The sequence below is a fragment of the Mesorhizobium sp. B2-2-3 genome (assembly GCF_006442405.1).
In the GTDB taxonomy this organism is placed as follows: domain Bacteria; phylum Pseudomonadota; class Alphaproteobacteria; order Rhizobiales; family Rhizobiaceae; genus Mesorhizobium.
Genome location: NZ_VFWC01000001.1, coordinates 1 through 57671 on the forward strand (window position 1 = coordinate 1; position 57671 = coordinate 57671).

At 63.9% G+C, this 57671-nt stretch carries 54 protein-coding genes (1 of these 54 running past the window's edge); 21 read left to right on the forward strand and 33 right to left on the reverse strand.

Annotation, left to right across the window (positions count from 1 at the left end):
* From FJ951_RS00005 to FJ951_RS00015, 3 genes are all read left to right on the forward strand, one after another.
* Positions 1-140: DUF680 domain-containing protein (locus FJ951_RS00005; RefSeq protein ID WP_140512780.1), on the forward strand; the 140-nt coding region annotated here is incomplete at its 5' end.
* Between the two features lie 69 nt (positions 141-209).
* Positions 210-416, forward strand: a complete 207-nt coding sequence (locus FJ951_RS00010; protein ID WP_140512782.1) for a DUF680 domain-containing protein — start codon at positions 210-212, stop codon at positions 414-416.
* A gap of 71 nt (positions 417-487) precedes the next feature.
* Entirely contained in the window at positions 488-724 is a 237-nt protein-coding gene (locus FJ951_RS00015; RefSeq protein ID WP_140512784.1) for a DUF680 domain-containing protein, read from the forward strand.
* Positions 725-810: 86 nt separating this feature from the next.
* Here the strand turns inward: FJ951_RS00015 and ugpC are convergent, their stop codons facing one another.
* The 5 genes from ugpC to FJ951_RS00040 all read right to left on the reverse strand — a co-directional run bounded on the left by ugpC (position 811) and on the right by FJ951_RS00040 (position 7407).
* A complete protein-coding gene (gene ugpC / locus FJ951_RS00020) occupies positions 811-1923 on the reverse strand; it encodes a sn-glycerol-3-phosphate ABC transporter ATP-binding protein UgpC (protein WP_140512786.1) in 1113 nt (370 codons plus the stop codon).
* 25 nt (positions 1924-1948) lie between these two features.
* Complete coding sequence (locus FJ951_RS00025; RefSeq protein ID WP_140512788.1) at positions 1949-3613, reverse strand: alpha-glucosidase; 1665 nt, start codon at positions 3611-3613, stop codon at positions 1949-1951.
* A 4-nt stretch (positions 3614-3617) separates the two neighbouring features.
* Complete coding sequence (locus FJ951_RS00030; RefSeq protein ID WP_140501212.1) at positions 3618-4772, reverse strand: carbohydrate ABC transporter permease; 1155 nt, start codon at positions 4770-4772, stop codon at positions 3618-3620.
* Between the two features lies 1 nt (position 4773).
* Complete coding sequence (locus FJ951_RS00035; RefSeq protein ID WP_140501210.1) at positions 4774-5787, reverse strand: sugar ABC transporter permease; 1014 nt, start codon at positions 5785-5787, stop codon at positions 4774-4776.
* A gap of 264 nt (positions 5788-6051) precedes the next feature.
* Positions 6052-7407 (reverse strand): ABC transporter substrate-binding protein, encoded by a 1356-nt coding sequence (locus FJ951_RS00040; RefSeq protein WP_140512789.1) that lies wholly within the window; start codon positions 7405-7407, stop codon positions 6052-6054.
* Between the two features lie 122 nt (positions 7408-7529).
* Between FJ951_RS00040 and FJ951_RS00045 the strand changes: the two genes are divergently transcribed.
* From FJ951_RS00045 to FJ951_RS00055, 3 genes are all read left to right on the forward strand, one after another.
* A complete protein-coding gene (locus FJ951_RS00045; RefSeq protein ID WP_140512791.1) occupies positions 7530-7754 on the forward strand; it encodes a hypothetical protein in 225 nt (74 codons plus the stop codon).
* Between the two features lie 16 nt (positions 7755-7770).
* A complete protein-coding gene (locus FJ951_RS00050; protein ID WP_140501204.1) occupies positions 7771-8793 on the forward strand; it encodes a substrate-binding domain-containing protein in 1023 nt (340 codons plus the stop codon).
* Positions 8794-8961: 168 nt separating this feature from the next.
* Positions 8962-10308, forward strand: a complete 1347-nt coding sequence (locus FJ951_RS00055; protein WP_140501202.1) for an FAD-binding oxidoreductase — start codon at positions 8962-8964, stop codon at positions 10306-10308.
* Between the two features lie 74 nt (positions 10309-10382).
* Here the strand turns inward: FJ951_RS00055 and FJ951_RS00060 are convergent, their stop codons facing one another.
* The 14 genes from FJ951_RS00060 to puuE all read right to left on the reverse strand — a co-directional run bounded on the left by FJ951_RS00060 (position 10383) and on the right by puuE (position 26445).
* Positions 10383-11804, reverse strand: a complete 1422-nt coding sequence (locus FJ951_RS00060) for a S8 family serine peptidase (protein ID WP_140512792.1) — start codon at positions 11802-11804, stop codon at positions 10383-10385.
* Positions 11794-12462, reverse strand: a complete 669-nt coding sequence (locus tag FJ951_RS00065) for an anti-sigma factor (RefSeq protein ID WP_140512794.1) — start codon at positions 12460-12462, stop codon at positions 11794-11796. The genes FJ951_RS00060 and FJ951_RS00065 overlap by 11 nt, the downstream gene beginning before the upstream one ends.
* On the reverse strand, positions 12459-13025 hold the full coding sequence (locus FJ951_RS00070) for a sigma-70 family RNA polymerase sigma factor (protein WP_140512795.1): 567 nt from the start codon (positions 13023-13025) through the stop codon (positions 12459-12461). The genes FJ951_RS00065 and FJ951_RS00070 overlap by 4 nt, the downstream gene beginning before the upstream one ends.
* A 126-nt stretch (positions 13026-13151) precedes the next feature.
* A complete protein-coding gene (locus tag FJ951_RS00075) occupies positions 13152-13991 on the reverse strand; it encodes an alkaline phosphatase family protein (RefSeq protein ID WP_140512797.1) in 840 nt (279 codons plus the stop codon).
* Between the two features lie 80 nt (positions 13992-14071).
* On the reverse strand, positions 14072-15655 hold the full coding sequence (locus FJ951_RS00080; protein ID WP_140512799.1) for an ABC transporter substrate-binding protein: 1584 nt from the start codon (positions 15653-15655) through the stop codon (positions 14072-14074).
* Positions 15656-15769: 114 nt separating this feature from the next.
* Positions 15770-17425 carry an ABC transporter ATP-binding protein gene (locus tag FJ951_RS00085; protein WP_140501254.1) on the reverse strand — a complete coding sequence of 552 codons (1656 nt, stop codon included), beginning with the start codon at positions 17423-17425 and terminating at the stop codon, positions 15770-15772.
* Entirely contained in the window at positions 17425-18249 is an 825-nt protein-coding gene (locus FJ951_RS00090; protein WP_140512801.1) for an ABC transporter permease, read from the reverse strand. The genes FJ951_RS00085 and FJ951_RS00090 overlap by 1 nt, the downstream gene beginning before the upstream one ends.
* 11 nt (positions 18250-18260) lie before the next feature.
* Positions 18261-19220 carry an ABC transporter permease gene (locus FJ951_RS00095; protein WP_140512803.1) on the reverse strand — a complete coding sequence of 320 codons (960 nt, stop codon included), beginning with the start codon at positions 19218-19220 and terminating at the stop codon, positions 18261-18263.
* 15 nt (positions 19221-19235) lie between these two features.
* Positions 19236-20822: an ABC transporter substrate-binding protein gene (locus FJ951_RS00100; RefSeq protein ID WP_140512805.1), complete on the reverse strand. Its 1587-nt coding sequence runs from the start codon at positions 20820-20822 to the stop codon at positions 19236-19238.
* Positions 20823-20975: 153 nt separating this feature from the next.
* On the reverse strand, positions 20976-22961 hold the full coding sequence (locus FJ951_RS00105) for a CocE/NonD family hydrolase (RefSeq protein ID WP_140512807.1): 1986 nt from the start codon (positions 22959-22961) through the stop codon (positions 20976-20978).
* Positions 22962-23053: 92 nt separating this feature from the next.
* Positions 23054-23647: a nucleoside deaminase gene (locus FJ951_RS00110; RefSeq protein WP_140501182.1), complete on the reverse strand. Its 594-nt coding sequence runs from the start codon at positions 23645-23647 to the stop codon at positions 23054-23056.
* Entirely contained in the window at positions 23647-24150 is a 504-nt protein-coding gene (locus FJ951_RS00115; RefSeq protein ID WP_140512809.1) for an ureidoglycolate lyase, read from the reverse strand. The genes FJ951_RS00110 and FJ951_RS00115 overlap by 1 nt, the downstream gene beginning before the upstream one ends.
* Positions 24147-25010: a bifunctional allantoicase/(S)-ureidoglycine aminohydrolase gene (locus tag FJ951_RS00120; RefSeq protein WP_140501178.1), complete on the reverse strand. Its 864-nt coding sequence runs from the start codon at positions 25008-25010 to the stop codon at positions 24147-24149. Before FJ951_RS00120 ends, FJ951_RS00115 begins: the two co-directional genes overlap by 4 nt.
* Positions 25011-25020: 10 nt before the next feature.
* On the reverse strand, positions 25021-26445 hold the full coding sequence (puuE, locus tag FJ951_RS00125; RefSeq protein ID WP_140512811.1) for an allantoinase PuuE: 1425 nt from the start codon (positions 26443-26445) through the stop codon (positions 25021-25023).
* A 201-nt stretch (positions 26446-26646) separates the two neighbouring features.
* On the opposite strand from puuE, the gene uraH reads away from it, so the two are divergent.
* The 4 genes from uraH (at position 26647) to xdhC (ending at position 31921) form a co-directional block, all read left to right on the forward strand.
* Positions 26647-27021, forward strand: a complete 375-nt coding sequence (uraH, locus tag FJ951_RS00130; RefSeq protein ID WP_140501174.1) for a hydroxyisourate hydrolase — start codon at positions 26647-26649, stop codon at positions 27019-27021.
* A gap of 3 nt (positions 27022-27024) precedes the next feature.
* On the forward strand, positions 27025-28506 hold the full coding sequence (gene xdhA, locus FJ951_RS00135; protein ID WP_140512813.1) for a xanthine dehydrogenase small subunit: 1482 nt from the start codon (positions 27025-27027) through the stop codon (positions 28504-28506).
* Entirely contained in the window at positions 28506-30851 is a 2346-nt protein-coding gene (gene xdhB / locus FJ951_RS00140) for a xanthine dehydrogenase molybdopterin binding subunit (RefSeq protein ID WP_140513537.1), read from the forward strand. Before xdhA ends, xdhB begins: the two co-directional genes overlap by 1 nt.
* 62 nt (positions 30852-30913) lie before the next feature.
* Complete coding sequence (xdhC, locus tag FJ951_RS00145) at positions 30914-31921, forward strand: xanthine dehydrogenase accessory protein XdhC (RefSeq protein ID WP_140512815.1); 1008 nt, start codon at positions 30914-30916, stop codon at positions 31919-31921.
* 13 nt (positions 31922-31934) lie between these two features.
* Here xdhC and FJ951_RS00150 read toward each other — a convergent pair whose 3' ends face one another.
* From FJ951_RS00150 to FJ951_RS00160, 3 genes are all read right to left on the reverse strand, one after another.
* Positions 31935-33191 (reverse strand): LLM class flavin-dependent oxidoreductase, encoded by a 1257-nt coding sequence (locus FJ951_RS00150; RefSeq protein WP_140512817.1) that lies wholly within the window; start codon positions 33189-33191, stop codon positions 31935-31937.
* Positions 33188-34162: an LLM class flavin-dependent oxidoreductase gene (locus tag FJ951_RS00155; RefSeq protein WP_140512819.1), complete on the reverse strand. Its 975-nt coding sequence runs from the start codon at positions 34160-34162 to the stop codon at positions 33188-33190. The genes FJ951_RS00150 and FJ951_RS00155 overlap by 4 nt, the downstream gene beginning before the upstream one ends.
* Before the next feature lie 108 nt (positions 34163-34270).
* Entirely contained in the window at positions 34271-35191 is a 921-nt protein-coding gene (locus FJ951_RS00160) for a LysR family transcriptional regulator (protein ID WP_140501163.1), read from the reverse strand.
* A 138-nt stretch (positions 35192-35329) separates the two neighbouring features.
* Between FJ951_RS00160 and FJ951_RS00165 the strand changes: the two genes are divergently transcribed.
* The 4 genes from FJ951_RS00165 to FJ951_RS00180 all read left to right on the forward strand — a co-directional run bounded on the left by FJ951_RS00165 (position 35330) and on the right by FJ951_RS00180 (position 39894).
* Positions 35330-36547 (forward strand): urate hydroxylase PuuD, encoded by a 1218-nt coding sequence (locus FJ951_RS00165; RefSeq protein ID WP_140512821.1) that lies wholly within the window; start codon positions 35330-35332, stop codon positions 36545-36547.
* Between the two features lie 2 nt (positions 36548-36549).
* Positions 36550-37863, forward strand: a complete 1314-nt coding sequence (guaD, locus tag FJ951_RS00170; RefSeq protein ID WP_140512823.1) for a guanine deaminase — start codon at positions 36550-36552, stop codon at positions 37861-37863.
* Between the two features lie 89 nt (positions 37864-37952).
* Complete coding sequence (locus FJ951_RS00175) at positions 37953-38459, forward strand: heme-degrading domain-containing protein (protein ID WP_140512825.1); 507 nt, start codon at positions 37953-37955, stop codon at positions 38457-38459.
* Between the two features lie 169 nt (positions 38460-38628).
* Positions 38629-39894 carry a glycerate kinase gene (locus tag FJ951_RS00180; RefSeq protein ID WP_140512827.1) on the forward strand — a complete coding sequence of 422 codons (1266 nt, stop codon included), beginning with the start codon at positions 38629-38631 and terminating at the stop codon, positions 39892-39894.
* 9 nt (positions 39895-39903) lie between these two features.
* Here FJ951_RS00180 and FJ951_RS00185 read toward each other — a convergent pair whose 3' ends face one another.
* The 5 genes from FJ951_RS00185 to FJ951_RS00205 all read right to left on the reverse strand — a co-directional run bounded on the left by FJ951_RS00185 (position 39904) and on the right by FJ951_RS00205 (position 45713).
* Positions 39904-40701 (reverse strand): UdgX family uracil-DNA binding protein, encoded by a 798-nt coding sequence (locus FJ951_RS00185; protein WP_348642786.1) that lies wholly within the window; start codon positions 40699-40701, stop codon positions 39904-39906.
* On the reverse strand, positions 40638-42023 hold the full coding sequence (locus FJ951_RS00190; protein ID WP_140513539.1) for a glutamine synthetase family protein: 1386 nt from the start codon (positions 42021-42023) through the stop codon (positions 40638-40640). Before FJ951_RS00190 ends, FJ951_RS00185 begins: the two co-directional genes overlap by 64 nt.
* Positions 42024-42070: 47 nt before the next feature.
* Positions 42071-43444 (reverse strand): aspartate aminotransferase family protein, encoded by a 1374-nt coding sequence (locus FJ951_RS00195; protein WP_140512831.1) that lies wholly within the window; start codon positions 43442-43444, stop codon positions 42071-42073.
* A gap of 98 nt (positions 43445-43542) precedes the next feature.
* Positions 43543-44517: a WD40 repeat domain-containing protein gene (locus FJ951_RS00200; RefSeq protein WP_140513541.1), complete on the reverse strand. Its 975-nt coding sequence runs from the start codon at positions 44515-44517 to the stop codon at positions 43543-43545.
* Between the two features lie 128 nt (positions 44518-44645).
* On the reverse strand, positions 44646-45713 hold the full coding sequence (locus FJ951_RS00205) for a GTP-binding protein (RefSeq protein ID WP_140512833.1): 1068 nt from the start codon (positions 45711-45713) through the stop codon (positions 44646-44648).
* A 413-nt stretch (positions 45714-46126) separates the two neighbouring features.
* Between FJ951_RS00205 and FJ951_RS00210 the strand changes: the two genes are divergently transcribed.
* Complete coding sequence (locus FJ951_RS00210) at positions 46127-46597, forward strand: MarR family transcriptional regulator (protein ID WP_140501145.1); 471 nt, start codon at positions 46127-46129, stop codon at positions 46595-46597.
* A 15-nt stretch (positions 46598-46612) separates the two neighbouring features.
* On the opposite strand, the gene FJ951_RS00215 is transcribed toward FJ951_RS00210, so the two are convergent.
* The gene (locus tag FJ951_RS00215; protein ID WP_140512835.1) at positions 46613-47482 is read right to left on the reverse strand and encodes an AraC family transcriptional regulator; all 870 of its coding nucleotides are present in this window, start codon (positions 47480-47482) and stop codon (positions 46613-46615) included.
* A 49-nt stretch (positions 47483-47531) separates the two neighbouring features.
* On the opposite strand from FJ951_RS00215, the gene FJ951_RS00220 reads away from it, so the two are divergent.
* The 5 genes from FJ951_RS00220 (at position 47532) to FJ951_RS00240 (ending at position 51556) form a co-directional block, all read left to right on the forward strand.
* Positions 47532-47939: a DUF2000 family protein gene (locus FJ951_RS00220; protein ID WP_140512837.1), complete on the forward strand. Its 408-nt coding sequence runs from the start codon at positions 47532-47534 to the stop codon at positions 47937-47939.
* 172 nt (positions 47940-48111) lie between these two features.
* Positions 48112-48996: a DMT family transporter gene (locus FJ951_RS00225; RefSeq protein WP_181172188.1), complete on the forward strand. Its 885-nt coding sequence runs from the start codon at positions 48112-48114 to the stop codon at positions 48994-48996.
* A 66-nt stretch (positions 48997-49062) separates the two neighbouring features.
* Positions 49063-50085, forward strand: a complete 1023-nt coding sequence (locus FJ951_RS00230; RefSeq protein WP_140501249.1) for a LacI family DNA-binding transcriptional regulator — start codon at positions 49063-49065, stop codon at positions 50083-50085.
* The gene (locus FJ951_RS00235) at positions 50082-51065 is read left to right on the forward strand and encodes a 2-hydroxyacid dehydrogenase (protein WP_140512840.1); all 984 of its coding nucleotides are present in this window, start codon (positions 50082-50084) and stop codon (positions 51063-51065) included. The genes FJ951_RS00230 and FJ951_RS00235 overlap by 4 nt, the downstream gene beginning before the upstream one ends.
* Before the next feature lie 86 nt (positions 51066-51151).
* Positions 51152-51556, forward strand: a complete 405-nt coding sequence (locus FJ951_RS00240; RefSeq protein WP_140512842.1) for a hypothetical protein — start codon at positions 51152-51154, stop codon at positions 51554-51556.
* Here the strand turns inward: FJ951_RS00240 and FJ951_RS00245 are convergent, their stop codons facing one another.
* Positions 51557-52330: a gamma-glutamyl-gamma-aminobutyrate hydrolase family protein gene (locus FJ951_RS00245; protein ID WP_140513543.1), complete on the reverse strand. Its 774-nt coding sequence runs from the start codon at positions 52328-52330 to the stop codon at positions 51557-51559.
* 262 nt (positions 52331-52592) lie between these two features.
* Here FJ951_RS00245 and FJ951_RS00250 point away from each other — a divergent pair, with 262 nt between their 5' ends.
* Positions 52593-53702, forward strand: a complete 1110-nt coding sequence (locus tag FJ951_RS00250; RefSeq protein WP_140501135.1) for a TRAP transporter substrate-binding protein — start codon at positions 52593-52595, stop codon at positions 53700-53702.
* A 147-nt stretch (positions 53703-53849) separates the two neighbouring features.
* On the opposite strand, the gene FJ951_RS00255 is transcribed toward FJ951_RS00250, so the two are convergent.
* The 4 genes from FJ951_RS00255 to FJ951_RS00270 all read right to left on the reverse strand — a co-directional run.
* Entirely contained in the window at positions 53850-54878 is a 1029-nt protein-coding gene (locus FJ951_RS00255; protein WP_140512844.1) for a zinc-dependent alcohol dehydrogenase family protein, read from the reverse strand.
* A gap of 19 nt (positions 54879-54897) precedes the next feature.
* Positions 54898-56694, reverse strand: coding sequence for a TRAP transporter large permease subunit (locus tag FJ951_RS00260; protein ID WP_181168458.1), 1797 nt, complete (start codon positions 56692-56694; stop codon positions 54898-54900).
* Positions 56691-57275: a TRAP transporter small permease subunit gene (locus FJ951_RS00265; protein WP_140501131.1), complete on the reverse strand. Its 585-nt coding sequence runs from the start codon at positions 57273-57275 to the stop codon at positions 56691-56693. The genes FJ951_RS00260 and FJ951_RS00265 overlap by 4 nt, the downstream gene beginning before the upstream one ends.
* Positions 57276-57566: 291 nt before the next feature.
* Positions 57567-57671 carry the end of a branched-chain amino acid ABC transporter permease gene (locus FJ951_RS00270; RefSeq protein WP_140512846.1) on the reverse strand. 801 nt of this gene lie beyond the right edge of the window, so the window shows 105 of its 906 coding nt (coding positions 802-906); the start codon falls outside the window, past its right edge — the gene reads right to left on this strand; the stop codon is at positions 57567-57569.

The following is a 57671-nucleotide window of genomic DNA, read 5'->3' on the forward strand; positions in this document are numbered from 1 at the left end:
ACAACTATGGCTCCAATGGCGCCAACCAGCCCGCGGCCACTTCGACGGACAGCTCATACACCGCTTCGACCAAGACGCCGGCTCCGGCTGCCCAGGCACCTGTTCAGGGTGCCGACCATAACCTCTTCGGCAACAACTAACAGCCGATCTCCAGTTGACGGCGGGCCTTCCGCCGTCCTGGCGTAATTCGAAAATTCAGGAGACTTGAAATGAAGAAGATCATCCTTGCTGCCGCCGCCGTTCTGGTGGTGTCGGGCAGCGCTTTCGCCGGCAGCGACAACTATGGCTCCAATGGCGCCAACCAGCCCGCGGCCACTTCGACGGACAGCTCATACACCGCTTCGACCAAGACGTCGGCTCCGGCTGCCCAGGCACCTGTTCAGGGTGCCGACCGTAACCTCTTCGGCAACAACTAACAGCCGATCCTGCAGCAGATGGCGGGCAAGCCCGCCTCTGCGGTGGAATTTGAGAATTCAGGAGACTTGAAATGAAAAAGATCATCCTTGCTGCCGCCGCCGTCCTGGCCGTTTCGGGCAGCGCTTTTGCCAGCAGCGACAACTATGGCTCCAATGGCGCCAACCAGCCTGCCGTCACCTCGGTCGACAATGCGCACACGGCTTCGATCCGCGACAGCGGCTCGCCGGTCTACAAGCTGCTCAATTCGTCGGGCGATGAACACAAGTCCGCCCCTCAGGGCAGTGACCGGAATCTCTTCGGCCACTAACAGCCGAAGCTGACACCAAACAGGAGCGGCGGGCTTTGCCCGCCGCTCCTTTTTTGCGTGACCGGCAATTAATTCATGGCCTGCTCTCAGGCCGCTTTCGCTTCCGTCTCGTGCAGCGCGAAGGATCGGCCATCCGCGTCGAAGATATGAAGGTCTCCGGCGTCGGCGCTCAGCCGCAGCGTCTGCCCGCGCTTGACCTCGACATTGCCCGGCAGCTTGGTCACCAGCGGCAGGTCGGCGCGGCCGATGTCGACATAGACGAGTTGCACCTCGCCGAGCTGCTCGACATAATCCACCGTTCCTTCGAACAGATAGTCCGTGCCGCCGGCGATCGTCAGGTCCTCCGGCCGCACGCCGAAGCTCACCGACGCGCCCTTGGCCGAGGCCGGCGTCGCGATCGGCACCGTAGCCTTGCGGCCGCCGACATGACTGATGACGGTCGGATTGCCCGATTTGTCGATGGTCGCCGGCAGGATGTTCATGGCCGGCGAGCCGATGAACTGAGCAACGAACAGATTGCCGGGTTTCTTGTAGAGTTCCATCGGCGTGCCGACCTGCTCGATATGGCCCTCCTTCAGCACCACGATGCGGTCGGCCAGCGTCATCGCCTCGACCTGGTCGTGGGTGACATAGATCATGGTGGTGTTGGGCATCGATTCCTTGAGCTTGGCGATCTCGATGCGGGTGGCGACGCGTAGCGCGGCGTCGAGGTTCGACAGCGGTTCGTCGAACAGGAACACTTTCGGGTTGCGCACGATGGCGCGCCCGATGGCCACGCGCTGGCGCTGGCCTCCCGACATCGCCTTGGGCAGGCGGTCGAGATAGTTGGTCAGCTGCAGGATCTCTGCCGCCTGGCGCACGCGCTTGTCTATCTCGGCCTTGCTTTCCTTCCCGATCTTCATCGAGAACGCCATGTTGTCGTAGACCGTCATATGCGGATAGAGCGCGTAGGACTGGAACACCATGGCGATGCCGCGTTTCGACGGCGGCACGTCGTTGACCACCTCGCCGGCTATTCTGAGCTCGCCCGAGGTGATCTCCTCGAGCCCTGCGATCGAGCGCAGCAATGTCGACTTGCCGCAACCCGACGGCCCGACGAAGACGATGAACTCGCCCGATTTGATGTCGAGGTCGATGCCGTGCAGAATGTTGAGATTGCCGTATGATTTCTTCACTTGCCTCAGCGTGACATCGGCCATGTTTCCCTCCAGTGGTCCCTAGAATTCAGTCGATGCGCCCGAACCAGGCGCCGTAGCCGCCGAGGCGGATGGAGCCGGAGCTCTGTTGTCCCGAAAATCCGTGTCCGGGCAAAGGTTGCAGCGATCGACCGCCAAGGTCAACCTCCGCCGGCCCGGATCCCAGGTTGAAGACGCAGACGATCTGCTCGTTACCGGCGCGGCGCGTGAAGGCGACAGTGTCGCCCTGGCTCTCGATGAAACTGATATCGCCCTTGGCCAGCGCCGGATGGGCGCGGCGGAAGCCGAGAAAGCGCCGGTAGTGTTCGAGCAGCGAATGCTCGTCGCCTTGCTGGACATTGACGGCTTGCGACAGGTGCTTGGCCGGCACCGGCAGCCACGGCTTTGCCTGGGAGAAGCCGCCATTCCTGGCGCTGCCGTCCCACACCATCGGCGTGCGGCAGCCGTCGCGACCCTTGAATTCCGGCCAGAAACGGATGCCGTAGGGATCTTGCAGATCCTCGAACCGCAATTCGGCTTCGCCGAGCCCCAGTTCCTCGCCCTGATAGATGCAGACCGAGCCGCGCAAGGACATCAGCAATGCCGAGATAACCTTGAGATACGCGGTCGGGTCGGCTTCGTTGGCGGCCCAGCGCGAGGCCGGGCGCATCACGTCATGGTTGGAGAAGGCCCAACACGACCAGCCGTCGCTGGCAACCTTGCCAAAGGTTTCCAGCACCGAACGGACCTTGGCGGCGCTGATCTTTTCCGGCGCCAGGAAGTCGAAGGAATAGCACATGTGCACGCGCTTGCCGCCGGCTGTATAGGCCGCGACAACGTCCAGTCCGCGCTGTGAATCGCCGACCTCGCCGACCGCGGCCGTTGCCGGATATTCGTCGAGCAGGGCGCGGAAGCGTTCGAGGAAGCCGAGGTTCTCCGGACGGCTCTTGTCGTAGATGTGGTCTTGGTAGTTGTAGGGATTGACCGCGGGTGCGGTCTGGTCGTTGCGCTGCTCCGGCGGCAGCGGCGGGTTGTTTTCCAGCCCCTGGCTGTGGAAGTAGAAATTGATGGTGTCGAGGCGGAACCCGTCGACACCGCGCTCCAGCCAGAAGCGGGTCACGTCGAGCAGCGCGTCCTGGACTTCGCCGTTGTGGAAATTGAGGTCCGGCTGTTCCGCGAGAAAGTTGTGCAGGTAGTATTGCTGGCGGCTGGTGTCCCATTGCCAGGCCGATCCGCCGAAGATCGACAGCCAGTTGTTGGGCGGCGTGCCGTCCGGCCTGGGATCGGCCCAGACGTACCAGTCGGCTTTCGGATTACTGCGGTTCGATCGGCTTTCCCTGAACCAGGGATGGATGTCGGCGGTGTGCGACAGCACCTCGTCGATCATCACCTTCAGCCCCAGCCTGTGCGCCTCCGCCGTCAGCGCGTCGAAATCGGCCAGCGTGCCGAACATCGGGTCGACGTCGCAGTAATCCGAGACGTCGTAGCCGAAATCCTTCATCGGCGATTTGAAGAAGGGCGAGATCCAGATGGCGTCCGCGCCGAGCGCGGCGATATAGGGCAGCCGCCCGATGATCCCCTTGAGGTCGCCGATGCCGTCGCCATTCGAGTCCTGGTAGCTGCGCGGATAGATCTGGTAGATCACGGCACCTCGCCACCAGTCGCTATCGACGGCGAGATCGGGCCTCGAACTGGCTTTCAAAGCGGATTGCATGGTTTCAGCCTCCTTTCACCGAGCCTGCGAGCAGCCCGCGGACGAAATAGCGCTGCAAAGAGAAGAACACGATCAGCGGCACGATGATGGTCACGAAAGCCGACGTCGTCAGGATCTCCCAGTCGCCGCCACGCGAGCCGAGCAAGGCATTGAGCTTGGCGGTCAGCACGATCTGATCCGCCTCCGTGCCAAGGAAAACCATCGCCACCAGGAGATCGTTCCATACCCACAGGAACTGGAAGATGGCGAAGGACGCCAGCACGGGAAATGACAGCGGCAGCACGATCTTGACGAATATCTCGAAATCGCTGGCGCCGTCGATGCGCGCCGATTCCATGATCTCGCGCGGCAGGCCGGCAATGTAGCTCCGCAAGAGGTAGATGGCGAAGGGCAGTCCGAAGCCGGTATGCGCCAGCCAGATGCCGAGATAGGTCTTGGAGGGCACGCCGAAGAAGGCGCCGACGCCGTTATAGAGCTTCAACAGCGGGATCAGCGACATCTGCAGCGGCACCACCAGCAGGCCGATGATGACCGCGATCAGAAGCGCGCGCCCGGGAAAGCGCATCCAGGCCAGAGCGTAAGCCGCAAAGGCGGCGATGAGGATCGGGATGACGGTCGCCGGGATAGTGACGGTCAGCGAGTTCATGAAGGAGCGGCCGATGCCTTCCGAAAACAGCACGGTCCTGTAATTGTCGGTGGTGAATTTCGGCGGCGCCGAGGAGGCATAGTAGACGCGCTGGCCGCGGTCGCCCTCGAACGCCTTGGGCGAGGTCATGACGAAGCTGCCGTCGGCATTGAGCTGCAAGGTAACGCCATCGCCGAGATCGGCCGATGTGCCGGCCGGATATTGCGTCGGTGCCGCCGACTTGACGCCGAAGGCGCTGATCTCGCGCTTGGCGCCATCGCCGAAAATGTTGCCCTGGAGGACGAACTTGCCGTCCTTCTCGACCTGCGCCGAGGCGGGCGGCAGGCGTCCAGCTTCGGTCTGGGTCGAACTGGCGAACGAGTTCCACCAGCCCGAGGCGATGATCTGGTCCTTGTCGCGCAGCGACGATACCAGGATGCCGAGCGTCGGCATGGTCCAGATCGCAACGAAGACCAGGACGGCGATGTGAACGCCGAAGCGGCTGGCGAAGGAGTTTCCGGTCGCGACGGTCATCTCAATGTCCTCCCGTCTCTTTGTTGGCCTGGCGTATGTTCCAGACCATGATCGGAATGACCGCGATCATGATGATGATGGCGATTGTCGCGCCGCGGCCGAAATCACCGCCGCCACGGAACATCCAGTCGAACATCAGATTGGCCAGCACCTGGCTGTTCCATTGGCCATTGGTCATGGTCAGGACGATGTCGAATACCTTGAGCACCAGGATGGTGATTGTGGTCCAGACCACGGCGATGGTGCCCCAGATCTGCGGCACCATGATTTTCCAGAAGATCTGGAACGGATTGGCACCGTCGATGACGGCGGCTTCCAGCGTCTCTTCCGGAATGCCGCGCAGCGCCGAAGACAGGATGACCATGGCAAAGCCGGTCTGGATCCAGATCAGGATCACCATCAGGAAGAAATTGTTCCAGAACGGCAGCGATATCCAGACCTGCGGCTGGCCGCCGAAATGCTGGATGATGGCGTTCAGGATGCCGATCTGCGTCTGGCCTTCGCCGCGATACTCATAGATGAATTTCCAGATGACGCTGGCGCCGACGAAGGAGATCGCCAGCGGCAGGAAGATCAGGCTCTTGGCGATCGTGCCCCACCAGATCTTGTCGGTAAGCACGGCGATGATCAGGCCAAGGAAGGTACAGGCGGCGGGCACTACGGCCAGCCAGAGCACATTGTTGAGGATCGAATTGCGAAACTCGCGGTCGCCGAAAGCCCATTGATAATTGGCCAGGCCGACGAAATTGGCGCCGCCGCGATCGAGGAAGGACAGCCGCAGCGTCTCGACCACCGGATAGATGAGATAGATGGTCAGGATGATCATCGCCGGACCGACGAACAGCCAGGGCCGGATCAGCCCTTGCCGGCGCAGATTGTCGACGGCGGCGGCACCCGAGACGCCGCGCGAGGGAAAGGTGACGTCGAGCAGTTTGTTGGCGCCCCAGAAATAGGCGACGCAGCCGCCGACGCCGATGATGATGACGAATATGGCCGAGAAAATCTGAGCCGCCATGGGTCCCTCTCCCTGCACGACCCGCCAGGATGGAAACGATCCTTGCGATTGCGCCGCGCGCCGATCTCGTTGTTGAGCGCGAGCAGGCAGGGAAGCGTGTGGCTCCGTGACCGCCGCATGCCGGAATGTCTACGCTGTCAAGACTGGAACCTGATCCGTCCCGGTTGGCCGGGCTGGGATGTTGCGATGGGGCCGGTCGGATCCGGGCCGGTTGGCCCGGATCCGCTCGGGAGGTGGAGGCCGAGGCCTCCGCAGACGCGGCTCTTACTTGATCGCGTCCCAGCTCTTCTGGATGTCGGTGGCGACGTCCTGCGCCGACTTGCCGCCGACCAGGTCGATCATGCCGGTCCAGAAGGCGCCGGCGCCGATCTTGCCCGGCATCAGGTCCGACCCGTCGAAGCGGAAAGTCGAGGCGTTGGCCAGGATCTCGCCCTGCTTGCGCAGCGCATCGCTGGCATAGGCATCCTTGTTGACCGCCTTGAACGGCGTCACGAAACCGCCTTCGGCCATCCAGATCTCATGGGCCAGCGGCATCTTCAGGAATTCGATGAACGCGCGGGCGGCCTTCGAGTCCTTGGTGATCATCGCCAGCGTTCCGGCGCCGAGCACGGGAGTGCCGAGTTCGGGCTTGGAGGCATAGGGCGGGAAGTAGAAGAAATCCGCGTCCTGGCCGATTTTCGTGCCTTCGGGGAAGAAGGTCGGGATGAACGACGCCTGATGGTGCAGGTAGCACTTCGGCGGCACCGCGAAGAGGCCCTTGGGGCTGTCGCGGAAATCTGTGGCCGCGACCGCCTTGGCGCCGCCATCCACCATCTTGTCGTCGGTCGCGATCTTGCCGAAGATGTCGATTGCATTGACCACGGCCGGGTCGTTGAACGGGATCTCGTTCTTCACCCATTTGTCGTAGGTTTCCGGAGACTGCGTGCGCAGCATCAGGTCTTCCACCCAGTCCGTCGCCGGCCAGCCGGTGGCGCCGCCCGAGCCGAGCCCGATGCACCACGGCGTGCCGCCGTCGGCGATAATCTTCTTCTGGAGATCGGCGAGTTCTTCCTGCGTCTTCGGCACCTTGTAGCCGGCTTCCTCGAAATTGTCCGGCGAGTACCAGACCAGCGACTTCACGTCGGCCTTGTAGGGGAAGGCGAAGAAGCCCGGCTTGCCGTCCTTGTCCTTGAAGGTGCCGAGGTCGACCCATGACTGGCCGGCGCCGTAATTGTCCTTGACCCATTTGGCGGTATCGTCGCCGAGCGGCGTCAAGAGACCCTTGGAAGCAAGGTCCTGGATCAGGCCGGGTTGCGGCAGAACGGCGATGTTGGGCGGGCTGCCGGCCTGCGTGTCGATGACGATCTGCTGCTCGTAATTTTCCGAGGAGGAATATTTGATCTCGGCGCCGGTGGCTTCCGAGAAATAATCGAGTACGCCGCGCACCAGGGTCTCGTCCTCGCCGCGCCATGGCCCGAAGATCGACAGGGTCTCGCCCTTGAGGTCGACTTTCTTGAGTTCTTCGTAGTTTGCCCAGTTGAAACGCTTGTCCTCGCCCGGCTTGAACTTCAGTTCGGCCTGCGCGGGCGCGCCGAGGGCGAGCACGGCAAGCGCGGCGCCCAGCAAAAGCATTTTCTTCATCGGTATTCCCTCCCAGTGGGTCACAAACACCGGACGGAACCTCCATTCCGCCCGCCGACGCCGCAGGACTGTGACTCAGTCGGAAAGGAACCGCAACCTTTCGAAGAGTCTTCCAAAGCGCTTTGGCTATTTCGATCTCGCCATTGAATCGTCCAGAAGTCAAGAGGCGTGGTAACTTAATCGATTTAATTCCGGAGTCTGGCGCCTGGAAAATCGCGCTGCAGCATGCTTTTTTGGCAGTGCAGCAGCAATTTATGTTTCAAACCTGCACCAAGCCTGCCTATGGTCGCCATGACATGCCGGGCCTGCCGCAGGGCTTGGGTCGATTCAATTTAAAAGCGCTTTGAGGCATGGAGGCCTCTCGTGAACCTGAAGCAACTCGCGCACATGCTGGCGCTTTCGCAGACCACGGTAAGCCGGGCGCTGAACGGCTATCCCGAGGTCAACGAAGAGACGCGCCGGCGCGTCATGGACGCCGCCAAGCGCCATGGCTATCGCCCCAATCCGAGCGCACGCCGGCTTGCGACCGGCAAGTCCGGAATGATCGGCTATGTCTTGCCGACGGGTGCTGCCGTCGACATCGACCCGCACTTCGTCGAATTCCTGTCCGGCCTTGGCGATTATGCGCGCTCGCACGAGCTCGACCTGGTGCTGTCTCCCGCCGACGCCGACGACCAGGAGACGACTTACCGGCGCATCGTCGCCAACCGCCAGGTCGACGCCGTCTACATCTCCTCGCCGACGCCGGCCGACCGGCGCGTGGCGCTGGTCAACACGCTCGGCATACCCTTCATCATCCATGGCCGCAGCGAAGGTTTCGATTTCGATTATCCCTATCTCGACATCGACAATGAGGGCGCCTTTCACGAGGCGGCACGGCTGCTCGTCCAGCTCGGCCACCGGCGGCTGGCGCTGATCAATGGCGATGACCGCGAAACCTTCGCCGTGCATCGCGAGCGAGGCGTGCGCCGGGCGCTCGCCGCGAGCGGCCTGACCTTGGGCGACCGCCATGTCTGCTCCGTTGCCATGACCGAGGAGAACGGCTATCGCGCCGCCCGGCGCCTGCTCGAACAGGACGGCGCGCCGACCGCGATCGCCTGCTCCAGCCTGATCATGGCGCTCGGCGTCGTGCGCGCCGTGCGCGACCTCGGCCTGAGCATCCCCGGCGACATCTCATTAATTGCACATGACGACGTCTTCCCATGGCTGAAGCCGGAGAATTTCTCCGTACCGCTGTCGACGACGCGCTCCTCGATCCGGCTCGCCGGCGCCCGCATCGCCGAGCGTCTGGCCGCACGGATATCGGGCCTGGAAGAGGGCCCGCGCGGCGAGGTCTGGCCGGTCGACCTGGTGATCAGGGGGTCGGTTGCCGGAGCGCCTGCCTAGGGTTAGAGCCAATCGCTCCGAGGGGCCGAGTTCGACCGCTTGCGGGCGTTGCCGGAAGATCGATTGCAGTGTCATGGATAGTGGTCTGCCTGCACCGCGCTTGCTTTGGCTTTTAGAGGGTGGCAACCAGTAAGCCGAAGCCATCAACCAGCCCTCCTGGATGCCCACTTGCCCATATTCCCGTTCTCCGAAATGGATCCAATCCAACATCCTGGCCCACCGCCGAAGCGTTCGGAGGTGGTCATCATTGGTGGCGGCATTATCGGCGTAACGACGGCTCTTTTCCTGGCGGAGCGGAACATTCCGGTCACGCTGCTGGAAAAAGGCCGCGTTGCGGCCGAACAATCGTCCCGAAATTGGGGCTGGATTCGAAAGCAGGGGCGCGACGCAGATGAACTGCCAATTGTCATCGAGGCTTTTCGCCTATGGCGGCAACTGGCTGAGGAATGCGGCGAAGACATCGGGCTGGACCAGACAGGTGTGACCTATCTGGCGAACTCCGACAAGGACATGGCCGGTTTCGAAGAATTCATGAAGATCGCCGCGATCCATGGGCTCGACACTCGCCTCCTGGACGCAGACGAAACCGCGAAACTCATCAAGGGCATGTCGCGCAAGTTCAAGGGCGCGATGACGACGCCCTCCGACATGCGTGCGGAGCCTTGGTTGGCGGTGCCTGCGCTTGCTCGTCTTGCCGTCCGAAAAGGCGCCAAGATCATAGAGAATTGCGCAGCGCGAACCCTCGAAATCTCAGCTGGCAGGATCAGAGGAGTGTGGACCGAGGCGGGATACATTGAAACCTCCAGCGTACTGGTCGCGGGCGGCGCCTGGTCGTCGCTGTTCCTGAGAAGACACGGCGTCTCCATCCCCCAACTCAGCGTCAGGGTAACCGTAGCCGCAACGGAGCCTATGCCTGAAATCTATGCAGGTGCGGCAGCGGACGAACACATCGCTTTCAGGCGCCGACAGGATGGCGGATACACGCTCGCCCCGGGAGGCAGTAATTTGCTTTACCTGGGACCTGACGCATTCCGGCACGCCACCAAGTATCTTCCCGCCCTCATGGCCAATCCGCTCGGAACCCGCTACTTTCCGTGCGCTCCATCGGGTTACCCTGATAGCTGGTCGACCCCGCGCGATTGGACCCCGGATTCCCAGAGTCCTTTCGAAAGAATGCGGGTGCTCAACCCGGCCGCTGAACGCTCCGGCCTCCGTTCTGTAGAGCGCAATTTCAGACGCCTTTTTCCACAGTTCGAAACAGTTCGCTTGAAGGCAGGCTGGGGAGGCATGATTGACGCCATGCCCGATGTCGTCCCCGTCGTGGATCACGCCCGGGCAGTCGTCGGTCTTTTCGTGGCCACGGGAATGAGTGGTCACGGCTTCGGTATCGGACCTGGAATCGGTCGCGTCGTTTCCGACCTGATTCAGGGTAACGCGAGTGGGCATGATCTCAGCCGCTTTCGGCTGTCACGCTTCTATGATGGAAGCGCCGTTCGGTTGGGTCCGGCCCTCTAGATGTTTAGTCCAGCATTCGTCCCGTCTCGGCCATCGCAAATAGCCGACTGAATTTAGGAGCATGTTGCCAAGGATCATTCCTTCGCCGTCTCGGCGGCCTTGATGTCCAGCAGCCCGTAGCCGAAGTCATCGTCCCGCCCTTTCGAACCGAGATCCCGGGCCGTTGCGGCCAGCGCCTTTTCGATGGCGTCGGCCGAGCGGTCCGGCGCGGCGTGGATGAGATTGGCAATGGCGCCCGAGACGATCGCGGCGGCGAACGATGTGCCGGTGACGACATCCGAGCCGGCTCCGCTCGGCGCCACCATCTCGACGCCCGGCGCCGAGATGAAGACATAGGCGCCGCGATTGGCCTGCGGCATTAGCCCATCCCTGGCGTCGGTGGCGGTCACCGCGATGACGCCGTCGAAGGCGGCCGGGTAGCCATAGGGCGCCTTGGGCCCGTTGTTGCCGGCGGCGGCGACAAGAACCATGCCGAGCGCGCGTGCATTGCGGCAGGCGATGCCGAGCAGGTCGTTCTTCGGACCGACGAAACTCATATTGATGATGCGCACGTCCTGCTCGGCCGCCCAGTCGAGCGCAGCAAGGATGACGTCCATTGTCGACTTGCCGCCTTCGAAGGCACGTGCGTGATAGATCCTGGCGCCGGGCGCCATGCCCTTGAGCGCGCCGACGCCGGCGATCAGCCCATCGACCGAAGTGCCGTGGTCGCGCTTTTCGACCGGCACGTCGGGCATGGCGTCGAACTGGCCGGCGATGACCCCGGCCAGCGTCGGATTGGTGTCGTCGATGCCGGTATCGATTACCGCGACGCGGACGTTCTCGCCGCTCGCCTGGCTGGGTTCGAGCGCGATGCGCTCGAACGCATAGTTGACGATGCCCGCCGCCTGCTGAAGCGAATAGATATGGTTGGGCTCACGCCGCTGCGTGCGGCTGTCGGCGGCAAGCTGCGCCAGCACCACGCCGACGGGGCGGCGGTCGGGAATGCCGAAGCGCACAAGCGTGGTGCCGAGCAAAAATGATTGCCGCTGCGAGCGCACATCGAGGCCGAAGGAAGCGGCGATCTGCTGCACGGCGCCCGCATCGCCATCGACGGTCACCAGCACCTCGTCGGGCACGAAATCGCCGGCCACGGCGCGTGGCGGCTGAACGGCGATGAGATCGCTTGGCGAGACGATCGGCCCGCCCGAAGGCGGTCCGGCCTGCGTGCCGGCGGGCGGCGCCGCCGGGTCCGGCCGTGGCGTCGGCACCGGTGCCGCGGGAGCGGCCGCATTGGGGAACAGGTCGACGATCAGGGCGGGAAGAAACACGGCACCGGCCGCGCTGCCGCTGTCGCCGCCGTCCTTGCCACAGTCGGCGCCTGCCGCATCGGTGCCGTCGCGGCAGTCGATCTTTCGGTCGGCATTGGCGTCGTTGCCCTGCGCCGACGCAGGCCCGATGGCGATCATCATCGCCGCCGCAAGGATTGCCGCAAATCGAATGACCGCCTCAGCCGCCATCGGCCGGTTTCCTTCCCTCGATCACGGTGTCGGTGAAAGGCTGGGCGGCAACAAGGCCGAGTTGCCTGGTGTAGTCGGCCGCGTTGGCGGCCGGAATGCCGAGCCGGAACACGCCCTCGGCGGTCGGTCCGTCCAGGATCTTCAGTCCGCTGCTGCCGAGAAAGGCGGCGATGTCGGACATTTTCGCGTCGGGCCTGAACTTGACCAGGGCGAACGGCATCTTCGCCATCTCGTCCTGCGCGCCCGCGATCTCGAAATTGCCGCCCTTGCCGCCGGGCTGCACGAACGACTGCACCATGACCAGCGCCAGCAGAGCCGCGGCCGCCGCCCAGGCGACGCCGACCGGCAGCGCGATGAAGCGGCTCCAGGCCTGCGCCAGCCAGGACGAACCGGCGGCGGCGCGCGCCGGGCCGGCCTCGGCATCGAGCGTCCTGGAAAAGCGGCTCAGCGCATCGGCCGGCGGACGGATCGCCTCATTGGCGGCCGCGGTGCTGGAGAATTCAGCCTCCGCCTCGCCAAGAGCGGCCATCGCCGCTGGATCGCTGGCCAGCCATTCCTCGACGGCCTCCAGTTCCGAGCCTTCCAGCGAACCGTTCAGGTAGAACGGCAGCAACGTTTCCATTTCGTCGCGGCGCGACATCTTTTCAGCGGCGCTCATGGCCACCCCCTGTCGTAACCGGCGGCCTTGAGGGCTTCGCCGAGTTTCTTGCGGGCATAAAACATGCGGGTCTTGACGGTCGCGACCGGGATGTCGAGCACCTCGCCGATCTCGGTCACCGATTGCCCCTGATAATAGGCGAGATCGATGACCACGCGATGCTCGCGTGGCAAGGCATCGATGAAGCGGCGCAAGGCAGTGCTCTTGTCCTCCTTCATGGCAACGATCTCGGGCGTATCGGCGCCGTCGGGCACCGCGGCTGCGGCCTCGTCGTCGATCCAGTCTTCCTTTTTCTTGCGCAACAGGGACAGCGCCTTGAAGCGGGCGATGCCGAGCAGCCATGTCGAGACTTCGGAACGTCCCTCGAAACCCGGCGCCTGGCGCCACAGTTCGAGGAACACCTCGTTCGCGATGTCGTCAGCCATCATTTCCGATCCCGTCTGGCGCGCCACGAAGCGGTATATCCGCGCGTGGTGGCGCATGAACAGGAGCCGCACGGCGGCCCGGTCGCCCTTCGCGACCCGCTCGACAAGCGCGCGATCGGTCTCCATCGCGCCGGTCATGACCGATCGAGCCGCCTGGCTCCTGCCTGCTCTGTCGCTGATCGGCTCAAAAAGGTTCATCCTCCGCCAAGGAATTTGCGGAGGCTAACCGAAGAAGATGAGCCTTGCCAGTGGGTGAAGGGGAAGCTAGCTCAGGAAGGGCTTCGCCTTCATCGTCTCGGGTATCGCCACCCCCAGCCGGCTTAGAACCGTTGGCGCCAGCTGCAATTGGTCGAGCAGCGTGTCGGCATCTGGTCCGTTGCCGCCGCCGAAATAATACAGCGCGAAATCCTGCATCTCGTCATCGCGGCCGCCATGGTGGCCGCGGTCGGTCTGGCCGTGATCGGCGGTGACGATCACTTCATAGCCGGCGTCGCGCCAGCGCGGCAGGAAAGCGGCCAGCATGCCGTCCATCGCGTAGCAGGCATGGTCCATCTCGTGACAGTCATGGCCGAAACGGTGGCCCATCGAGTCCAGCGTGCAAGTGTGCAGGATGCCGTAGTCGATGCCGTGGCGGCTGCTCAGCATGGTCAGCGTGGCGAACAGGTCGACGTCGCTCGGCGTCATCTGGTTGCGCGCGTTGTAGCCGGTCATGGTGTGGAAGCGGCCATGCGTGATCGGCCCGCCCGGCTCGTCATACTCCATGTCCTCGACGAGGTCGAACGGGTAGGAACGGAAGAACTCCGACCAGTAGGAGTGGGTGACCGCGCCGGTTATTCCCCCGGCCCTGGTGACCTCCGAGAAGATGTCGGGCCGGCTGACGCGGAAGCGGTTCTCGTTGGAAAGAATGCCATGCGCCTGCGGCGGCACCCCGGTGTGGATCGAAGCATAACAGCAGGCCGAGGTCGACGGCAGCACCGAGCGCATCCTCCATACCCGCGCTTCGCCCGACTGCACCCAGCCTTCGAGGTTGCCCATCAGCCGGCGCCAGTTCCGGTAAGGCACGCCGTCGAGGATGATCAGCAACAGTTTGGTCTTGAGCGCCACGAGCTGCTCCATGCGATGGTCGGGGGAACGAGCACGCCGCGTGTCGCACGGACACGCGGCGCTTCGGCGGGAACTTGATGTCAGGCGTTCAGCCAGCATTCGGCGAGCGCGTAGCCGTCCATCATCTCGCCGATCGGGCTCTTGGCGAAGCCGCCGATCTTGTTGGTGGCGGCGTCGATGAACTGGTTGAAGAAAGGCACGATCAATCCGCCTTCGTCGCGCATCAGCACGGCCATGTCGTGATAGATCGCCTTGCGCTTGTCCTGGTCGAGCTCGCCGCGCGCTGCAAACAGCATCTTGTCGAACTCGGGCCGCTTGAAACGCGTGTCGTTCCAGTCGGCGTTCGACACATAGCCGGTGGAATACATCTGGTCCTGCGTGGCACGCCCGCCCCAGTAAGACAGCGAGAAAGGCTGCTTGTTCCAGACCTCCGACCAATAGCCGTCGCCAGGCTCGCGCTTGATCTCGATCTTGATGCCTGCCTTGGCGGCGCTCTGCTGATAGAGCTGTGCCGCATCGACGGCCCCGGGGAAGGCGACGTCGGAGGTGCGCAGCAGGATCGAGCCGCTGTGGCCCGACTTCTTGTAGAGCGCCGCAGCCTTTTCCGGGTCGAATTTGCGCTGTTCGATGGCCGAAAACAGCGGATAGGACTCGTTGATCGGGAAGTCATTGCCGACCGAACCGTAGCCGCGCAGGATCTTTTCCAGCATCTCGTCGCGGTCCATGGCGAGCTTGAGCGCCATCCTGAGATCGCCGTTGTCGAAGGGCGCGGTGTCGCAGAACATGTTGAACGGGTAATAGCCCTTGCCCGAAACGTTCTCGATGCTGACGCCGGGGATGCGCTTGACGAGATCGACCACCTTCGGCTCGACGCGATTGATCATGTGCACCTGGCCGCCTTGCAGGGCCGCCAGCCGCGCCGTCGCATCGTTGATGACGACGATCTCGACCTGGTCGGCATGACCCGCCTTGTCGCCCTGCCAGTAATTGGCGAAGCGCTCGCCGCCGTGGCGCACGCCGGGCTGGTTGACGGTCACCTTATAGGGGCCGGCGCTGATGCCCGCGTTCGGATTGTCCTTGCCGCCATTGGGCTGGATGACGAGATGATAGTCGGCCATCAGATACGGGAAGTCGGCATCGGCGTCGGCAAGCGTGACGACGACCTCCTTGCCGTTGGCCTTGATGCCCTTGATGTTTTTGAGAATGCCGAGTGCGCCCGACTTCGACTTCTCGTCGGCGTGGCGCTCGATGGTGGCCGCGACATCCTCCGCGCCGACCGTCTTGCCATTGTGGAACTCGATGCCGTCACGGATCTTGATCGTCCAGGTCTTGGCATCCGGGGAAGCGCCGATGTCCTCGGCGATCAGGTTGACCAACCTGTTGTCGGGGGTGAGGCGAACCAGATATTCGCCCCACTGCTTGCCGAAGCTGAAGGTGACTTGGCTGAGGTTCAGCGCCGGATCGAGGCTGTTGGTCGATTCGCCGCCCTGCAGGCCGGCCTTGAGAATGCCGCCCTTGACCGGCGTCTGCGCGAAGGCTTTCCCGGCCAGCGTCGTTGCCAGCGCCGCCGACATGCCCAGCGCCGCGGTGCGGCCGAGAAAGTCACGCCGCGATATCCGGCCTTGGCCAGCGAGTTCAGCGAGATGATCGATTTCAGTCTTCATGTCCTACCCCTTTTTGAAACAACCGCACACAGGCGATGCCGTCCGAAGGACGTCTGGCCCTCCAGTGTTGCATCCGGATGACGTTCGTCATCTCCTTGACTGGCGAACCGCTGGCTAGTTCCCGGCGCTCGCCATGCGTCGCCCCTTGATCGCCTTTTCCAGCCAGCCGATCTCCATTTCCGGAACCGAGGACAGCAAGAGGTCGGTATAGGCATCGAAGGGCGGTGTGAGCACCTTGCTTTTGGAACCGTAACGGACCACCTCGCCGCGATACATCACCGCGATCGAATCGGCGATCGACCTTACCGTCGCAAGGTCGTGGGTAATGAAGAGATATGCGACCTTCTCGTGCTGCTGCAGGTTCAACAAAAGCTTGAGAATGCCGTTGGCCACCAGCGGGTCGAGCGCCGAGGTCACCTCATCGCAGATGATCAGCTTCGGTTTGGCGGCGAGCGAGCGGGCGATGCAGACGCGCTGCTTCTGGCCGCCCGACAGCTCCGCCGGATAGCGGTCGAGGAAGCCTTTGCCCATCTCGATCTCGTCGAGCAATTCGGCGACGCGCCGGTCGCGCTCACGTCCCCGCATGCCGAAATAGAACTCCAGCGGCCGGCCGATGATGGTGCCGACGGTCTGGCGCGGGTTCATGGCCACGTCGGCCATCTGGTAGATCATCTGCAGCTGCCGCAGATCCTCCTTCGGCCGGTCGGCAAGTCGGTTGGCAAGCGGGCGCCCGTCGAAGGTCACCGTGCCCTGTTCGGGCGGCAGGAGCCCTGTGATGGCGCGCGCCAGCGTCGACTTGCCGGAGCCGGACTCGCCGACCACCGCCAGCGTCTGGCCGGGATAGATATCGACGGAGACGTTCTTCAGCACCTTGACATGACCGCCGCCATAAGCGGCGGTGACGTTCTTCACGGACAGGAATGGCGAGACGCCGGGTTTCTGCTCGGCGTGTTCGATCTCGTGCACTGACACCAGAGCGTTGGTGTACTCCTGGCGCGGCTCCTTGATGATCTGGCGGGTGCCGCCCCATTCGACCAGCCGGCCGTGGCGCAGCACCATGATCTCGTCCGACACCTGGGCGACGACGGCGAGGTCGTGGGTGATGTAGAGCGCGGCCACATGCGTGTCGCGGATGGCGTCCTTGATCGCCGACAGCACGTCGATCTGCGTCGTCACGTCGAGCGCCGTCGTCGGCTCGTCGAAGACGATCAGGTCCGGTTCCGAGCACAGCGCCATCGCCGTCATCACACGCTGCAGCTGGCCTCCGGAGACCTGGTGCGGGAAACGCTCGCCGATGGTTTCGGGATTGGGCAGGCTCAGCTTCTTGAACAGCGCGACGGCGCGTTTCTCGGCCTCCGCGCGCGTCGCCCTGCCGTGCAGGAGGGTGGCTTCGACAACCTGGTCCATCAGCCTGTGCGCCGGGTTGAACGCCGCTGCCGCCGACTGCGCGACATAGCAGACCTCGCGGCCGCGCAGCCTGCGGAAACCTTCCTTGCCGCCCTTGAGGATGTCGCGGCCGTTGAGGAGCACCTCGCCGCCGGTGATGCGCACGCCGCCGCGCCCATAACCCATCGAAGACAGGCCGATGGTCGACTTGCCGGCACCGGATTCGCCGATCAGGCCGAGCACCTTGCCCTTTTCCAGGGTCAGCGAGACGTCATGGACGAGCGTGATGGTCTTTGGCGCTTCGCCCGGTGGGTAGACCATGGCCTCGATGCGCAGGTTGCGGATATCGAGGAGCGGGCTGGATTTCGCTTTGCTGTCGGCCATCATCCGCGTCCTCCCTTCAGGCTTGTCGTGCGGTTGAGCACCCAGTCGGCGACGAGATTGACCGAGATCGCAAGCGCCGCGATCGCGGCCGCCGGTATCAGCGCCGCGGCAATGCCGAAGACGATGCCGTCCTTGTTTTCCTTGACCATGCCGCCCCAGTCGGCATCCGGCGGCTGTACGCCGAGGCCAAGAAAGGAGAGCGTCGACAGGAACAGCACGGCATAGATGAAGCGCAGGCCGAGTTCCGAGACCAGCGGCGACAGCGCATTGGGCAGGATCTCGCGGAAGATGATCCAGGCGCTGCCTTCGCCGCGCAGCTTGGCGGCTTCGACATAGTCCATGACGTTGATGTCGACGGCCACCGCGCGCGACAGGCGGTAGACGCGGGTCGAGTCAAGAATGCCCATCACCAGGATCAGCGTCACCAGGTTTGTCGGCAGCACCGAGAGCACGACAAGGCCCATGATCAGCGTCGGGATCGACATCAGGAGATCGACGAGGCGCGACAGCAGCGTGTCGAACCAGCCGCCGAACACCGCCGCCGAAAAGCCGAGAATGGCGCCAAGCGAGAAGGACAACGCCGTGGCGAGCACTGCGATGAACAGGGTGATGCGCGCACCATAGATCATGCGCGACAGCAGATCGCGGCCAAGGTTGTCGGTGCCCAGCCAATGCGCGGCCGACATCGGCTCCCAGACGTCGCCGACGATCTCGCCATTGCCGTGCGGCGCAAGCCACGGCGCGAAGATGGCCGCCAGCACGAACAGGGCCGTCAGCACCAGGCCGACCAGCGCGGGCACGGGGATGCGTTTGATGTCGAGCATGCCCGCCCTCTTCATTTGGGATGCCTCAGGCGCGGATTGGCGACGATTGCCGCTATATCAGCGATGATGTTGAGGCCGATATAGACGGCGGCGAAGATCAGTCCGACCGCCTGCACCACCGGCACGTCGCGCTTGGTGACGTGATCGACCAGATACTGCCCCATGCCGGGATAGACGAAGATCACTTCGACCACGACCACGCCGACGATCAGATAGGCGAGGTTGAGCATGACCACGTTGATGATCGGCGCGATGGCGTTCGGGAAGGCATGTTTGCGGATGACCGCGAAAGCCGAGAGCCCCTTGAGCTCGGCGGTCTCCACATAGGCCGATTGCATGACGTTTAGGATCGCGGCGCGCGTCATGCGCATCATATGGGCAAGCACCACCAGCGTCAGCGCCGCCGCCGGCAGCGCGATCGCCTGCATGCGTTCACCGAAAGGCATGCCGTCATAGACGGTCGAGATGGCGGGGAACCACTGATGCTGAACCGCGAAGTAGAAGACCAGCAAGTAGCCGATGAAGAATTCCGGGAAGGAGGTCGAGGCGAGCGCCAGTCCCGAGATCAGCTTGTCGACCCAGCCGTTGCGGTAGCGCACCGCGATCAGGCCAAGCGTTATGGCTAGCGGAATGGCCACGATCGCCGCCCAGAAGGCGAGGAACAGCGTGTTCCACAGCCGGCCCTTGATCGATGTCGCGATATCCTGTCCGCTCGACATGGCGGTCCCGAGATCGCCGGTCAAAACGCCGCCGAGCCAGCGGAAATACCTGATATAGGCCGGATCGTTGAGCCCAAGCTGCTCACGCAGATTGGCGAGCGATTCCGGTGTCGCCGACTGCCCTAGGATGGCTTGCGCGACGTCGCCGGGCAGGATCTGTGTGCCGGCGAAGATCAGGACCGAGACGGCCAACAAAAGGAGGATGCCCAGCGCGACGCGCTGGGCCACCAGTTTCACGATGGGTGAGGACATCTGGGCAAGGCCGGCTCAGGCTTCGAGCCAGCACTTTGCCAGGGCATAGCCATTCATCAACTCCTGGTGCGGATCGTCCACCCAGCCGCCCACCTTGGCGCCGGTGGCGTCGATGAACTGGTTGAACATCGGCAGGATCAGGCCGCCTTCGTCGCGCACCATGACGGCCATGTCGTGATACATCGCCTTGCGCTTGGCCTCGTCCAGCTCGGCGCGCGCCGCCAGCACCATCTTGTCGAAATCCGGGCGCTTGAAACGCGTGTCGTTCCAGTCGGCGGTCGACAGGTAGGCGGTCGAGTACATCTGGTCCTGGGTCGAGCGTCCGCCCCAATAGGAGGCGCAGAAGGGCTGCTTGTTCCAGACCTCGTTCCAGTAGCCGTCGCCCGGCTCGCGCTTGAGCTCGATCTGGATGCCGGCCTTGGCCGCGCTCTGCTGGAAAAGCTGGGACGCGTCGACGGCGCCGGGAAAGGCGACGTCGGAGGTCCTGAGCAGCACCGCGCCGTCATGCCCCGACTTCTTGTAGTGGAACTTGGCCTTGTCCGGATCGTATGTGCGCTGCTCGATCTCGGTGAACAGCGGGTAGGCGGCATTGATCGGGAAATCATTGCCGAGCGAACCGTAACCGCGCAGCACCTTCTTCAGCATTTCTTCGCGGTCGATCGCCAGCTTCAGCGCCATCCTGAGGTCGTTGTTGTCGAACGGCGCCGTATTGCAGTGCATGATGAAGACGTAGTGGCCCGGTCCCGCATGGTTGCGGATGGTGACGCCCGGCACGCGTTTGATCAGGTCGACGATCTTCGGCTCGACGCGGTTGACCATGTTGACCTGGCCGCCCTGCAGGGCTGCCGTACGGGCCGTGGCGTCGTTGATGACGATGATCTCGATCTGGTCGGCATGGCCCATCTTGTCGCCCTGCCAGTAGTTGGCGAAGCGCTCACCGCCATGGCGCACGCCGGGCTCGTTGGTGGTGACCTTGTAAGGGCCCGCCGAGATGCCGGCATCGGCCTTGTCCTTGCCACCATTGGGCTGGACGATCAGGTGGTAGTCGCTGAGCAGGTAGGGCAGATCGGCATTGGCCTCCTTCAGCGTCAGCACCACTTCCTTGCCGCTGGCCTTGATGCTTTCGATGCCTTTCATGTAGCCGAGCGCGCCGGACTTCGACTTCTCGTCCGAATGGCGCTCGAGCGTGGCGGCGACGTCTTCGGCTGTCACCGTCTTGCCATTGTGGAATTCGACGCCGTCGCGGATCTTCAGTGTCCAGACCTTGGCATCGTCGGACGAGCCGATCTCCTCGGCGATGCGGTTCTCGAGCTTGCCCTCGGGGGAAAGCTCGACGATCAGTTCGCCCCACATTTTGCCGAAGGCGAACGGCACCTGCGTCATGAACAGGGCTGGATCCAGGCTGTTGGTGGACTCGCCGCCAACCAGGCCTGCCTTGAGCGTCCCGCCCTTGACCGGACCGGCTGCGCGCGCCGCGCTCGAAAGCAGTGAGTTGGCGAAGGTCGCGGTGACGCCGAGCGCTGCCGCCCGGCCGAGAAAATCACGACGGCTGAGCTTGCCTGAAGCGACACGTCGGCTAAGGAATTCCAGTTCGTTTGACATTTTGAGTTCCTCACTCTGTTGGTTCGACCTTAGTGGTCGTTTTCTTGTTTCTTGTGAGGGGAATAATGACCGCAAGGGAAAGCGGTAAGCAAGACCGAATGCGACATGCCGTGGCGTAAATGGCACGTCGCAATTGGACCAATGCCTTGCCGCTCAAACAAGCGAGCGCGGAACCGCCTGTTCGAAATTGCGTTCGAAGACGAGTTTTTCGCCTTCGTAAGCTTCAATTCGGGCGCTTACGATGAAGTTTTTGGCGTCGGAGCGTATTTCGGCCGATGTTTCGGTGCGCACCGACCATCCGCTTCGCGACAGGGTTTGCGTCCAATGCGTCCGTCCCGCGGCCGACAACGGATCGTCCGGATGAATCGTCCAGGTCTCGCGGGCGATGCTGCCGTTCGCCAGGCCATGCGCAAGATCGCGCACCTCGCCGAAATCGTCTTCTATGGAAAGCGTGACGATGCCGGTCTTCTCGTCGCGGTCGACGCGGCGTTCCGAATTGGCCGGGCGGATGGTCTCGGTTGCCCAGGGGGAAGCGGCCTCCGGCGCGGCGAACGTGACCTCGTCGCCCGTCGCCAGCGGGCGCAGGGGCAGCTTCAGCGTCGCCGCCGACAGGCTTAGGCGGACCGGCTCCGGCGAGGGCCAGATCATAGGCCAGTAGGCGTTCGAGACGGCTATGCGCAAATGGTGGCCGGCCGGCACGCGATAGGCGCACTGGTCGAGCACGACGCGTGCCGAAACGCTCTCGCCGGGGACAAGCGCTTGCGGGAATTCGTGGGAGAGGCGATGCGTGAGGTTGAGCACGCCATAGGAGATCAGCTCGGAGGCGCCATCGGGATGTACGTCGCAAAGCCGCACCGCGATGTTGGCCTGCGGGCGGTCGCAGGATAACCGGACGTAGACTTCCGGTGCGCCGACGACGTCGATCGCCTCGGCGAGTTCCGGCTGGTCGAAACACACCGACAGCGCGTCGTCGGGACGCTGGTCGCCCGGCAATTCCGGGCCGAAGGTGAACGGGAAATACTCACCGCCGGCCAGCCCACAGCTTTGCGGCGAAGCGATGGTGACGGATTTACCGCCCGCCGGGATCAATTCGATCGTTTGCGTCTTGATGTCGGGCGAAGGCCACTGCCGCTCCGCCACCCAGCGGCCCGGCCGTTCCGGATGCCAGCGCGCCGGCCGCACGCTGTCCATCACATAGGCGCGGTAGGCCGGGTCGGCCTCGACGCCGGTCTCGACGCCCTTTAGCCAGCGGTCCCACCAGCGTAGCGCTTCCTGCAGGAAGCCGATTGCCGGCTGGGGCCCGGCATAATGCGGGTATTTGTGGATCCAGGGGCCGACGATGCCTTTGACCGGCGCCTCGATGTTGGCGACGAGATGCGAGATGGTGTTGCGGTAGCCGTCATGCCAGCCGCCGATCGACAGCACCGCGGCCTTGACGGCGGAGAAATCCTCGCAGATCGAGCCGCGTTTCCAGTAGGCGTCGCGGTGCTGGTGGCCAAGCCAGAGCGGCAAAAGGAACGACTGGTTCTCCAGTCGGCTGAGCCACAGGTCGCGCCATCTGTTGTCGCCCGCCAGCAGCGGGTCCGGCGGCCGTGACGAATAGGACAGCATTGTCGAGGCCCAGCCGAAATTCTCCAGCAGCAAGCAGCCGCCCTTGTAGTGGATGTCGTCGGCATAGCGATCGACGGTCGAGCACAGGCTGATCACCGCCTTGAGCGCCGGCGGCTGCTTGGCGGCCACCTGCAGGCAGTTGAAGCCGCCCCAGGAAATACCCATCATGCCGACATTGCCGTTGCACCAGGGTTGAGCCGCCGCCCAGGCGATGACGTCGCAGGCGTCCTGCAATTCCTGCTCGGAATATTCGTCGTCCATCAGCCCTTCGGAATCGCCATTGCCGCGCATGTCGACACGGATCGAGGCATAGCCGTGGCCGGCGAAATAGGGATGCGTCAGCTGGTCGCGAAAGATGGTGCCGTCGCGCTTGCGGTAGGGCAGGTGCTCGAGGATGAGAGGCACCGGATCGTCGCCGGCATCTTCCGGCATCCATACCCGCGCCGACAGCCGGCAGCCATCCGGCATGACGATGGCCATATCAGGGAATTCGACGACCTTGCGGGGAAACTCGGTGACGGTTTTCATGGCGCGCATAACGCCTCGCGGCGCGGCAAGTTTCAATCGCCATTCGCGACTGGAGCAGCGGAATATGCGACCTGTGCCGCTGCTTGGTGCCCTCAGTTCAGCGGAATGTCGTTCTCGGCCTTGTTGGCCTGGTAGTCGCCAGAGAGCGCTTCATAAAGTGCTGCAATCTTGCCGATGCGCGCCTCCAGCCGCCCGCGTTCCGCCTCGGGCAGCGCCCGCACCAGCCTGCGGATCGAAAAGCTCTTCCAATAGGCATTCTCGGCATTGTAACCGCCGGGATCGAGGGTGAAGACCTCTTTCAGGATTTTCAGATCGTGCGGGATGGCAAAACTGTCGCGCGAATCCTCGTGGCTGAACAGATAGTAGAAATTGTCGAAACCGGTCCAGGTGATCGCCGACAGGCAGAGCGAACAGGGCTCGTGCGTGGCCAGGAAGATGGCCTCCTTGGTGTCGACACGTTCGGCTTTGGGCATTTCGTAGAAGCGTTTCAGGCAGTGCACTTCGCCATGCCAGAGCGGGTTTTCGATCTCGTTGTTGGTTTCGGCCAGCACCAGCGAGCGGTCGCCTTTCTTCAGGATCGCCGCGCCGAACAGCTTGTTGCCATGGGCGACGCCTTCCTGCGTCTTCGGCACGATGTCGTGCTCGATGACGTCGAGCAGGCGGTCGATCAGCGAAATGTCGGTCATCAAAGGATCTCGTCGGGGAGATGAATCTCGTAGGCGTGCGAAAAATGGAATTCTTCGAGATTGGAGCCGTCGCCGCCACGGTCGACGATCAGGAAATCCTGGGGCTCACCCAATGGCGTCAGTACGCCGTGCCATAGATTGCGTGAATAATTGATGCCTTGCCCTGGCTTGGTGATGAAGGCATGCGGCTCGGCCGGACCGTCCTTGCCGTCATGACAGACGACGACCAGGAACGGTCGTGGCGACAGCGGGATAAAGGCCTGGCTGCCGAGCGGGTGACGCTCGACCATGGTCAGCGCCAGCGGCAATTCGTAAGGCGTGCCGCGCACCATCGAGATCAGGACGCGCGCATTCGGCCCCACGGCCTCGGCGGTCGCCAGATCATGGTAGCGCTCGGCCTTGCCGCCATTGATCGGGTAGTGGTTGTCGCCGCCCATGTCGATGACATCGCCGAACGGGGCAAAGCCCTCGCGGGTCAGCGGCCGCGCGACGATGCGGGTCACGGCGCACGCCCTGCGATCCCGGCACTGCCGAGCTTGGCGTGCCGGTTGACGTCCTTGTAGAGCAGATAGCGGAATTTTCCCGGTCCGCCGGCATAGCAGGCCTGCGGACAGAAGGCGCGCAGCCACATATAGTCGCCGGCCTCCACTTCGACCCAGTCCTGGTTGAGCCGGTAGACGGCCTTGCCTTCCAGGACATAGAGCCCGTGCTCCATGACATGGGTCTCGGCAAAGGGAATGACCGCGCCCGGTTCGAGGGTGACGATGGTCATGTGCATGTCATGGCGCATGTCGGCCGGATCGACGAAGCGCGTCGTCGCCCAACGGCCGTCGGTACCGGGCATCGGCGTCGGCCCGATGTCCTGCTCGTTGGTGAAGAAGGCTTGCGGGACCTCGAGGCCGCTGACGGACTCATAAGCCTTGCGTATCCAGTGAAAGCGGACAGCCGCATTGCTTTCGTTGCGAACAGTCCAGCCGCTCGACGGCGGCAGGAAGGCGAAGCCGCCCGGCCGCAAGACATGTCTTTCGCCGGCAAGCAGGACGGTCAGTTCGCCTTCGACCACGAACAAGGCGCCCTCGGCGCCGGCATCGGGTTCCGGCCGGTCGCTGCCACCGCCGGGCGCGATCTCGACGATGTACTGCGAAAACGTCTCGGCAAAGCCCGACAGCGGCCTCGACAATATCCAGACGCGGGTCTTGTCCCAGAATGGCAGGGCGCTGGTGACGATGTCCTGCATCACGCCCTTGGGGATGACGGCATAGGCCTCGGTGAAGACGGCGCGGCCGGTCAGAAGCTCACTCTGGCCGGAATGGCCGCCATGTGGAGCATAATAGGTTCGCTCGGGCATCCTGATCGTATCCATGGGTTCAAACCTATTGCGGAAGCATGTCCTTGAGGCGGAAGAGCGCGATGCGCTCGACCTGTTTGCAGGCGGTCTCGAATTCGACGCCGCGGCTGTTGCCGATGCGCCTTTCGAACTCCGCCAGGATTTCTTGCCTGGTCTTGCCCTTCACCGCGACGATGAACGGGAAACCGAAGGTGGTGACGTAGGCGGCGTTAAGCTTGGAAAACAGCTCGCGCTCCTTGTCGGTCAGCTCATCGAGGCCGGCCGAAGCCTGTTCCCTGGCTGATTCCGCCGTCAGCCGCCTGGCCCTTGCCAGCTTGCCGGCAAGGTCTGGATGGGCGTTGAGCACGCCCAGCCGCTCCGTTTCGCTTGCGGCGCGGAAAACGCGGCAGAGCGCATTGTGCAGGCCGCCGGCGCTGTCGTGCGCCGGGCCAAGTTCCAGCTCGTAGGCGCGCTCGGCTATCCACGGCGAATGTTCGAAAACGCCGCCGAAAGCATGCACGAAGGCCTCGAATTCCATCCTCGAAGGGCGCAGCACCGGCTGCTTGTATGGATGGGTCTCGCGCCAATGCCTGGCGATGTCGATACGCCGCGCCAGCCAGACCTTGTCGTGCGACTTCACATAGTCGACGAAGCGCTTCAGCGCCGCCACCCGCCCCGGCCGCCCGACGAGGCGACAGTGCAGGCCGATATTCATCATGCGCGGCCGCCCAGCCTTGCCTTCGGCATAGAGCGTGTCGAAACTGTCCTTCAGATAGGCGAAGAACTGGTCGCCCGAGTTGAAGCCCTGCGGCGTGGCGAAGCGCATGTCGTTGGCATCGAGCGTGTAGGGGATGATGAGCTGTGGCCTGTCGGTCCCGTCATCCGCGAACCAGTAGGGCAGTTCGTCGTCATAAGTGTCGGAGACGTAGTCGAAGCCGCCTTCCTCCGCCACCAGCCGCACGGTGTTGACCGACGTCCGGCCGGTGTACCAGCCCGTCGGGCGCGTGCCTGTCACTTCGTAGTGCAGCCGGATCGCCTCCTTGAGGTCGCGGCGCTCGTCCTCGGCGCTGTGGTCGCGGTAGTCGATCCATTTCAGCCCGTGCGAGGCGATCTCCCAGCCGGCATCCTGCATCGCCGTCACCTGATCGGGCGAGCGGGCGAGTGCCGTGGCGACGCCGTAACAGGTCACTGGCACCTCGGCCTCGGTGAACAGGCGAAGCAGCCGCCAGAAGCCTGCCCGCGCCCCATATTCGTAGATCGATTCCATGTTCCAATGGCGTTGGCCCGCCCAGGGAGCCGCGCCGACGATTTCCGACAGGAAGGCTTCCGAAGCCTTGTCGCCATGCAGGACGCAGTTCTCGCCGCCTTCTTCGTAATTGACGACGAATTGCACGGCCACATGCGCGCCACCGGGCCATTTGGGATCCGGCGGATTGGCTCCGTAGCCGCGCATGTCTCTGGTGTAACGCATCGTCCCTCCCACGGGGCATCGCCCGAAGTATGATCAGGATATCGAAAGGGTGCTTCTCGCATTCCCCCGAAAATTTTTGAAAGTGTTTTTGTCGCACTCCGCTCGACCGGGACTTATGCATCGCCTTTAATTGGCGCACAATTCATCAGCAATGTTTGGCTGTACCGGCCGGTTTGTTCGTATTGGAATGGGAGGCGGACAATGGCAGAAACGTCGAAAATCGATGGCGGGCGTCTGACGACCCATGTCCTGGATACGGCAACCGGCAAGCCCGCGGCGGGATTGTCGATCGCGCTCTACCGGATCGATGGCCCGGCCAGGACGCATCTGAAGACGGTCGCCACCAACGCCGATGGCCGTTGCGACGCACCGCTTTTGGCCGACGCGGATTTCCAGACCGGCGAATACGAGCTGGTTTTCGCCGCTGGCGACTATCTGCGGCGCCAGGGAACGAAACTGCCCGAGCCGGCCTTCCTCGACACCGTGCCGATCCGCTTCGGCATGGCGGATGCCGTGCACTATCATGTGCCGCTGCTCGTCTCGCCCTACGGCTATTCGACTTACAGGGGGAGCTGAGACGTGGCCGAGGTCAAGATCCGTAACGATATTCGTGTTATCCTCAACGGCAGGGATGTCGTGCTGTCATCCGTGGCGCCTGACGCGACCTTGCTCGACTGGCTGCGGCTCGACCGATCGCTGCGCGGCACCAAGGAAGGCTGCGCAGAGGGCGATTGCGGCGCTTGCACCGTGCTGGTCGGCAGGCTTTCCGCCGGCGAACTGGTCTATGAAAGTGTCAACGCCTGCATCCGCTTTCTGGGTTCGTTGGACGGCACCCATGTCGTGACGGTCGAGCATCTCCGTGGAACGCCGGGCCAGTTGCACCCGGTGCAGCAGGCGATGGTGGATTTCCACGGTTCGCAATGCGGCTTCTGCACGCCAGGTTTCGTCATGTCGCTTTACGGCTTGTGGATGAAATCACCGGAACCGTCGGACGCGGCCATCGAAAAGGCCTTGCAGGGCAATCTCTGCCGCTGCACCGGCTATGAGGCGATCATGCGCGCGGCTCGCGCCATCTCCAGCTACGGCAAAGCACAGAAGGATCCGCTGGCGCTGGAGCGTCAGTCGATCATGGCCAGACTCGAGGCGATGGGCGACGGCGCACGGATCGAGATCGGCGCCGGCAAGGCGCGGCTCGTCGTGCCGGCTGACGTTGACGATTTCGCCGCCGTGCTCGACAAGGAACCGGGCGCCACCATCGTCGCCGGCTCGACCGATGTCGGTCTCTGGGTGACCAAGCACATGCGCGATATTTCGCCTGTCATCTTCATCGGCAATCTCGACGGGCTGTGCGCCATTGCCGAGGACAAGGACGTGATCTCGATCGGCGCCGGCGTCACCTATTCCGATGCCTTCGCGATGCTGTCGAAACGCATCCCGGCGCTCGGGCCATTGTTCGATCGCATCGGCGGCGAACAGGTGCGCAACATGGGCACGATCGGCGGCAACATCGCCAATGGCTCGCCGATCGGCGACACACCGCCGCCATTCATCGCGCTCGGCGCGCGGCTGACGCTGCGCCGTGGAAGCAAGCGGCGCACGATCCCGCTCGAGGATTTCTTCATCGCCTATGGCAAGCAGGACCGGCAGGCCGGCGAGTTCGTCGAGGCCGTGCATGTGCCGGTTCCGGCAAACGAAACGAAGTTCGGCGTCTACAAGATCACCAAGCGCCGCGACGAGGATATCACCGCCGCCCTCGGCGCGTTTTTTCTGACCTTGGCCAGGGACGGCACCGTGGCCGATATCCGCATCGCCTATGGCGGCATGGCGGCGACGCCGAAGCGGGCTGCGGCGGTCGAGAAAGCTCTGCTCGGCAAACCCTGGACCGAAGAAACAGTCGAGGCGGCGATGACCGAATACCCAACGGATTTCACGCCGCTCACCGACATGCGGGCAAGCGCTGAATATCGGGCTTTGGCGGCGAAAAACTTGTTGCTGCGTTTCTTTGTCGAAACCACCGGCACCAGGGCACCGTTCCAGGTGTCGCGCAACGAGGCGGCATGATGAACAAGCACGCCAGCGCCAATTTAAAGGCCGAAAAGATCGTCGGCGGCGTCGCCACAGACCAGCGCCATGATTCCGCGCACAAGCATGTCAGCGGCAGCGCCGTTTACATCGATGATATGCCCGAACCGGCGGGCACGCTGCATGGCTGCCTCGGCTTGGCCACGGCCACGCATGCCGCCATCGCCAAAATGGACCTGTCGGCGGTGCGCGCCGCCCCCGGCGTGATCGACGTGCTCACGGCAAAGGATGTGCCGGGCGAGAACGACATTTCGCCGACCGGGCGCCATGACGAGCCGGTACTCGCCGACGGCAAGGTACAGTTTTTCGGCCAGCCGATCTTTTGCGTGATTGCCGAGACGCGCGAGCAGGCGCGGCGCGCCACGAGGCTGGCAAGGGTCGAATACGAGGAATTGCCTTTCGTCACCGACATCGGCGCGCTTGATCCGACCAGGGACAAACTCGTCACGCCGCCTCTGACGCTGAAGCGCGGCGACGCGGCTGCTGCGATCCGTCAGGCCCCCCGCCGGCTGAAAGGAAAAATGCGCGTCGGCGGCCAGGAGCATTTCTACCTCGAAGGGCATATCGCGATGGCGGTTCCCGGCGAGGATCAGGACGTCACCATCTATTCCTCGACGCAGCATCCGAGCGAAGTCCAGCACATGGTTGGTCATGCACTCGGCGTGCCGAGCAACGCCATTACCGTGGAAATGCGTCGCATGGGGGGCGGCTTCGGCGGCAAGGAAACGCAGGGCAACCAGTTTGCAGCGCTGGCCGCGATCGCAGCCAAGAAGCATCATCGGGCAGTGAAAATCCGGCCCGATCGCGATGACGACATGATCGCCACCGGCAAGCGGCACGATTTCCTCATCGACTACGAAGCCGGCTTCGACGATGAGGGCAATATTCTCGGCGTCGACTTCATGTTCGCGGCGCGCTGCGGCTTTTCTGCGGACCTTTCCGGCCCGGTCACCGACCGCGCGCTGTTCCACTGCGACAACACCTATTTCTGGCCGGCGGTGCATGCGCAGTCGGCGCCGCTCTACACCAACACGGTCTCGAACACCGCCTTTCGCGGCTTCGGCGGCCCGCAAGGCATGGTCGGCGCCGAGCGCATCATCGACGAGGTGGCGTTTGCCGTCGGCAAGGACCCGCTTGAGATCCGCAAGCGGAATTTCTATGGAACCGCCGACCGCAACGTCACGCCCTACCACCAGGTGGTCGAGGACAACATCATCCACCGCATCGTCGCGGAACTGGAAGAAAGCGCCAGCTATGCAAGGCGCCGGCGCGAAATCTCGGCCTTCAACAACAACAGCCGCTTCATCAAGCGAGGCCTCGCACTGACGCCGGTCAAATTCGGCATCTCGTTTACCGCCACGCATTACAACCAGGCCGGCGCGCTGGTGCATGTCTACACCGACGGTTCGGTGCATCTGAACCATGGCGGCACCGAGATGGGGCAGGGCCTCAACGTCAAGGTGGCGCAAGTGGTGGCGCAAGAGTTCCAGATCGATCTCGACCAGGTGAAGATCACCGCGACGACCACCGGCAAGGTGCCGAACACCTCGGCCACCGCCGCGTCGTCCGGCACCGACCTCAATGGAATGGCGGCGCAGAACGGCGCCCGCCAGATCAAGGACCGGCTGACCGATTTCGCCGCCGAGAAATACCAGGTGCCACGCGACCAGGTGCTGTTCCTGCCCAACAGGGTGCGCATCGGCAACCAGGAGATACCTTTCGCCGACCTCGTCAAGCAGGCCTATATGGCCCGCATCCAGCTTTCGGCGGCCGGCTTTTACAAGACGCCGAAGATCCACTGGGACCGCGACAAGGGCGAGGGCCGTCCTTTCTATTATTTCGCCTATGGCGCCTCCTGCTCGGAAGTCTCGGTCGACACGCTGACCGGCGAATACATGGTCGAACGCACCGACATCCTGCACGAGACGGGCCGCTCGCTGAACCGCGCCATCGACCTCGGCCAGGTCGAGGGCGGCTTTATCCAGGGCATGGGCTGGCTGACGACCGAGGAACTGTGGTGGGATGACAAGGGCCGGCTGCGCACGCATGCGCCCTCGACCTATAAGATCCCGCTGGCGTCGGACCGGCCCAAGATCTTCAACGTGACACTGGCCGATTGGCCGGAGGCCGGTGAGCCGACGATCCATCGCTCCAAGGCGGTCGGCGAGCCGCCCTTCCCGCTCGGCATGTCGGTGCTGCATGCCCTGTCCGACGCGGTGGCAAGCGTCGCCGACCACAGGATCTGTCCACGTCTCGATGCGCCTGCGACACCGGAACGCGTGCTGATGGCGATCGAGCGGTTGAAGCAAGAGGCGAAGGCCTGACACCGGCAACACGTGCAAAACAGGCCGAAAAGGCCTATATTTCCCGACAGGGAATGTAAAAAATGAACACGACTGTGCAAAGCCTGAAAGCCTTTCTTGGCCAAACCGGCCGGGTCGCGCTCGTCGAGGTCGCGGCGACGAAGGGCTCGACGCCGCGCGAGAAGGGCGCCTTCATGCTCGTCTCGCAAGCAGCGACATCGGGCACGATCGGCGGCGGCCAACTGGAATATATGGCCATCGACAAGGCACGGCAGATGCTGGGCTCTTTACCCTCCTCCTTGCGGGGAGGGTCGGCGAGCGGACGCCGCGAAGCGGCGTCAGCGAAACGGGGCGGGGGAGCGGCGTTCACAGATCCCTCGACGACGACGTCGTCCAACCCTATCCACAAGGGGGAGGGTGAAGAGACCCGCCCCGACGCCCACGTGATCCTCGACGTGGCGCTCGGCCCGGAGATCGGCCAATGCTGTGGCGGGCGTGTCGAAGTGTCGATCCGCCTCGTCGATGCGACGTTGGCGCAGGAGCTGATTTCGGCCGCGGAAGTCGAGCAGGCTAAAGTGCCTTGTGTCTACATCTTCGGCGGCGGCCACGTCGGCCAGGCGCTGGCCTCCGCGGTCGCCCTTCTCCCTGTGCACCCCGTTGTCATCGAAACACGGGCAGACGCGCTTGAAGGAATGCCGCAAGCCATCGAGACGCGGCTGACCCCGATGCCTGAAGCCGAGGTGCGCAACGCGCCTGCAGGCAGCGCCTTCGCCATCCTCACCCATGATCATGCGCTGGACTTCCTGATTGTCGCCGAAGCCCTGAAGCGTGATGACACCGCCTATGTCGGCATGATCGGCTCAAAGACCAAGAAAGCGACATTCAGGAATTGGTTCCTGAAGTCGGCTGAGGGCACGGAAGCGCAGTTTGCCCGCCTCGTTTCCCCAATTGGCGGTGATGCCGTGAAAGACAAGCGCCCATCCGTCATTGCCGCGCTAGCGGCCGCCGAGATCATGACGGCGCTGGTCAATCACGGCGCCGCGGCAAATGCCGAGCACCAGGTGCCGCATGATAGGACGACGGCCGGGTAAGGTCACGTCGCGGCTATACCGGTTGCTTCAAGCCCAGATGATCGCGCAGTGTGCGGCCCTCATAATCCCTACGAAACAGGCCGCGCCGCTGCAGCTCCGGCACGACCAGGGTGGCGAAGGCATCGAGTTCGCCGGGGAAATATGACGGCATGACGTTGAAGCCGTCCGCCGCACCGCCCTCGAACCGGGCCTGGAGTTCGTCTGCGATCTGCACCGCGGTCCCGACGATGCGCCAATGGCCGCGTGCGCCAGCGAAATGGCGGGCAAGCTGGCGGATGGAAAGGCCGTCGCGGCGCGATTGCTCGATGACCAGGGCCTGCCGGCTTTTCATGCCTTCGCTCTCCGGCAATTCGGGCAGCGGCCCGTCGAGCGGATAGCGCCGAAGATCGGAGATGCTGAGATAGCTGGACAGCAGCGCTACGCCGACGTCATCGGGGATCAGCTCCTGCAGCTCCTCGTATTTCGCCCGCGCTTCCGCTTCGGTTTCCGCCACCACCGGGGCGACGCCGGGCATGATCTTGATGTCGTCCGGTTCGCGTCCATAGGCCGCCAGACGGCCCTTGAGATCGTCGTAGAAAGCCTTCGCTTCCGCGAAAGTCTGCGCGGCGGTGAACACCACATCGGCGGTGCGAGCGGCGAGATCGCGGCCGACATCCGAGGCGCCGGCCTGAACCATGACCGGGGCGCCCTGCGGCGAACGCGGCAAATCGAGTGGATCGCACACCGAAAAGCTCTGGCCGTCATGGCCGGAGGCGCCGAGCTTGCCGTGCCAAAGCCTGGTGACGACTTCGGCGAATTCTCGTGCCCGTTCATAACGATCGGCGTGGGGTCTGAGACCCGTTGCGCCGAAGTTGGCGGCCTCGATCGGGCTGGCCGACGTGACCAGGTTCCAGCCGGCGCGCCCGCCGCTCAGCTGGTCGAGCGAAAGGAAGGTTCGTGCCAGCCCGTAAGGCTCGTTGTAGCTGGTCGAAGCCGTGGAGACGAGGCCGATGCGGCTGGTCTGGACAGCGAGTGCGGAAAGCAGGCTGATCGGCTCGAAGCCGATCGAACGCGAGGTCTGGCTGGCGATGCTGACATCGGCTTCGCGCAGGCCGGCCGCATCCTCGCAGAACAACAGGTCGAATTTCGCCGCTTCCGCCGTGCGTGCCAGCGCGACGTAATGATCGATGTCGATCCCGGCCTTCACATGGGCCTGGGGATGCCGCCAGGCGGCGATATGGTGGCCCGTCGCCCACAGAAAGGCGCCGAGCTTTATCTGGCGTGCGGTCATCGGTCGCCTCCGCCGCTGAGTCCCAGATGCGAGCGCAGCGTTGTGCCCCCATGGCTCACGCCGCGCCGCCGCAGCTCCGGCAGAACGCGATTGGTGAAATCGTCGAGCGCTGAAATGTGCGCGGACAGCCGGATGTTGAATCCGTCGCAATTGTTCGCCCGGAATTCTTCCTCCATCCTGTCGGCCAGCCCGGCGACGCCGTTGGCGGCGAGGGATATGTCAGCCAATATCCTCACGGCATCCGGTTCGCGCCCGGACGCGGAAACGCGGCGCCTGCATTCGTCATGGCGTGCCTTGCGCCGCGCTGCCTGCCTTTCGTCCAGCAGGATGACATCGGCTGTGCGCGCGGCAATGTCGAGGTCGCCTGCCGCCAGGCCGGACAGGACCAGAACCGGCGTATCCTGCGGCGAACGCGCCACGTTCAGCGGTCCGCGCACGGCGAAGAATTCGCCCTTGTGGTCGAGCTGGTGCATTTTTCCGGGATCGTGAAAGCGGCCGCTGTCTTTGTCGAACAACAGCGCGTCCGCCTCCCAGCCATTCCACAAGCCCTGGACGATGCCGATATATTCCTCCGAGCGGCGGCGAAACTCGTCGCTGGAAAATCCATCCGGCCGGCTGAAATTGGCCGCCTCGCTCGGCGCCTGCGCCATGGTTGCGTTCCATCCGGCGCGACCGTGGCTGATGATATCGAGCGAGGCGAACCGGCGCGCCAGATTGTAGGGCTGGTGGGCAACCATCGACGCGGTGGCGACCAGCCCGATCCTGCTCGTCACGGTCGCCAGTGCGGCAAGCAGGGTCGTCGCTTCGAACGGGTTGCCCGACCCGGCCCTGCCCGGCGGCGCATCGTCGAGAACAATCATGTCCAGCCCGGCCGCTTCCGCCCGCTGCGCGAAGCCGGCCAAGTCGCTGAAGGTGAGCGCGCCGGCCTGCCCGGTCGTGGAGGCAATGTTGAGCGAAACGGTGAGATGCATTGTGGCTAGCTCGTCAGTCGGCGCAAAGCCCATCGGCCATGAGGCGGCATCCGCGAACCTAAGTTCGCCTTCGCGCAAGGCAACCCTTGCGACTGGGCCAGGAGCCGCTCACTTGCCGACCAGTATGTCCTTGATCAGCCGCTGGCAGCGCTCGGCCATGAAATCCAGCAGCAGGCGCACTTTCGGGTCCTGCAGCTTCTTGTGCGGATAGACGGCGGCGAACTGCACCGGCGTCGGCGGCGTGCCGGCCAGGATGATCTTCAGCCGCCGGTCGCGGATGAACGGCTCGACCTCGAAGCGCGGCTTGTTGATGATGCCGCGCCCCGACAGCGCCCAGCCGGTCAGCACGTCGCCATCGTCCGTATCATAGGGCCCGTGCACCTCGAATTTCTGCGGCCCGTTCGGCGTCTGCAGGGTCCAGACATATTCGCGCGCGCCGGAATAGCGCAGCATCAGGCAATCGTGCTTCCTGCTGATCAGTTCCTGCGGCTCGGCCGGCTCTCCGCGCGCCTCCAGATATTTGGGTGCCGCGACCAGCACCCGCTCGCATTCCATGATGCCGCGCATCCTGAGGCTGGAATCTTCGATGATACCGAGTCGGAAGGCGACGTCGATGCCCTCTTTCATGATATCGACATTGTGATCCGAGAGCCTCAGCCGCACCTCGATATCAGGGTATTTGTCGTGGAAATCGGGAATACCCGAGGCGACCAGGCGGCGGCCGAGGCCGAGCGGCGCGGTCACGCGGATGGTGCCGCGCGGCTGACCGGAAAGGGCCGAAACCGCGGCCTCCGCCTCGGTGATCGCTTCCAGCACTTGCTTGGCGCCGGTGTAGAACACCGTGCCATGCTCGGTCGGCATCAATTGTCGTGTCGTGCGGTTGAACAGCCGCACACCAAGGTGCTTCTCCAGCTCCTTGATGCGGTTGGAAGCAACCGCCGGCGAAATGCGCATGTCGCGCCCGGCCGCCGACAGATTGCCGAGCTCGACCACGCGGACGAAGACGGCGATGTTGTCGAGATAGGCCATGCGGTTCAGGGGCTTTCAATCAAGCTGCGTGCGAGCAACCTAGTATTTTCCAATTTTTTTTGAAAGTCATCGCACACCTCGCCTCTTTCCGTTTGCGCGCCACACCGTAAAGTCGCTTCATCGGCAGGGACGACTTCAATGATGGATTTCGCTATTTTCTGGGACTGGCTGAGCTTTGCCGTGCGCTGGCTGCACGTCATCACCGGCATCGCCTGGATCGGCTCGTCCTTCTATTTCGTCGCGCTCGATCTCGGTTTGCGCCAGCGACCGGGCATGCCTGTCGGCGCCTTCGGCGAGGAGTGGCAGGTGCATGGCGGCGGCTTCTATCACATCCAGAAATACCTGGTCGCGCCGGCCGAGATGCCGGAACACCTCACCTGGTTCAAATGGGAATCCTACGCCACCTGGCTGTCCGGCTTCGCCATGCTGTGCGTGGTCTACTATGCCGGGGCCGACCTGTTCCTGATCGATCCCAACGTGCTGCCGATGTCTGTGCCGGTCGGCATCCTCCTGTCGATGGCGACGATCGGCGTCGGCTGGATGGTCTATGACCTGCTCTGCCGTTCGCCGCTGGGCAAAAGCGACACTGGCCTGATGCTGGTGCTCTACTGCGTGCTGGTGTTCATCGCCTGGGGACTGACCCATCTGTTCACCGGCCGCGCCGCTTTCCTGCATCTGGGCGCCATCACCGCCACGATCATGTCGGCCAATGTCTTCATGGTCATCATCCCCAACCAGAAGATTGTCGTCGCCGACCTCATCGCCGGCCGCAAGCCGGATCCGAAATACGGCAAGATCGCCAAGCAGCGCTCGCTCCATAACAATTACCTGACGCTGCCGGTGCTGTTTCTGATGCTGTCGAACCATTACCCGCTGGCGTTCGGCACTGAGTTCAACTGGATCATCGCCTCCCTGGTGTTCATCATCGGCGTGTTGATCCGCCACTACTTCAACACCGTGCACAAGCGCGCCGGCAACCCGCACTGGACCTGGCTGGGCGCCCTTGTCCTGTTCCTCATCATCGTCTGGTTGTCCACCGTGCCGAAGGTGTTGAGCGGCGAACCGAAGGCGTCCGCCTCGGCCCAAGTCTATATCGCCTCGGCCCATTTCCCGGCCGTGCGCGACACCGTGCTCGGCCGCTGCTCGATGTGCCATTCACCGGAGCCGGTCTACGAGGGCATCTACCATGCGCCCAAGGGCGTGATGCTGGATACCGACGCCGGCATCGCCGAGCATGCCCGCGAGATCTATCTGCAGGCCGGCCGCAGCCATGCCATGCCGCCCGCCAATGTCAGCCAGATCACCGACAAGGAGCGGGCGCTGCTGGTGGCCTGGTTCGAAGGCGCGGGGAAATAAGCATGACATCGACACTTCTGCGTGGCCGCACGCTGTCCTTCGTGCGCTGGCCTGAAAGCATCGATGATCATTCCGCCTGGCGCTACGAGGAGGATGGCGGCCTGCTGATCCACGACGGCAGGATCGTCGCTGCGGGCGCTTACGTCGATGTTGAAAGGAAAGCAGGCGAGACAGCGAGAAGGATTGATCACCGGCCGCATCTGCTGCTTCCGGGCTTCATCGATGCCCATGTGCATTTCCCGCAGATGCAGATCATCGCCTCCTACGGCGCGGAACTGCTCGATTGGCTGAACGCCTACACTTTCCCGGAGGAGACGAAGTTCGCCAATGCGCAGCATGGCCGGCGCGTCGCGCGGCTGTTCCTCGACGAGATGGTGCGCCACGGCACCACGACGGTTGCCGCCTACTGTTCCGTGCACAAGGCCTCCGCAGAAGCTTTCTTCGCCGAGTCGCATGATCGCAACATGCTCAACATTGCCGGCAAGGTGATGATGGATCGCAACGCGCCCGATGGCGTGCTCGACACGCCGCAATCGGGCTATGACGACAGCAAGGCGCTGATCAGCGAGTGGCACGGCAAGGGCCGGCAGCTTTACGCCATCACGCCTCGCTTTGCGATCACCTCGTCGCCGGAGCAAATGGAGATGGCCGGCGCGCTGTGCCGCGAATACCCCGACCTGCACATCCAGACGCATCTGTCGGAAAACCATGCCGAGATCGCCTTCACGCAGGAGCTTTATCCGTGGTCGCGCGACTACACCGACGTCTATGAGCATTACGGGCTGTTGGGGAGAAAGAGCCTGCTCGGCCATTGCATCCATCTGTCGGAGCGGGAAGCGGACGCGCTTTCGGACAGCGGCTCCGTAGCCGTGTTCTGCCCGACCTCGAACCTTTTCCTCGGCTCCGGCCTGTTCGATTATCAGCGCTACCGCACCCGCGATAAAGCCCTCCGCATCGCCGCCGCCACCGATGTCGGTGGCGGCACCAACTATTCCATGCTGCGCACCATGGACGAGGGCTACAAGGTGATCGCGCTGAACGGCGAGAAGCTGAACCCGTTCCAGTCCTTCTGGCAGGTCACGCGCGGCAACGGCGAGGCGCTGTCGGTGGCGCAAAGGATCGGCACGCTGGAGGAAGGCACCGATGCCGATATCGTCGTGCTGGACGCCAGGGCGACGTCGTCGATGCGGCTCAGGATGGAGACCGTCGAGACGCTGGCGCAGGAACTCTTTCTCTTGCAGACGCTGGGCGATGATCGCGCCGTGCGCGAGGTCTATGTGGCGGGTCGGCCGGCAAAAACCGATCTGGCAATTTAGAACGTGACGGCGCGTTCCTTGCTTGACCCGGGCTTGACCCAGCGGCAACCATCCGTCAAAGCGTGCGGCGACGTTGAAAGGGGAACGACATGGCCGTTGCCGAAGACATCGCTCTGATCAAGAGACAGGAGGAAGCCCTTGTCTTTCCCGCCTTCGACGAGGCTGTTGCGTTCAGTATCGGATCCGCGATCCGCGACCGGGCGCTCGCCGAAAATCTCCCGATCATCGCCGATATCAGGACCTTCGACCGGCCGCTGTTCTACGCCGCCATGCCGGGCTCGAACGCTTCCAATCCCGACTGGGCGCGGCGCAAGATCAACGTCGTCAAGCGGTTCCTGAAAAGCACTTACCGCATGGTGCTGGAACAGCAGCGCCCCGACCGCACCTTTAAGATCGGCGAGGGCCTGGATATTGCCGACTACGTGCTGGCCGGCGGCGGCTTTCCCGTCACGGTCAAGGGTGTCGGGGTCATCGGCGTCATCGCCGTCTCCGGGTTGCCGGAGCGCGAGGATCACGGCGTGGTGGTCGATGCGCTGTGTAGTCATTTGGGCATCGACAAGCGCGAGTTTTCGCTGCCGCCCGAGGAAAAATCGTGACGTTGACGCCGCCCCTCATCCGCCTGACGGCACCTTCTCCCCGTATAGTGACGGGGAGAAGGGATGCGCACCAGCGCCGGCGACCCCCTCTCTCCGTCTCTTTACGGGGAGAGGGTGAGGGGCAGCGCCGACGGTTGCTCAATTCGAAAGACGCCGATGGCGCCAAAGGATGACCTTGTTCGACCCCAAATCCTTTCTCGTTTCAATCTTCGACGCGGCCGTCGCCGCCGCCGATCCGGAAAAGACCATCCGCGATCATTTGCCGGCCAGGCCCAAGGGCCGCACCATCGTCATCGGCGCCGGCAAGGGCTCGGCGCAGATGGCGGCGGCCTTCGAGAAAGCGTGGGACGGTCCGATCGAAGGACTGGTCGTCACCCGCTACGGCTATGGCGCGAAATGCGAGCGCATCGAGATCATCGAGGCGGCGCATCCGGTGCCGGACGCCGCCGGCCTCGAGGCTTCGCGGCGGCTGCTCGAGAAGGTGCAAGGGCTGACCGCCGACGATCTGGTGGTGGCGCTGATTTCCGGCGGCGGTTCGGCGCTGCTGCCGTCACCGGCAACCGGCCTGACATTGGCCGACGAGATCGCCGTCAACGAGGCGCTGCTGGCGTCGGGCGCGCCGATCGCGGCGATGAACACCATCCGCAAGCATCTTTCCACCATCAAGGGAGGCCGGCTGGCCGCCGCCGCCTGGCCGGCCAAAATGGTGTCGCTGGTTGTCTCCGATATTCCCGGTGACAATCCGGCGCTGGTCGCATCCGGCCCGACCGTTCCCGACACCGGCAGCCGGGCGGATGCGCTGGCGTCGATATCAGCCTACGGCATGAACCTGCCGGCCTCGGTCATGGCGCATATCAATTCACCGGCCGCCGATGCACCAATTCCCGGGGATGAGCGCTTTTCGCGCAACGAGGTGCATCTGATCGCCTCCGCCGGCGTGTCGCTCGAAGCAGCCGCAGCGGAAGCGAGCCGACAGGGCATGGAAGCTGTCATTCTCTCGGATGCCATCGAAGGCGAAGCCCGCGAGGTGGGCGGGGTTCACGCGGCCATCGCGCGCGAAGTAGCGACACGCAATCGGCCTTTCTCAAAGCCGGTGCTGATCCTGTCCGGCGGCGAGACCACGGTGACGCTGCGTGCCAAGGGGAAAGGCGGCCGCAACTCCGAATTCCTGCTCGCCTTCGCCATCGGCATCAATGATGTGAAGGGCATTCACGCCCTGGCCGCCGACACCGACGGCATCGACGGCTCGGAGGACAATGCCGGCGCCTTCGCCGATGGTTCCACGGTCGCGCGCATGCGCGCGGCCGGCATCGACGCCAAGGCGATGCTGGCAGGCAACAATGCCTGGACGGCTTTCAACGCGGTCGGCGATCTGTTCGTGCCCGGTCCGACCGGCACCAATGTCAACGATCTCAGGGCCATCCTGATTCGCTAATCGTTTGGATCAGGCAGCCATCAGCCGCTTCACCTGCTTCATGTCGTCAAGGAACCGTTCTCGCTCGGCCCCCTTGTCCGCACGGTCACGGATGCGCAGGATGAAGGATGGATGGATGGTGATGAACACACGCATGCCATCTTCCCGCTCGATCGCCTGGCCGCGCATCTTCGTCACCGGAACCGCCTTGCCGAGCAGCGACAATGCCGCCGTTGCGCCAAGCGCCACGGCAAGGTTCGGTTTGATCAGTCCGAATTCCTGGTCGAGCCACCAGCGGCACGCCTGAATCTCGCCGGCGTTCGGCTTGGAATGAATGCGACGCTTGCCGCGCGGCTCGAACTTGAAGTGCTTGACCGCATTGGTGACGTAGACTTTCTGGCGGTCGACCCCGGCGTCGTCCAGTATGGCGTCGAACACCCTGCCGGCCGGGCCAACGAAGGGAGCGCCGGCGAGATCTTCCTGATCGCCGGGCTGCTCGCCGACGAAAATCACCTTGGCGCCGTCAGGCCCTTCGCCGAACACGGTCTGCGTCGCATCGCGCCACAGCGGGCAGCGGTGGCAAGCCTTCGCTACCTCACGCAGCTCCGAGATCGAGGTGACATCTGGCAGTGGCTCGTCGGACGGCCCGGAAATGCGCCTGGCCGGCCTCTTCGCTTCATGCGTTTGGCCTGTGGTCGCCATCATCCTGTCCTGTCGGTTCTGACACTGAAATGGACGGGAAGGGCGATGGTTCCTCCGAGGGCTCAGACCTCGTGCAGATAGAGGTGATAGTCCAGCTCGCTGACCGTGCGCGCCACGCGCAGGTATTCGGACTGCTTGATCGCCACGAAGGTGCGGTGCAGGTCTTCGCCAAGCGCGCCTTTGAGGAAGCTGGACGCTCTGGCCGCCTCGATCGCCGCGCGCCAGTCGACCGGCATGGTCGTGCGCGTCACCGCCGCCTCATAGCCGTTTCCGGTCGTCTCGGGGCCGGGGTCGAGGCCTTCGTCGAGCCCTTTGACGATGCCGGCAAGCACGGTTGCCGCGATCAGATAGGGGTTGGCGTCGACGCCCGACGGCCGATGCTCGATGCGCCGGTTCCTGGCGTCGCCCGCCGGCACGCGCAGCGCCACCGACCGGTTGTTGACGCCCCAGGTCGGCGCCACCGGTGCATAGGATTGGGAGACGAAGCGCCGCCAGGAATTGGCGTGCGGCGCAAACACCAGCATCGATTCCGCCATGGTCTGGATCAGGCCGCCCAGCCCGCGCAGCAGTGGCAGCGACCAACTCTCGCCACCGGCCTCCGAAAAAACGTTTCGGCCAGCCTTGTCCTGCAGCGAGACGTGGAAATGCATGCCGGAGCCGGCATATTTCTCGATCGGTTTGGCCATGAAGCAAGCGGTGACGCCATGGCGGCGCGCCTGCGCCCGAACCAGCCGCTTCAGCATGACGAGGTCGTCGGCCGCCCGCATCACATCCTTGCGGTAGTTCAGCGTCAATTCGTACTGGCCGGGCGCATATTCGGAAATCACGGTCTCGGCCGGAATGCCCTGTGCCTTGGCCGCGGCATAGATGTCGGTAAACAGCGGCTCCATGCCGTGCAGATGGTCGACCGAGTAGACCTCGGTCTTGCCCGAGACGCGGCCATCCAGCACGGCGTGCGCCGGCTGCACCTTGCCGTCGCTGTCGCGCTCATTGGCGAGGAGAAAAAATTCGAGCTCGAAGGCGCCGGCCGGGTACAGCCCCTTGGCCGCCAATATGTCGACCTGCCTTGCCAGCGCCAGCCGCGGGTCCGATGACATCGGCGCGCCGTCGAGATGATACATCGCCATCAGCACCTGGCCGCGCGGCGGGTTGGTCCCGTGGAGCGGCACCAGCGTGCCAGGAATCGGCCAGGCGCGCAGATCGCCGTCGCCGGTGGTCCAGATCAGCCCGGTCTCGTGCACGTCCTCGCCGGTGATGTCGAGGCCGAGGATCGAGATCGGCATGTGCCGGCCGCCTTCGAAGATGGCTTTCAGCTCGTGCCGGCGCACGATCTTGCCACGGCCGACGCCGTTGGCATCGGTCAGCACGATATCGAAGGCTTCGATCTCAGGATGGGCGTCGAGAAAGGCCTGCGCCTCGGTGGGCGTCGAGCCCGAAGGTGAAGTCATGATGGAGCCCGGCCTGGCTTGCGCGCCTGTCTGTTGGGTGGCTTGTCTCATGCCGCAAGCTCCGCCGCAACTGCGCCGAAGGCGGTGATCAGCCGGTTGACCTGGGCGCCAGTGGTCGCCGGAGAGATCAGCATCATATTGTGGAAGGGCGCGATAAGCACGCCGCGATTGACCAGCACGACATGGATGGCGGCTTCGAGTTCCGGCGCGTGCGCGGCCTCCGCCTCCGCCCCATTGCGCAGCGGGCCCGGCGCGCAGATGAATTCGACGCGGACGCCGACGCGGGCGACATGCCATGGCAGGCGGTAGCGGTCGATGACCTTGGTCAGCCCGGCATCGAGCCGCCGCGCCAGATGATCCATGCGGTCGTAGTTCTCGGCCGTCATCACCTCTTCGAGCGCGGCGCGCATGGCCGCGAATTGCAGAGGATTGGCTGAGAGCGTCGTGCCCATGCCGGAATAACCCGGCTCTTTCGTGCTGTTGTAGTCGGCGTAGCGCGAGGCGACTTCTTCGCTCATGCCCCACACGCTTGCCGGTACACCGCCGGCGATCGGCTTGCCCAGCACGAACAGGTCCGGCTCCAGCCCGTATTTCGCGGTATAGCCGCCCGGTCCGGTCGAGATCGTGTGTGTCTCGTCGATCAGAAGCAGCGTGCCGGCCGCGCGCGTCAGCTTTCGCAGCGCCTCGTGGAAACCGGGATCGGCCAGCACCATGCAGGAATTGGTCAGCACCGGTTCGGCGATGACGCAGGCGACATCCTTGTCCCTGAGCGCCGCCTCCAGCGCGGCAACGTCGTTGAACTCGATGACCTTGGCCGTGCGGGTCAGGTCGCGGAATTCTCCGGCCAATCCGGGCCGGTTGGCCGGCTTGCCGTCGATCAGCCGCACCATCGTCTCGTCGACAGAGCCGTGATAACAGCCGTTGAAGACCAATATCTTTTCTCGCCCGGTGACGGCGCGGGCAACGCGCAGCGCGAAACGGTTGGCATCGGTCGCCGTCGTGGCGATCTGCCAGAACGGCAGGCCGAAGCGCTGTTGCAGCAGCGGTCCGATGGCGAGCGCATCTTCCGAAGGCAGCATGTATGTCAGGCCGCGTCCGGCCTGCCGGCGGATGGCGCGCGCTATCGCCGGCGGCGAGTGGCCGAACATCGATCCGGTGTCGCCGAGGCAGAAATCGTCGAGCCTGTTGCCGTCGATGTCGGTGATCGTAGCGCCTCTGGCGCTCTCGACCAGGATCGGAAACGGCGTCGGCCAGTCGTTCATCCAGTGCATCGGCACCCCGCCGAAGAAGCCAGGCAGGCCGTTGCCGGCCTTGGCCTGCGATTTCGGCCGCGCCTTGCGGAAGCGGGCGCCTTCGGCGTCCCGCAATGCGGCAATGCGGTCGCGGCTGACGCCGCCAATGGACGTGTGGGCGCTGTGCATGAAACCCCTCTTTGGCGCAGTAGTGGAGTAGTGGGGTAGGCGCTCAACGGCCCGGATGCTCTAAACCCGCTCCCATATTGCCCTACTCCCCTACTCCCCTAACCCGTGATGTCGATAACGCCGCAGTCGCCGGTGGCACTGCCGAAGGCGATGCGGCGTTCTTCCCTGTCCCACATCATCGAGGTGATGGCGCCCTTGCCGGGGCGGCGCAACAGCACTTCCTTGGCGTCGGAAAAACGCACCGCCATCACCATGCCGTCCTCATAGCCGATGGCGACAACATCCTGGCTTGGATGGCAGGCGACTGAGGTCACCATCGCATTGCCGCGCGTGCCGAGTTCCAGCGGCGCCTTGCCCATCGGCCCGTCCTTGCCTGAAAACGGCCAGACGATCGCCGCCGGCGCGCCGGAACTCGCCAGCCACTTGCCTTTCACGCTCCATGACAGGCTTTTGACCTTGGCGGGATAGCCGCTCATGCGCATATGCTTGCCGTCTGCCAGCTTCCAGCCGTGCAGCGCGTTTTCCTGCATGGTGGTGACCAGGAAGGCGCCATCCGGCGAGAAGGTGATGCCGGTATGGGCGCCAGCCCATTCGAGCTCCACCGGCTTGCCCTCGGCGGCCGGGAAATGCAGCGTCGCGCCATTGTAGCGCGCTACGCCGAAGCGCATGCCCTTGGGCGAAAATGCCAGCCCCTCGACCGAACGCGGATGGGCGAACTCTTTTGTGTGGCCGTCGGCAAAGCGCACATAGGCGGTCTTGCCTGTAGCGTAGGCGATGGCGCCTTGCGGGCCAGCGGCGACGCTGGTGACCCACTTCTTGCCCGCGCTCGCCAATTCCTTGGCCTCGCCGCCCGCTTTCACCGCAAACACCTTGCCGTCTTCGCCGCCGGTGAGCAGCCGGTCATTGGCGGCATCGTGGAAGGCCGCGAGCAGCCCGTCATTGGCCTGCACCGTCTTGTGGCCATTGTCGAGCCGATGGACGGTGCCGTCGGCCAGCGCGAAATGCGGCACGTCGCCGAGGAAGACGGCGGCAAGGCAATGGCCTTCGAGATCAAGCGGGGCGACGGTCGGCATGTAGGACAGGTCCATTCCAGATTGTTGCTGGTCGTCTCGGGAGCCGCCAGCGCGCCAGGCGCGGCCCCACCCTCTCCCGCAAGGGGAGAAGGAAGAGCGGGCAGCGCTACCGCCATAAAGTCCGGAAATCAAGCGGCCTGGCAGGCCTCGAAGCTCTTCCTCAGCCGTTCGGGGTCCAGTTCGCGACCGATGAACACCAGCCGGCTCTCATGCTTCTCGCCGTCTTTCCAGGCGCGCTGGTGGTCGCCCTCGATGATCATGTGCACGCCCTGGATGACGTAACGCTCGTCGTCGCCCTTCAAGGCGATGATGCCTTTCAGGCGCAGGATGTTCGGCCCCTCCATCTGGGTGACCTTCTCGATCCAGGGGAAGAATTTCTTCGGATCCATCTCGCCCCCGCGCAGCGAAACCGACTGCACCGTCACGTCATGAATGTCGGATGGATGCGCGTGATGGTGGTGCCCATCGTGGTCATGATCGTGCCCGTCATGATCGTGGTGGTGATGATCGTGGTCGTGGTCATGATCATGGTGGTCGTCATGCGCCTCGAGGAAATGCGGGTCGTTCTCCAGCGCCCTGGACAGGTCGAAGGCGCCGCGGTCGAGCACTTCCGACAGCGCCACGCCGGCGCGGGTGGTGCGATGGATCCTTGCGGCCGGGTTGATGGCGCGGATCGTCGCTTCGACCTTGGCGAGTTCTTCTGGTGTGACGAGGTCGGTCTTGTTGAGCACGACGACGTCGGCGAAGGCGATCTGGTCCTCGGCTTCCTTGGAATCCTTCAGCCTGAGCGGCAGGTGCTTGGCGTCGACCAGCGCCACCACCGCGTCGAGCTTGGTCTTGGAGCGCACGTCGTCGTCCATGAAGAAGGTCTGCGCCACCGGCACCGGATCGGCGAGACCCGTGGTCTCCACCACGATGGCGTCGAAGCGGCCGGGCCGGCGCATCAGGCCCTCGACGACGCGGATCAGGTCGCCGCGCACCGTGCAGCAGACGCAGCCATTGTTCATCTCGTAGATTTCCTCGTCGGATTCCACGATCAGGTCGTTGTCGATGCCGATCTCGCCGAATTCGTTGACGATGACGGCGTAGCGCCTGCCGTGGTTTTCCGACAGGATGCGGTTGAGCAGCGTCGTCTTGCCGGCGCCGAGATAGCCGGTCAGAACGGTTACGGGGATCTGCGTCTGTGCGTCGCTCATGGCTTGCCTCGAATGGATGGGCCTTGAAAGATTTCGGCGGCCTCGAAAGGGATTGTCGGCTCCATATAGGATGCGCGGCGGGCTTTTGCACGAGGCAAACCGCGAATGGCTGCGGTCCAATCCCTAGGTCAGCGTCTCGTCGAACTAGGCGGCTGGCGGCGCCCTGCAGGCCATGCGGTATCGGTGCGCAGAAAGAGCCTGTGGACGGCCACGGCGGGCCGATCCACCGCAATCGCTTTCGCGAAAAGTCGTTTGTCATCTAACTGAAATAATCATCTGGCATTAGCCACGGCGGGTACCGCAATGCTTGCCGGCAAAGCTGTTTCAGGCGCCGGAATCTTTTTGATCGTCGATTGCCAACCGGCCGGCTGCGTCTATGCTGCCCGCACCGGTATGGCCGAAGAGGGATGACCATGGCCAAGGCGGACAAGACTGCGACAATGAGCCGGCTGCATTCGGCGGCAAGGCTGGCAAGAACAGCGCTTGCGGCACGGCTGCTGGCGCATGGCTTCTATGCCGGCCAGGACCAGATCATGCTGGCGCTCGACCGTGAGGACGGCCAGACCCCGGGCAATCTGGCTGGCCGGCTCGGCGTGCGCCCGCCCACCATCACCAAGACCATCAATCGGCTGCAGGCACAGGGTTTCCTGCAAAAGCGCGCCTCCGACGCCGATGCCCGCCAGGCGCATATCTTTCTCACCGACACCGGTCGCGAGACCATCCGCGCCATCGAAAAGTCGGTGAAGAAGACCGAAAAGCAGGCGCTGAAGGGCCTCGACAAGAAGGACCAGAAGGCGCTGTTCAAATTTCTTGCCCGCATCGAGGCCAATCTTTCGAACGAAGAACTGGCCTTGATCGACGACGACGCCGAGTCGGACGACTGACCGCCGGTGCGGTGATCAGGCTGCCGCTGCGGACCCACGGATCAGCGAAGACCAGCGTCCCGGCGTCATGCCGAATGCCTTCTTGAATTGCCTGTTGAAGTGGCTTTGGTCGCTGAAACCGGCCTCGGCCGCGATCTGTGCCAGCGGCTCGCCGGCGGCGATCATGCGTCGCGCGCGCTGAAGCCGGCGCATCAAAAGGAAACGATGCGGGCTGGTGGAGAAAGCGGCGCGGAAATGCCTGGACAAGGCATAGCGGTCGAACCCGGTAACCGCCTCCAACTCGTCGGATCGCACGGGCCGGGCAGAGTTTTCCGTGAGATAGTCGCGCGCCAGAGCGGCCGCCCGCCAGGCCGTTCCCGGCACCGCTCTCGCCGGCTGGCCGGCATGGCGGGCGAGCCCTTGCATCAGTTGCGCCAGGAAGTCGGCGACGAACAGCTCGTCGAGTTCCTCCTCCAGCGGACCCAGCGCCGAAAGCAAGGTCGCGCGCAGGCGTTCGTCCGCCACCACGGCCTGCCTGACGAAAGGCAGCGATGCGCCGCCGAGGCAGTCCAGCATCAGTGACGGTTCCAGATAGAGGATCCGGTAGCGCAGCCCGTCCTCGGTTCCCGCGCCGCCATCATGCAGTTCGTCGGGATGCAGGACGATGATCTGGCCGGGCAGGCTATGCCGCGCGGCACCGCGATAGCGAAAGCTCTGCACGCCTTGCAGCGTCACCCCGATCGCATAGGTGTCGTGGCGATGCAGGTCGAAGGCGCTACCGTGGAATCGCGCCTCGATGCGCTCCATGCCGGCGGGGTCGCGGGTGGCAATGATGCAGTTTTCCGCGGCCTCCGCGCACAAACGTCCAAGACCCTGGAACGCCTGGCTGCCTAGATCGAGCGACATCGCTTCCTTTCGCCTTGAAAGGGGCATAACCACGAATGGTCACTGTCTCATGTTCGATACGAAATTTGCAATCGTGCTCAGGGATGATCTGCCGGTCTGGCAAAAACTCAACGTCACCGCATTCCTGACCAGCGGCGTCGTCGCGCAGTTCCCCGATATCATCGGCGAGCCCTATCGTGACCGCGCCGGCAATGTCTACAATCCGCTGTCGATCCAGCCCGTCATCGTGCTGTCCGCCGACCAGGTGACACTCGGCGCGATCCACAGCCGCGCCCTGGAGCGCGGAGTAACGAGCTCGCTCTATGTCGAGGAGATGTTCTCGACCGGGTTCGACGCCGCCAACCGCGCCGTCTTCGCCGAATTCGCGCCGGAAGACGCCAAGGTGGTCGGCATCGCATTGCGCGCCGACAAGAAGACGGTCGACAAGATCACCAAGGGCGCTCGCATGCATCCCTGACGACCCGGGCCTGAGCCTGTCCGCAGCTCTTGTTGTGCCAGCCGCTTTTGGCTTGCCGCACGCCCGCAATTGCCGCAAAGGTGGGCCTCAGCCCAGCTTTCCATTCGGCCTGCAAGTGAGTGCTCCCCAAACATCTTCAGAAAGCGCGACGCCGCCGGTGGCGATCCTGTGCATGCTTTCCACCTATGTCTTCTTCACCTTTCTCGACACCAGCAGCAAATACCTCGTCCTAGCCGGCGTCTCCGCGCTTGTCGTCGCCTGGGTGCGCTTTACCGTGCATGTCGTGCTGGTCGGCGCGCTGTTGCGCGGCTGGCGCGAACCGGCGCGGTTCCGTCCGGCCAACCTGCCGGCTCATGTCCTGCGCGGGCTGTTCCTGTTCGGCTCGACCATTTGCAACGTGCTGGCGCTGCGGTCCCTGCAACTGGCCGAGACGACATCGATCTATTTCTTCGGGCCGATGGTCATCACCGCGCTTGCCGGCCCGCTGCTTGGCGAATGGGCGGGCTGGCGGCGGTGGCTGGCGATCCTGGCCGCGTTCGCCGGGGTTCTGATCATCACAAGGCCGGGGGTCGGCGTTTTCGGCATCGGTCATTTGTTCGCGCTCGGCTCGATGCTGTCGAACTGCTTCTATGTGATCATGACCCGACGCATGTCGGCGACCGAGACATCGGAAAGCCTCATCCTGTTTTCGGCACTGGCCCCGGCGGTGGTGCTCCTGCCCATGCTGCCGTTCTCGTTTTCCCTGCCGCATGATGGCTGGCACTGGTTCATCCTGCTCATGCTCGGCGTCTTTGGCGGCGTCGGTCATTGGCTTCTGGTGCAGGCCTATCGCATGGCCACCACCACCGCGCTCGCCCCCTATCCCTATTCGCAGATGGTGTGGATGATCCTTTCCGGGCTCATCGTCTTCAAGCAGTTCCCCGACCGCTGGACGCTCGTCGGCGCCGCCGTCATCGTCGCCAGCGGTCTCTACATCGTCCATCGCGAGCACCGGCTGCGCCTGCGCAATCGTGCGGTGCTGGACGTCGAGGCGGAAGCGCTGGCAAAAAAACTTTGATTTAGCCTCGAAGGGTGGCATAAGGCCGCCTTTAAACAGTTTAAAAAACGACGGGGGAGGGGAAGGCTGGCACAGAAGATCAAGCTGTCGACGATCGCGGATGCGCTCGGCGTGTCCACGGCCACGGTATCGCTGGCGCTGCGCGACAGCCCGCTGGTGGCAGGCGGCACCCGTGACCGCATCAAGGAACATGCCCGCGCCATCGGCTACATCTACAACCGCCGTGCCGCCAGCCTGCGTACCTCGCGTTCGGGCATTGTCGGCGTCGTCGTGCATGACATCATGAACCCGTTCTTCGCCGAGATCCTGCGCTCGATCGAAAGCGAGCTCGACCGCAGCCGCCAGACCTTCATCCTGTCCAATCACTACGACCAGCTCGAGAAGCAGCGCACTTTCATCGACACGCTTTTGCAGCTCGGCGCCGACGGCGTCATCATGTCGCCGGCCATCGGCACTCCGGCCTCGGATATTCTGATGGCCGAGGAAAACGGCCTGCCGGCGGTGCTGATCGCGCGCACCGTCGAGGGCGCCGACGTGCCGGTTTTTCGCGGCGACGATGCCTATGGCACGGGGCTTGCCACCAATCACCTGATCTCGCTCGGCCACAAGCGCATCGCCATGATCGGCGGCACCGACCAGACCTCGACCGGCCGCGATCGCTACCAGGGCTATGTCAACGCCATGGAGGCCGCCGGGCTGGAAGTGCGGCCGGCCTGGCGCATCCCCGGCCCGCGCACCAAGCAGGCTGGCTTCGAGGCCGCCGGACAGTTTCTGGCCCTGAAGGACAAGCCGACAGCCGCCTGCTGCTGGAACGACCTCGTCGCCATCGGCCTGATGAACGGCATCGCGCGCGCCGGCCTGGTGCCCGGCCTAGACATATCGGTCACCGGCTACGACGATCTCGAGGAGGCGGCAATCGCCACGCCGGCGCTGACCACCGTGTGGAACGGTCAGCGCGAGGTTGGCCGCCGCGCCGCCAGCGCCCTGCTCGACAAGCTGAACGGGCAGACGGTGCGGCCCTCTCAGGAACTGATCAAGCCGGAACTGCATGTGCGACAGTCGACCGGCAAGCCGGTGGAGCGTGCATGACGAGGCCCGAGCAACTGCAAACCGTCGCCATCCTGGTGCCGGGGCATTTCAACGACCACGCGGTCGAGCGCATCGACCGGACATTCAGGCGTGTCGGGATCGAGCGCGCCGAGCCGTCCCTGGTCACCGATGATATGCGCGACAACGTGCGCGCCATCGCCTCGTTCGGCGGCATCAGCGCGGCCTTCATGGATGCATTGCCGAAGCTTGAGATCGTCGCCAGTTTCGGCGTCGGCTATGATTCGGTCGATGCCCGCCACGCTGGCGATCACGGCATCATGGTCACCAACACGCCGGATGTGCTGACCGAGGAGGTCGCCGACACCGCCATCGGCCTGCTGATCAACACCGTGCGCGACCTGCCGCGCGCCGAAACCTGGCTGCGCGACGGCAGCTGGCAGCGCAAGGGCAACTATCCCTTGAGCCCGCTTACCTTGCGCGGCCGCAGCGCCGGCATTTTCGGCATGGGCCGCATCGGGCTCGCTATTGCCCGCCGGCTGGAGGCGTTCGGATTGCCCGTCGCCTATCACAACCGGCGCCGGGTCGAGGGCCTGTCCTATCCCTATCATCCGACGCTGAAGGGCCTCGCCGAAACAGTCGACACGCTGATTTCGGTGGTCCCGGGCGGCGCCTCGACGGAAAAGGCGGTCGATGCCGAGATACTGTCGGCGCTTGGCGCCAACGGCGTCTTCGTCAATATCGGGCGCGGCAGCACGGTCGACGAGGCGGCGCTTGCGACAGCCCTCGCCAAGGGCACTATCGCCGCCGCCGGGCTCGATGTCTTCGCCGACGAACCGAACGTGCCGCGGGCGCTGCTTGACGCGACCAATGCCAGTCTGTTGCCGCATGTCGGTTCGGCGTCGGAGCACACACGTCGCGCCATGGCGGATCTGTGCGTCGACAATCTGGTGTCCTGGTTCAGCGAGCGCCGGTCGATCACACCTGTGCCCGAGACGGTGCATGTGAAGGCGCGCGGCTGAGAGGTCGGGCTGCCATATTTATTAACGTCAGCTTAACCCTTTGAAATCATTCTTCATCCTGTCCGTACGCATGGATGAGGATCACCATGAAAACGCTTTCCGTACTGATCGGAGCCGCCGCCCTGTTTGGCGGCGTTCAGCTGTTTCATGGCGGCACTGGCGAAAGCGTCGCTGAAGAGGCCACGCCGCCCGACACCTACAGGCTGGTCGCCAATGGTGATGAGGGGGTTTGCGCAATCAAACGCGGCGCCACCGTCTCGGACGGCCTGTCGCTTTTGACGGTGGCTCCGAACTGTAGCCGACTCATGCCAGGCATCGAGCGGGCGAAATTCTGGCGCGAGCAGGAGGACGGCACGGTCGCCTTCAGCGTCAACGGCGTCGATCCGATCGTCACCTTCGCGGTCGCCGATGGCGACGGATTCGAATCCTACGCTCCTGCACTGCCGCTGCTGTCGCTGGCGGCCGCCGGGGACCCGAGCACCGACGACTGATTACTCCGCCGCCGCGCGGGCGCCGGCCTTGGCAGCCGCATGCAGGCGAACCGCGTCGCCGAAGGCCCGGAAGATCTTGGCCGAGTTACTATCCGACTTGACCCAGTATTCGGGATGCCACTGGACACCGACCGCGAAAGCGCGGGCATCCTTTACAGAGACCGCCTCGACGGTGCCGTCGTCGGCCACGGCTTCGATCTGCAGCTTCGAACCAAGCCGGCCGATTGCCTGGCGGTGCAAAGAGTTGACCTTCATGTCGCCGGCCCCAAACACACTGGCCAGGCAACTGCCCGCCTTGATCGAAACGGTCTGGTGAATCGCGAAACGTTCGTCCTGATTGTCGCTCACCGGCGCGCGGTGGTCGAGCGAGCCTTCACGCTCCTGGATTTCAGTGCCCAGCGTGCCGCCCAGCGCCACGTTCATCTCCTGGATGCCGCGGCAGATGGCAAGCAGCGGCACGCCACGCTCGATCGCTTTGCGAATCAGCGGCAAGGTGGTGGCGTCGCGTGCCGGGTCATAGGGGCCGTTCGCCTCGCTGGCATCGCCGCCATAGAGCGAGGGGTCGACATTGGATTTCGAGCCGGTCAGCATGACGCCGTCGACCGACGACAGCAGCTCATCGAAATCGAGCCGATCGCCGAACGAGGGCACCAGCACCGGAAACACGCCGGCGCCGGCGATCGCCGCCTCCAGATATTGCTGTGGGGCGGCATGCCAGGTGTAGTTGTCGAATTGACGGACGTCGGTCGATATGGCGACGAGCGGCTGCTGCATTTTGGCTTTGTTTTCCATCTGGGCCGGGGAATCCTGCCTTCAAAATAGGCGATCCCAGCACATTTTTCCATGACAAGTTTCGGTCCGTCGGATGGGCCACCAAACGGCCCGTTAGACTATAGTTGCAAGGCCCTGCGCACACGCCGTCAAATCAGGCCGCCACGCTGGACTCGACTCCTTGCCCGTGTATTGTTTCGCCCAGCCGTGCGGGACATCGAGCATGCGCCGCACGTCGGTTTGTTGATCCAAAAGGGAGGACTTCATGGATCGTCGTTCATTCATCCGCAAGGCCGGGACGACCGGCGTTGGCGCCGCTGCGGCCGCCGCCACGCTCGCCGCGCCGGCCATAGCCCAGTCCAATCCAAAGGTGACCTGGCGGCTGGCGTCGTCCTTTCCCAAATCGCTCGACACGATCTATGGCGGCGCCGAGGTCTTCTCAAAGATGCTTTCGGAAGCCACCGACGGCAATTTCCAGATCCAAGTCTTCGCCGCTGGCGAACTGGTGCCCGGCCTTCAGGCGGCCGACGCCACGACCGCCGGCACGGTCGAGGCCTGCCACACGGTGGCATATTATTACTGGGGCAAGGATCCGACCTGGGCGCTGGGCGCGGCGGTTCCGTTCTCGCTCAACGCGCGCGGCATGAATGCCTGGCACTATCATGGCGGCGGCATCGACCTGTTCAACGAATTTCTCGCCACGCAAGGCTTGTTCGGCCTGCCTGGCGGCAATACCGGCGTGCAGATGGGCGGCTGGTTCCGCAAGGAGATCAACACGGTGGCCGACCTTTCCGGCCTCAAGATGCGCATCGGCGGCTTCGCCGGCAAGGTTGTGCAGAAGCTCGGCGTCGTGCCGCAGCAGATCGCCGGCGGCGACATCTACCCGGCGCTCGAAAAGGGCACCATTGACGCAGCCGAATGGGTCGGCCCCTATGACGACGAGAAGCTCGGCTTCTATAAGGTTGCGCCCTACTACTACTATCCAGGCTGGTGGGAAGGCGGCCCGACCGTCCACCTGATGTTCAACAAGGCGAAATACGAAGAACTTTCGCCGACTTACAAGTCGCTGCTGCATACCGCCGCGCAAGCCGCCGATGCCAACATGCTGCAGAAATACGACTATCTCAATCCTGCGGCGGTGAAGCGGCTGGTGGCCGGCGGCGCCAAACTGCGTCCGTTCAGCCAGGAGATCATGTCCGCCTGCTTCGAGAAGGCCAATGAGGTCTACGCCGAAATGGAAGCCTCGAACGCGCCGTTTAAGAAGATCTGGGACTCGATCAAGGGATTCCGTAAGGAGCACTATCTCTGGGCGCAGGTGGCCGAGTACAATTACGACACCTTCATGATGGTCCAGCAGCGCAACGGCAAGCTGTAAGGTTTTTCTGCCTCCTTTCGAAGACCCCGGACTCGGTAGTCCGGGGTTTATTCGTTGGGCGTCGGTGCTGGAAACATCGATAGTCGAAGGCGTCGAAACTTGCGCCGCAGCGCCGGGGGTCGAACGGGTTCGAAGCGACAGCGGCACTCAGCCTCGGTCCGGCACCACCACCACCTTGACCTCGCCGGCGGCAGGCGGGTTGGCGATTACCGCGGCGGCCTCTTCCAGCGGCACCTGCCTGGAGATCAGCCGGTCGATCTCGATCGCGCCCGAAGCGATCAGCTCGGCGGCGCGGCGGTGCGTGTAGGGGTTGAGGAAGGAGCCGAGGACCTTCAACTCGCGAAACAGAAGATCGAAGGGCTCGAACGCCGCCTTCATGCCTTGCGGCACCACGCCGACAATGACGACCGTACCGCCGGCCCTCGCCAGCCGCAGCGACTGCTCGACCGTTTCCTGGACACCGGCACATTCGAGCACCACGTCGACACCGCCGGGCACCAGTCCCGCTGGCCCGGAGATGGCATCGATGACGTCGGCGGCGCTTGCGTCGACCGTTGCCGTCGCGCCGAGCTCCTCGGCCAGTGCGCGCCGTGATGCCTGTCGCGTCGACAGGATGATGGTCGTCGCCCCTGCAAGCCTTGCCAGTTGCACTGTGAGCAGGCCGATCACGCCGCCGCCAAGTATGGCGACCGAGGAGCCGGGCTTGATCTCGGCCAGATCCACGCCATGCAGGCAGCAGCCGAGAGGCTCGCAGAAGGCGCCGTGCGTCGGCTTCAAGTCCGCGGGCAGGATGAAGGCCTGTTTCTGCGGCAACACGACGTAGTCGGCGAAGCCGCCGTCGCGATGGATGCCGATGGCATTGAGATTGCTGCACAAATTGATGCGGCCGGCATGGCAATGGCGGCAGCGTCCGCAGGCGATGTTGGGATCGCCGGTGACGCGGTCGCCGATCGAGAAGCCGCTCACGGAATGTCCCATTGCCTCGACGATGCCGGAGAACTCATGTCCGGGCGTTACCGGCGGCCGGCAGGGAAACTCGCCGTGGAAGAGATGCCGGTCCGTGCCGCAGACGCCGCAGGCCTCGATGCGCACCAGCAGATCGTCAGGCCCGGGAACCGGCTCGGCGACCTCGCGCAGCGTGATGCTGCCAACCGCTTCCAGCCGTACCGCTTTCATGGTTTTGCGACCTCCGGCATCAGTTGAAATTCGGCGGCTGCGACAGATCCGGCTGTGGTGCCGCCGGTTTGGCGGGCGCCGTGTCGCCGAAGTTCGGCGGTTGCGACAGGTCGGGCGCGGCAGGCGCGGCGGGCGGCGGGGCGCGAGTGGCGGGTGCGGTTCCGCTCCCGGCCGGCGGCGTGCCGAGCGGCGTCAGTCCCGGCACCTCCGGCACCGTATAGTCGATCGTGCCGGAATCGACCGCTGTGCCCTTGTAGTGCATCACCATTTGCGGGAAGGCGATGGTGAGCCCGATCATGATCACCTGGATGCAGACGAACGGCACGGCGCCCCAATAGATCTGGCCCGTGGTCACCGGCGCGATCTGCTTGCCGGTCAAGCGGTCGAGATAGGGCACCCGGGCGGCGACCGAGCGCAGGTAGAACAGCGCGAAGCCGAAGGGTGGATGCATGAAGCTGGTCTGCATGTTGACGCCCAGAAGCACGCCGAACCAGATCAGGTCGATGCCGAGCTTGTCGGCGGCCGGTGCCAGCAACGGCACGATGATGAAGGCCAGTTCGAAGAAATCGAGGAAGAAGGCAAGCACGAAGACCAGGATGTTGACGCCGATCAGGAAGCCGACCTCGCCGCCCGGCAGCGAGGTCAAGAGATGCTCGACCCAGATGTGGCCGTTGACGCCGTAGAAGGTGAGGGAGAAGACGCGCGCGCCGATCAGGATGAACAGCACGAAGGACGACAGCCTTGTCGTCGAAGCGAGCGCCTGCCTGACCACGTCGAGCGACAGCCGGCCTTTGATCGCCGCCATCGCCAGCGCGCCGACAGCGCCCATGGCGCCGCCCTCGGTTGGAGTGGCGATGCCAAGGAAAATGGTGCCCAGCACCAGGAAGATCAACGCCAATGGCGGGATCAGCACGATCACGACCTGCTGCGCCAGCCGCGACATCATGTTGATTTTCAGGCGCTGATCGGCGATCGCAACGATATAGATCACGGCCACTCCGATGCTGGCGCCGAGGATGTCGGCATTGTCGCCATGGGTCGGTGCGAGATAGCGGTAGGCCGCGTAGGAGATCGCCACCGTCGCCAGCAACGCCACCAGCAGCGACACGACGCCATGGCCGAGCGTGCGTGCTTCCAGCGGCAGCGCCGGCATCGAATTCGGCCGGACGATCGTCATGATCAGGATGTAGAGCATGTAGAGGCTGGTCAGCACGATGCCGGGGATCAGCGCGCCCGCATACATGTCGCCGACCGAGCGGCCGAGCTGGTCGGCGAGCACGATCAGCACCAACGACGGCGGGATGATCTGGGCGAGCGTTCCGGACGCGGCGATGACGCCGGACGCCAGCCGGCGGTCATAGCCGTAGCGCAGCATGATCGGCAGCGAGATCAGCCCCATGGCGATGACCGATGCCGCCACCACGCCGGTCGTCGCGGCCAGCAGCGCGCCGACGAAGATCACGGCATAGGCAAGGCCGCCGCGGATCGGCCCGAACAGCTGGCCGATCGTATCGAGCAGGTCTTCCGCCATCCCCGATCGCTCGAGCACGATGCCCATGAAGGTGAAGAAAGGGATCGCCAGCAGCGTGTCGTTCGACATCACCCGGCTGCCGTAGAAATTGTCCGGCAACGCATGCAGCAGCGGCCAGGCGAGATTGATCGAGCCGCCCGAATAGGGTGAGACCAGCACGCCGATGAAGAAGAACAAAAGTCCGTTGGCGGCGAGCGAGAAGGCGACGGGATAGCCGATCAGCAGGAAGAGGACCAGCGAGGCGAACATGATCGGCGCCATGTTCTGGGCGATGAACTCGATCACGAGCGCACCTCGTCGGCCAGTGCCTTGGCTTCGAGTTCCGCCTGCTCATGCGCCGATATGAACGGGGTCGGGTCGTCCATGTCGCCGCGCATGATGGCGATCTTCTTGATGATCTCGGAGATGCCCTGCAGCGCTAGCAGGAAGAAGCCGACCAGCAGGATCGCCTTTGCCGGCCAGATGATCAGCCCGCCGGAATTGTTCGACATTTCGCCGCTGCGGAACGACAGCGACACATACGGGACGAAATAGATCACCATCAGCGTCACGAACGGCATCAGGAAAAAGACATGGCCGAAAAGGTCGATCCAGTGCTGCACGCGGCGCGGGAACAGGCCATAGACGATGTCGATGCGGATATGGTCGTTCTGCTTCAGCGTGTAGGCCGCCGCCAGCATGAAGGCGGCGCCGAACAGGTACCATTGCAGCTCCAGCCACGCATTCGACGAGGTGTCGAACACCTTGCGGATGGTCGCGTTAGCGGCGCTCACTAGGATTGCCAGCAGGATCAACCACGATATCCATTTGCCGATGAACTCGTTCACACGGTCGATCGTCCTGGATAGAGCGAGAAGCCCTGCCATGCATTCCTCCCTTTTGTCCGAGGCGCGACGGCTCCCCGTTGTTTTACGCCGCGCCGCTGTGGCCTAACCGTATGCCGTGCGTGGCAGGACGGGTCAACACAGGAGCGGCGCTGTCAACGCGGTTGTGAGACGAGGAAGCCGACGAAGCGCAGGGCTGCGGCGCAGGGCTCGGAAAACCGGAACCGGCTTCCGGCAGGGTTCGTGGGCAAAATCAAAGCGTTAAGGCGGTCGTTTCGTTGCCGAAACAGGCTTATCGGTGGCAGGCGTCATGCAACCAAAGTCTGATGCGGATCACGCGATCTTGGTCTGGTCGCGGCCAGCGCCGATCAGCACCAGCATGGCGACGAGGAACAGGTACATCCATGCGTCGCGCCATTCCACCGGGAAATAGCCGGC

Coding starts and splice junctions, on each gene's coding strand:
- FJ951_RS00225 (WP_181172188.1), top strand. CDS start 48,112: ATGCTTTCCACCTATGTCTTCTTCACCTTTCTCGACACCAGCAGCAAA.
- FJ951_RS00110 (WP_140501182.1), bottom strand. CDS start 23,647: ATGACCGACATTTCGCTGATCGACCGCCTGCTCGACGTCATCGAGCAC.
- FJ951_RS00100 (WP_140512805.1), bottom strand. CDS start 20,822: ATGTCAAACGAACTGGAATTCCTTAGCCGACGTGTCGCTTCAGGCAAG.
- FJ951_RS00155 (WP_140512819.1), bottom strand. CDS start 34,162: ATGCATCTCACCGTTTCGCTCAACATTGCCTCCACGACCGGGCAGGCC.
- FJ951_RS00235 (WP_140512840.1), top strand. CDS start 50,082: ATGACGAGGCCCGAGCAACTGCAAACCGTCGCCATCCTGGTGCCGGGG.
- FJ951_RS00165 (WP_140512821.1), top strand. CDS start 35,330: ATGATGGATTTCGCTATTTTCTGGGACTGGCTGAGCTTTGCCGTGCGC.
- FJ951_RS00060 (WP_140512792.1), bottom strand. CDS start 11,804: ATGGCGGCTGAGGCGGTCATTCGATTTGCGGCAATCCTTGCGGCGGCG.
- FJ951_RS00080 (WP_140512799.1), bottom strand. CDS start 15,655: ATGAAGACTGAAATCGATCATCTCGCTGAACTCGCTGGCCAAGGCCGG.
- FJ951_RS00190 (WP_140513539.1), bottom strand. CDS start 42,023: ATGACTTCACCTTCGGGCTCGACGCCCACCGAGGCGCAGGCCTTTCTC.
- FJ951_RS00175 (WP_140512825.1), top strand. CDS start 37,953: ATGGCCGTTGCCGAAGACATCGCTCTGATCAAGAGACAGGAGGAAGCC.
- FJ951_RS00040 (WP_140512789.1), bottom strand. CDS start 7,407: ATGAAGAAAATGCTTTTGCTGGGCGCCGCGCTTGCCGTGCTCGCCCTC.
- FJ951_RS00035 (WP_140501210.1), bottom strand. CDS start 5,787: ATGGCGGCTCAGATTTTCTCGGCCATATTCGTCATCATCATCGGCGTC.
- xdhB (WP_140513537.1), top strand. CDS start 28,506: ATGAACAAGCACGCCAGCGCCAATTTAAAGGCCGAAAAGATCGTCGGC.
- FJ951_RS00200 (WP_140513541.1), bottom strand. CDS start 44,517: ATGCCGACCGTCGCCCCGCTTGATCTCGAAGGCCATTGCCTTGCCGCC.
- FJ951_RS00255 (WP_140512844.1), bottom strand. CDS start 54,878: ATGAAAGCGGTACGGCTGGAAGCGGTTGGCAGCATCACGCTGCGCGAG.
- FJ951_RS00065 (WP_140512794.1), bottom strand. CDS start 12,462: ATGAGCGCCGCTGAAAAGATGTCGCGCCGCGACGAAATGGAAACGTTG.
- FJ951_RS00160 (WP_140501163.1), bottom strand. CDS start 35,191: ATGGCCTATCTCGACAACATCGCCGTCTTCGTCCGCGTGGTCGAGCTC.
- FJ951_RS00090 (WP_140512801.1), bottom strand. CDS start 18,249: ATGCTCGACATCAAACGCATCCCCGTGCCCGCGCTGGTCGGCCTGGTG.
- puuE (WP_140512811.1), bottom strand. CDS start 26,445: ATGCGTTACACCAGAGACATGCGCGGCTACGGAGCCAATCCGCCGGAT.
- FJ951_RS00265 (WP_140501131.1), bottom strand. CDS start 57,275: ATGGCAGGGCTTCTCGCTCTATCCAGGACGATCGACCGTGTGAACGAG.
- FJ951_RS00025 (WP_140512788.1), bottom strand. CDS start 3,613: ATGCAATCCGCTTTGAAAGCCAGTTCGAGGCCCGATCTCGCCGTCGAT.
- FJ951_RS00205 (WP_140512833.1), bottom strand. CDS start 45,713: ATGAGCGACGCACAGACGCAGATCCCCGTAACCGTTCTGACCGGCTAT.
- FJ951_RS00105 (WP_140512807.1), bottom strand. CDS start 22,961: ATGAAAACCGTCACCGAGTTTCCCCGCAAGGTCGTCGAATTCCCTGAT.
- ugpC (WP_140512786.1), bottom strand. CDS start 1,923: ATGGCCGATGTCACGCTGAGGCAAGTGAAGAAATCATACGGCAATCTC.
- FJ951_RS00085 (WP_140501254.1), bottom strand. CDS start 17,425: ATGGCCGACAGCAAAGCGAAATCCAGCCCGCTCCTCGATATCCGCAAC.
- FJ951_RS00195 (WP_140512831.1), bottom strand. CDS start 43,444: ATGCACAGCGCCCACACGTCCATTGGCGGCGTCAGCCGCGACCGCATT.
- FJ951_RS00240 (WP_140512842.1), top strand. CDS start 51,152: ATGAAAACGCTTTCCGTACTGATCGGAGCCGCCGCCCTGTTTGGCGGC.
- FJ951_RS00015 (WP_140512784.1), top strand. CDS start 488: ATGAAAAAGATCATCCTTGCTGCCGCCGCCGTCCTGGCCGTTTCGGGC.
- FJ951_RS00150 (WP_140512817.1), bottom strand. CDS start 33,191: ATGACCGCACGCCAGATAAAGCTCGGCGCCTTTCTGTGGGCGACGGGC.
- FJ951_RS00220 (WP_140512837.1), top strand. CDS start 47,532: ATGTTCGATACGAAATTTGCAATCGTGCTCAGGGATGATCTGCCGGTC.
- FJ951_RS00070 (WP_140512795.1), bottom strand. CDS start 13,025: ATGACCGGCGCGATGGAGACCGATCGCGCGCTTGTCGAGCGGGTCGCG.
- FJ951_RS00095 (WP_140512803.1), bottom strand. CDS start 19,220: ATGTCCTCACCCATCGTGAAACTGGTGGCCCAGCGCGTCGCGCTGGGC.
- FJ951_RS00010 (WP_140512782.1), top strand. CDS start 210: ATGAAGAAGATCATCCTTGCTGCCGCCGCCGTTCTGGTGGTGTCGGGC.
- guaD (WP_140512823.1), top strand. CDS start 36,550: ATGACATCGACACTTCTGCGTGGCCGCACGCTGTCCTTCGTGCGCTGG.
- FJ951_RS00215 (WP_140512835.1), bottom strand. CDS start 47,482: ATGTCGCTCGATCTAGGCAGCCAGGCGTTCCAGGGTCTTGGACGTTTG.
- FJ951_RS00120 (WP_140501178.1), bottom strand. CDS start 25,010: ATGGATACGATCAGGATGCCCGAGCGAACCTATTATGCTCCACATGGC.
- uraH (WP_140501174.1), top strand. CDS start 26,647: ATGGCAGAAACGTCGAAAATCGATGGCGGGCGTCTGACGACCCATGTC.
- FJ951_RS00245 (WP_140513543.1), bottom strand. CDS start 52,330: ATGCAGCAGCCGCTCGTCGCCATATCGACCGACGTCCGTCAATTCGAC.
- FJ951_RS00210 (WP_140501145.1), top strand. CDS start 46,127: ATGGCCAAGGCGGACAAGACTGCGACAATGAGCCGGCTGCATTCGGCG.
- xdhC (WP_140512815.1), top strand. CDS start 30,914: ATGAACACGACTGTGCAAAGCCTGAAAGCCTTTCTTGGCCAAACCGGC.
- FJ951_RS00180 (WP_140512827.1), top strand. CDS start 38,629: ATGACCTTGTTCGACCCCAAATCCTTTCTCGTTTCAATCTTCGACGCG.
- FJ951_RS00250 (WP_140501135.1), top strand. CDS start 52,593: ATGGATCGTCGTTCATTCATCCGCAAGGCCGGGACGACCGGCGTTGGC.
- FJ951_RS00030 (WP_140501212.1), bottom strand. CDS start 4,772: ATGACCGTCGCGACCGGAAACTCCTTCGCCAGCCGCTTCGGCGTTCAC.